This is a genomic window from Idiomarina sp. PL1-037, from assembly GCF_034422975.1.
In the GTDB taxonomy this organism is placed as follows: Bacteria; Pseudomonadota; Gammaproteobacteria; order Enterobacterales; family Alteromonadaceae; genus Idiomarina.
In genome coordinates this window covers 918035-975060 of sequence record NZ_CP139873.1, presented here as the reverse complement: position 1 = coordinate 975060, position 57026 = coordinate 918035, and the positions used below count along the sequence as shown (strand labels likewise).

Below are 57026 nucleotides of genomic sequence, written 5' to 3'. Positions count from 1 at the left end.
TCAATGAGCCGCTGAGTGGGTATTTGATCGGCTTCTATCATCAGGCTTCCTTACGACAGCTGTTTTAACGCCAGTCGAATCAAGGTCTCGCTATTATGTTCTGAAGAGTACACTTTTTGCAGGGCTTTTTCAGCTTGATTCTCTTTATAGCCAAGAGATTGTAAGGCACTAATCGCATCCGTTCTTGCATCAGCCGGATGTTCTCCGACATCCATGCCCTGACTATCCAGCGGTGCCCGATCAGTAAATGGTGTAGACGGCTGCCAGTCTTTGAGTCGGTCACGCATTTCAATTACCAGACGCTCAGCGGTCTTTTTGCCGACACCTGGTAATTTCACCAAACGAGTCACGTCGTTTTGGTTCACTGCCATAACAAACTCATCGGCTGACATGCCGGATAAAATAGCCAAAGCCAGCTTTGGGCCAACTCCCTGAGTTTTCAGTAGCAACCGGAACAACGAACGTTCTGAAGCTGAGATGAAACCGTACAATAGTTGTGCATCTTCACGTACCACAAAATGCGTGATTAACTTTATGGTTTCTCCCACCGGCGGCAACTGATAGAAACAGGTCATTGGCAACTGAATTTCATAACCAACGCCCTGTACATCTAATACCACTTCCGGCGGCTGCTTGCTGGTAAGTACGCCCTGAATATGACCTATCACTTTTGTACTCCGTTAGCGCAAACGTCCACGCACAGTTTTTCTCGCGGCGCCTGCCATTTTAATCAGGTTTTGTGCACTGTGAGCATGACATAAGGCAACGGCAAGTGCATCTGCGGCATCTTCCTGAGGGCAACGCTGCAAATTCAGTAACGCCATCACCATATGCTGAACCTGAGACTTCTCTGCACCACCGTTACCCACCACGGACTGTTTTATTTGTCGCGCTGAATATTCCGCTACCGGAAGCTCAGCACAAGCAGCAGCCACAATCGCTGCCCCACGCGCCTGCCCAAGCTTTAAAGCAGAGTCTGGGTTCTTTGCCATAAACACTTGCTCTATTGCGAATTCATTTGGTTTAAACTGAGTAATGAGTTCACTGACGCTGTCATGAATGCGACGCAGCTTTTCCGCAAGGGTTAAAGGCTTTTTAGTGGTACCAATAACCTTTATACAACCACTACCGAGGTAATTTAGCTGACGTCCGCGCTGCTCTATAACGCCGTAGCCGGTTAGCCTCGACCCCGGGTCAATACCCAGAATAACCGCCACTTAGTCGTCCAGTCGCGCAATGATCTCATCAGAGATATCGGCATTGTGATAAACGTTTTGCACGTCGTCTAAGTCTTCCAGCGCATCCAGCAGTTTTAAAAAGGTTCGTGCGGATTCCTCATCCAAATCAACGCGGGTGTCGGGCACCTGAGTCACTTCCGCGTTGCTGGCTTCCAGTTCTTTTGCATCCAGAGCGTCTTTAACGGCACCGAAGTTCTCTGGCGATGTAATGACATCGATACTGCCTTCGTCATAAGTAAGGATATCTTCCGCGCCAGCTTCCAGTGCCGGTTCCATAACCTGCTCTTCAGTCACATTATCAGCATAGCTAATAACGCCCTTCTTATTAAAAAGGTAGGCTACAGAGCCGTCAGTACCTAAGTTACCACCTAACTTACTAAACGCATGACGAACATCTGACACGGTCCGGTTTCGGTTATCGGTCATACATTCAAGCAGAACAGCCACACCGTTGGGGCCATAACCTTCATAAGTCAGCTCATCAACATTCTCGCCTTCAAGATCACCCGAGCCGCGTTTGACCGCCGTATCGATGGTGTCCCGCTTCATATTATTAGATAAGGCTTTATCGATAGCCGCACGTAAACGCGGGTTGGTTTCAGGGTCTCCGCCACCTTCGCGGGCAGAGACCGTTATTTCACGAATTAACTTGGTAAAGATTTTGCCGCGCTTAGCGTCCTGCGCGGCTTTTCGGTGCTTAATATTAGACCATTTGGAATGACCAGCCATTTTTCACCTCTGTTGATTACTTGTCTTCCTTCACAATACTTTTTACGCCCAGCTCTTGCAATGCTGCCGGGTTTGCTGCGCCAGGTGCATCGGTCAGAACACAAGCTGCGGTGGTTGTTTTCGGGAAGGCAATAACGTCACGAATAGAGCTTGCGCCAACCATTAACATCACCAGGCGGTCTAAACCAAAAGCTAAACCTGCATGTGGTGGCGTACCATACTTCAATGCTTCCAGCAGGAAGCCAAATTTTTCCCGCGCTTCGTCTTTTTCAATCCCCAGAACTTCAAACACCGCTTGCTGCATTGCGTTTTCGTGGATACGAACCGAACCACCACCTAACTCGACACCATTCAACACCATATCATAGGCGTTTGAAATAGCGGCTGCCGGGTTGGCTTTCAGCTCTTCCGGGCTGACATTAACCGGTGCTGTGAACGGATGGTGTAATGCCGCCAGACTGCCGTCGTCGGCGACTTCAAACATAGGGAAGTCAACCACCCATAACGGCTTCCACTCGTTACTGACCAGTTCAAAGTCTTTACCCAGTTTCAGGCGTAAAGCGCCCAGAGCTTCGGCAACCACCGGCGACTTATCGGAACCAAAGAACAACACATCGCCGGTTTGCGCTTCCGTGCGCTCTAATAATGGCTCAATCACGTCGTCCGGCAGGAATTTAAGAATAGGTGATTGCAGTCCTTCCCGGCCTGCGCTGCGGTCATTCACTTTAATCCAGGCCAAACCTTTTGCGCCATAAATGCCGACAAATTGTGTGTATTCGTCAATCATCTTGCGTGAAACGTTTTCAGCCTGCCCTGGTAAGCGAATGGCAGCAACACGGCCTTCTTCGTCATTCGCCGGGCCAGAAAAGACTTTGAACTCAACGTCTTTTAAGACATCAGCAACATCCACCAACTCCAGCGGGTTACGCAGGTCGGGTTTGTCACTACCAAAGCGACGCATGGCTTCGTGCCAGGTCATGCTCGGGAATTCACCTAAGTCCACATCAAGTAGTTGCTTGAAGAGGTCACGAGCCATTTGCTCGGTAATTTCCATGACCTGCTCAGCGCTCATAAACGAGGTTTCGATATCTATCTGAGTGAATTCAGGTTGGCGATCAGCGCGTAAATCTTCGTCACGGAAGCACTTAACAATTTGATAGTAACGGTCAAAACCCGACATCATCAGCAATTGTTTGAACAGCTGTGGGCTTTGCGGCAGAGCGAAAAAGCGACCTTTGTGGGTACGGCTTGGCACCAGATAGTCACGCGCACCTTCCGGTGTTGCGCGCGTCAACATAGGGGTTTCAATATCGAGAAAACCGCTGTCATCCAGAAAACGGCGCACGGCGCTGGTAACTTTGGCGCGAAACTGCAATTTTTCATTCATCTGCGGACGACGCAAATCAAGGTACCGGTAACGCAAGCGCGCTTCTTCACTCACCTGCTGATTAAAGTCGATAGGAAGCGGTTCAGAGCGGCTGAGAATTTCTAAGTCGGTAGCCAGCAGTTCAACTTCGCCGGTGGCCATCGTTTTATTTACCTGGCTTTCCGGACGACGATTAACCTTGCCGCTTAAGCGCACGCAGAATTCCTGACGCAGGCTGTTTGCTGTTTCAAATAACGCTTTCTGATCAGGGTCAAAAACGACCTGCAGCAACCCTTCCCGGTCACGCAAATCAATAAAAATTAAGCCGCCTAAGTCACGGCGTTTATTAACCCAACCACATAACGTAACTTCTTGTCCCGCTAATTCAGCATTTATTTGTCCACAGTAATGAGTTCGCATGCGCGTTTATCCTGCTAGCTGTTGCAATGAATGTTTTTACGAAGCGCAACATTATAGCGGACTGACGCCGAATGTCATCCGTCGTCGCCAGCCAGACGCACATCATTTTTTCCAGCGGCCTTGGCACGGTACATCGCCTTGTCCGCAGAGCGAAGCAAATCGTCAATATTGGTGCCGTTCTTAGGGTAAAGTGCAACGCCAATGGATACACTAATTTCCAGCTGTTGCTTTTTCACTTTGTAAGGTTTAGCCAACTGCACAACCAATTTACGGGACACGGCGAGTGATGAACCAACACTGTTTGCTGTTGGTAGCAGGATAACGAATTCATCACCACCATGGCGGCATACTGTGTCCGAACGTCTTAACAACGTGCCCATTCGGTGTGCGGCCTGAATTAAGAGTTCATCGCCATAACTGTGCCCAAATTCGTCATTTATTTTCTTAAATCCATCCAGGTCTAAAAAAAGCACGGCAAAGGGTTTTCCCGTTCTTTCGTTCTGACTAATGGTTTGCCCAAGACGATCTTGCATTAAATTTCGGTTCGGTAGACCCGTCAATTCATCGTGCGTTGCAATATGGCGAATGCGCCTCTCTGCCGCTTTACGCAATTTAACTTCCTGACGTAAACGGCTATTCCATATAGCGAAGCCAACAATAATTAATAAAACGACAGAGCCAACTTTCATCGCAATATCAAGTAACTCTTTATTGCTCCAGCCCTGCTCTAAATGAAAACCGTACCATTTATTTTTTAGTTCATTACGCTCACTTTCAGTGACACTGTCAATGCCATGATTTAAAGCCATGACTAGAGGTTTCCAGTCATCTCGCACAGCCAGGTAAAGTTCTTCGCCCTGTGCATCATCAATAACTGAAAGCTCAGAGCCCGGCAATGGCCGTTCCTGCAACTCATGAACCAATAACGGCAAACTGTCAACGTAGTAATCAACCGCACCATTACGTAATAAATTCACACCTTCACGTATGCCGCTCACTTCAACCGTTTGAACGCTGCGAAGCTGAGACAGCTGCGGCACTATATTGTAGCCTTCAATGACACCAATTTTGCTATCGGCTAACTGCTCCAGACTCAGACTGCCACTGGCCAGCTGAGCGGTGTTCATAGAGGCTACAGCCCAGGGCGTCGACCAATAACTTTGGGTGAAATCCATAAACTGATTGCGTTCAACGGAGTATGAAACGCTGGTCAGTACATCAATTTCTTTATTTTTTATCGCCTTAATGCAGTCATGCCAATGACCACAAGGTTTCCAGACTATATTTGCCGAAAACCCCTGGGTAAATTTTTTAATTAAATCAACATCGAGCCCTATGGCTTCACCGTCTTTTATTGAAACCAGAGGCTCCGTCTGTTCGGGCACACCGACACGCACCTCTTTATAGGCTTGGGTCCAGTCATCAGATTGCCCAGCATGGCTATTAAAGACGGTCATAGTAAAAGTGACAAAAAAGGCACTTACTACACCTAAAGTTCGTTTCAATGTTTTACCCTCCACAGCAGTAGCGCGGATTTTAGTCGAATATTGCCTGTGCGTCAGTAGCATTTATCGGTAAAATGCCCATTAATCTGAACTCTTTATCGAATAAAAGTAGCTTCTATGACGCAACATGACACGATATTTTCAAAGCCTTTGCCCAGCATCTCCGACTTCTGTTTTGACCAGCAGGTTGTCGAAGTATTCCCCGACATGATTAACCGATCGGTTCCGGGCTACTCCAGTATCTTACAGACGTTGCCACAAATTGTTAGCCGCTATGTTCAGCCTAATAGTCACTTGTACGATTTGGGTTGTTCATTGGGCGCAGCGACGCTTGCTATGCGTAAAGGGTGCGAGCAGACAGAAAACTGCAAAATTATTGGAATAGACAACTCTCAACCCATGATAGAGCGCGCGCAATTGCACCTGGATGGCTTTAAAAGCCAAGTTCCGGTTGAGCTTCGCTGTCAGGATCTAGCCGAAACCGACATTAAAAATGCCTCGGTGGTCGTACTAAACTTCACGTTGCAATTTATTAGCCAGGACAAAAGAGATGACGTTATACAGAACATTTTTAATGGCATGAATAAAGGCGCCGCGTTATTAGTCGCGGAAAAAGTACGCCATTCGGATGAATCTATGAATGACCTGCTCATTGAGTTGCACCACAACTTTAAAAGAGCCAATGGTTACAGCGAACTTGAGATCAGCCAAAAACGAGCGGCCATCGAAAACGTGATGAAAGTGGATACATTGCAGGCTCATCAACAGCGTTTTCAAAAAGCGGGTTTTCAGCATAGCTCGGTTTGGTTCCAGTGCTTTAACTTTGCCGCCATGCTGGCCGTTAAATAAGGGATACTATGGTTGATTTCAGTAAAGAACTTCGCGCACTTTTGCAAAGTCCGCACAGCCAGTGGCTGGATACTCTGGCACCACAACTCACGGCCTTTAAGAATAACCCTCACGGTAACTTAAAACGCTGGCAGCGGGTTCTAACACAATTGCCAAATTTGACCGCAAAACAGGTTGAATTGTCCGATACCGTGCAGATAGGCAATGCAGATGAAGCCTCGGATGCCGACAGGGCTCGCTTAACCGGCCTGCTCCAGCAGTTACAGCCCTGGCGTAAAGGCCCCTTTAATTTATTCGGCGTGTTTATTGATACGGAATGGCGCTCTGACTGGAAGTGGCAACGTGTGGCACCTCATTTAGATGACTTAAACGGCCGTCAGGTACTGGACGTTGGCTGCGGTAGCGGGTACCACTTATGGCGGATGCTGGAAGCCGGCGCGGAGCAAGTTTGGGGAATTGACCCGGGCGAACTCTTTCTCATGCAATTCAGAGCCATTAGCCAGTTAATGCCTTTATCATGGCAGCAGCGGGCACACTTTTTCCCGGTTGGTATTGAACATATGCTGGAGCTTAAAAGCTTCGACACCGTATTTAGTATGGGGGTGCTCTATCATCGCCGCTCACCTGTTGAGTTTTTACAGCAACTGAAATCATTAATCCGCCCGGGAGGTCAGTTGGTTTTAGAAACCATTGTTGTGGAAGGTGATGAAACCACCGTCATGATGCCTGGTGAGCGCTACGCGCAAATGCGTAATGTCTGGTTTTTACCCAGCGCCAGTGCGTTGTCTGTCTGGTTAGAGCGGTTAGGGTTCAAAGACATTTCTGTAGTTGACCATAATACGACTTCAACCGAAGAACAGCGGCGCACAGATTGGATGACCGGAGAGTCGCTAGCCGACTTTCTTGATCCAAATGACACAAATAAGACTATTGAAGGTTACCAGGCACCGATTCGAGCAGTGATTACCGCTCGGGTTTAGCCCCACCGGAGTGGAATCAAGATGAGTGTTTACCGACCTAAATCGACCATTGAGCAATGGCGTATCCTGCAGGCTGTTGTTGACTGTGGCGGTTACGCGCACGCGGCTGAAGCCCTGAACAAGAGTCAGTCGTCGCTCAATCACGCTGTTGCCAAACTGCAACAAGTGGTAGGCGTACAGTTATTGGAAGTCAGAGGCCGGAAAGCTCACTTAACAGCAGCTGGAGAAGTTTTGCTTCGCCGCTCGCGTCAGTTAACCAACCTGACTGAAGAAATAGAGCAACTGGCTGATAATCTGGAGCAGGGCTGGGAGCCCGAAGTTAAACTCGCCTTAGAGATGGTATTTGACCGCAGCCAGTTGATTCCTGTACTGAATGAGTTCCAGCAACTGAGTCGTGGCAGTCGCCTGATTATCAACGATACCGTACTTACCGGCACCGTCGAGCAAATTCAGGAACAAACCGCTGATGTCGTTATTACGCACCACCTGCCCCGCGGCTTTATCGGAGAGCCTATAGGTCAATACAGTATGGATTTGGTTTGTCACCCTGAACATCCGCTGGCAAAACTGGAACAACCTATTAACCAGAACGAGTTGTCTCAATATTTGCAAATAGTCATTCAGGATACCGGCAGCCAGCCGGTAGAAGACGAAGGCTGGTTAAAAGCCGAGCAGCGCTGGACCGTAAGCCACTTTGATGAAGCACTCAGACTGATTCGTAACGGATTAGGTTTTTGCTGGTTGCCGGGCTACATCGCTCAGGAAGATTTAGACTCTGGCAGACTCGCTCAAATAGCAGTTGAGGGAAGCAGTTCGCGCAAAGGCAGTCTGTATATGGTGTTACCCAAAGCGGAACTGACCGGACCTTGCGCGAAAACCTTATCGGAACTGATACTTAAGTACCAGTCCCGCTAGAAAGGTTTACTTCAGAGATTGAATGTAGGCTTTCATATCGGCGCCTAAATCAGGGTGCCGCAAGGCGTGCTCAACAAAGGCCTGAGCGTACCCTAATTTATTGCCACAATCGTGGCTCTTGCCTTTCATGTAATACGCATTAACCGGTTGTTTTTCCAGCAGCATTGCCATGGCATCGGTTAACTGAATTTCGTTGCCGGCACCCACCGGAGTCTGCTCCAGCAGCGGCCATAATTCAGCTGAGAAAACATAGCGCCCAACGACGGCTAAATCTGACGGTGCTTCTTCAACTGACGGCTTTTCAACCAGCTGAGTAATACCGGCCTGTTCACCCGGGGTCAACTCCGCACCATTAATATCCGCAATGCCATACTTACTGACGTCTTGCTGCGGCACTTTTTCGACCATGACTTGCGAGTGCCCGCTTGCTTCAAAGTTTTTCACCATTTCAGCTAAATTATCTCGATTCAGTTTGCAGCTGGCCTCATCAACCAGAACGTCAGGTAATACGACCGCAAAAGGCTCATCCCCAATTAAAGGCCGCGCGCATAAAACGGCGTGTCCCAGACCTTTTGCAACACCTTGGCGAACATGCATAATGGTGGTTTTTTCAGGACAAATGGCTTTCACTTCAGCCAGCAGTTGGCGCTTTACTCTCTGCTCCAAAGTCGTTTCCAGTTCAAAACTCGTATCAAAGTGGTTTTCTATCGAGTTCTTACTGGAATGAGTGACCAGAATGACATCGGTCAAACCTGCAGCGGCGCATTCCTCAACAATGTATTGAATAAGGGGGCGATCAACCAACGGCAACATTTCTTTTGGAATGGCTTTGGTAGCAGGTAACATCCGAGTTCCGAGCCCGGCTACTGGAATAACGACTTTTTTGACCATAATAGCTGTCCTTAAATTCTGTTCACTTCAGAAGCGCAAGTTTATAACCTTTTCCCATGTTATAATGCAACCCAATTAACAAAATTCAAATGAAAGACTGACTATGGCTTTATATTTTTCTTCGCGTCACATTCCTCAACTGTCTAACTACAGCTTTACTCAGCGAGCTATGATTTTGTCCATGGCACAGGAAAAAATGCCGGTACCGCGCCGCCTCATTTGTAACATGGCTAAACTGGTACCCATTTGTCTTATTTTTTTCTTTATTGTAGAAGTGGAAGGTTGGTGGAAAATCCCGGCTTTATTAGCGGCAGGTGTTGGGTACCCATTATTTACGCAACCCATTAATCTGAACATGTCACTTCCTTATCTTGATAAAGCTATCAAACAGTTTGAGGCACAGCAGTCACAATAAGCTCCGTGTTTTCGTATCCACAATGTAACTTATGTAAATGTTCTATGCGATGCTCACGAAAATTAGCGTGCTGCCAGATACCTAATGCCAGGTCAGGTTTTTCTCCCGGCTCTGGCTCAAATTTATCTCCAGCCTGAGCCCATAACCAACGGTGCTTTGCTGTGTCTACAACCCCAACCAGAGCATCGAAGGCGGTTCTCGCCTGTGAATGACAAAGCTCATGGTTCAAATGCTGTAATAACAATCCGGGCGCAAGCAAGGTATTATCGTGTCCGGACAAATGCTGACGAATAAGCGGGTCAATAAGAGTTTTCAATACCAGTAAGGGCAGCAGGTTCTGCTCAGTTGCATTTTGCGCAGCAGCCATAATGACTAAAACCCGACCCTCGGTTAAAGGTCGGTAATCAATCCAGACGGGCGCTTTTCTGCAGTCATTAATAGAGCAGCTAAACTGATAACCGTTAAAGTTTAATGGGCCGTCCGGCAGCAACTCCTTAACCAGGCGCTCAACGATAACGTTATCCTGATACAAATTATCAATATGGGCATCGAACTCCCACACATCGTGCAGGTAAGTTTCTTCTAACTGGTAACGTTTCAGGCAGCCTTCTATCGCATTTTCAATGACACTAAGGTCTTGCAGAGGTTTGACCAGATAGTCCCAGGCACCAAGGCGAACAGCCTCACGAATATCGGACATTTTTTCCGAAGCAGAAATAACAATAATTGGAATTTGGATGCAAACTTTTAGCAGTTGCTCTATAACTTCAAGACCATCAATATCGGGTAGTTTTAAATCGCACAGAACAACGTCCGGACATTGCTCCTGACAAAGTTGAATACCGCGCTGACCATTATCGGCACAGCACACATCATAACCGCTATTCACCAGATACTGTCTGACGACAGACTGAAATACCGGATCGTCTTCAATTAATGCGATGTGTGCTCGGGGCATTGTCAATTCTTAGTTATGACTCATGCCCTAAGCATTGTTCAGGAATGGCTAATCGTCAACAAGACTCATCGACTCATTCGTCGAAGTCTTCGTCGAAGTCATCGTCAAAGTCATCAAAGTTTTCTTCTTCAAGCGGTGGGTTACCATCAAACACTTGATCCTGCCAGCGCTGATAATAAACGTCTTTAACAAAAGAGTATGGATCGAGGGAGTTTTCCAGTACTTGCTCCTGATCACGCAAGCGCAGGCGCAGTTCCAGCCCTTTTATAGCGTAACGAGCCACATCCACCGGCCAGCTCAGCAGTGGGTATGGAAAATACTGACCGTCTGCATAGTCTCCGCCCCGGTCTACCACCACGGTTGGCCCCAAAAGCGGCAGCATTAAATAAGGACCTTCCGGCACGCCCCAAACCGCTAAGGTCTGGCCAAAGCTTTCCTCGCGCTTGGTGAGGCCCATTGGGGTTGCCACATCGAACAGACCGACCAGACCAACGGTCGAATTAACCACAAATCGCCCAAGTGAAACGCCGGCATCGGCGACTTTCCATTGCAGTAAATTGTTCACAAACGACGAAGGCCCGTCCAGGTTCTCTACTGCATTGTATAACGATGAACGGACCGGCTGAGGAATATACTCGTAGGTTTCAGCGGCAGGTTTTAACACCGCTTTATCAACATCCCGGTTAAATTCCCACATATCACGGTTAAAATCTTCAAATGGGTCGCGTGGGTCGGCATAAGGGTCTTCAGGTGTCGATGAACACCCAACCATAAACAGGGAAACCAGCAGTAAAAAACCATATTTTTTCATTCGTCAATCCGGGTCGATAAAGTCAAAGTTAATTCGGTTGAACCGTCAGCTTGTATAGTGACAGTTTCAGCTTCCAGATCACCTACCTGGCGATCTATTTTTTCATCCTGCGAAATGCGCGCGTGCACCAGCCACTCATCGAGATCACTCAACTTATAGTCCGGTAACATGGCGTTATTATTCGACAAGGTTACCGTAATGGGGAATTCACTGACGGGCTGACGGACCACAGCGGCGGGCATGGGTTGCTCAGACCCCGTAACATAGACAAAGACTGTACCGTCAGCAGGTAAATGATGCCGCATGTTATCACTTAGTTCGACAGTAACCTGTAATTGAATCTCAGCATTTTCCTGCTGGCTTTTCGCGTTTTCCAGTGCATTAACAACCGCTTGATACCTACTGGAATTTTCTGGTAAACGCTCTTTCAATAATTGCCACGCATTAATCGCCTGCTCCCAGTCCTGACGCTCAAAAGCAACAAAACCCAGTAATGATAACGCTTCGATATTGTCAGGTTCCTGCTGCAGCGCATGGGCTAGCATACGAGCCGCCTTGGGCTGCCCGCCTTCAGTTCCGGACATTAACAAAAACCGGCTGTAACTGACTAAGGTGTTTACTCTGTCAGGCTCAAGCTCCAGGGCTTTCTGAAAAGCTTCTTCGGCGTCTTCTCCGGCTCCCAGATCAACCATTAATCCAGCATAAATCCACCAGGCAACCGCGTCATCCGGTTCCCGCATCAGCTTTTGCCGTAAACCCAACGCGAAAGTATTTAAGTCTTCACGGCTGGCCTGCTGATTCTGTTGCTGCAACAGGGTTTTCCCTAACTCAGGTAACTGTTTGCGCGCATCTTCCGCCTGCAGTTGCAGCTGCCAGCTACCAAAAGTCCAGTAAAGCCCTGCAGACATCACCACCAATAATACAATTGGTACAATAAGCGGAGCCCGATGCCAGTTCACGCTCTCTTCAACGTCCTGGCTATCATTCAGAAAGGTCTTATCCAACTCCTGCTTTGCATGCTGGTAATCTTCTTCCGGCAGCCCATGCTGAGAGCGCTCATCTTCAAGCTCTGACAGACGCTGTTCGTACCAGCGCTGATTTTCGTCCTGACGTTTCTGATAACGCCGCTGCTTTCCTGTAGCCAGAAACACGAATACCACAGCAACGAGCAACATCAACACCATTAGTAACCATAAACTACTCATCGCCCGACTTCCTCAATTGCTGTAAACGTTCACGTTCTTCCGGTGTTAATTCAACTGCCGCTTTTTTCTTGCGAGTTAAGCCAACGGCTACGCCAATGCCAATAATGACAATCAGCAAAGGCCCCCACCAAAGAACACTGGTAACCGTTGTAAAAGGTGGCTGGTAATGCACAAAATCGCCATAGCGGGCGACCATAAACTGGATAATTTCTTCCCGTGACTTGCCCTCTTTTAGCATCTGATAGCTACGGTCCCGCATGTCTTCTGCCAGAGGTGCATTAGAGTCAGCAATATTTTGATTCTGACATTTAGGACAACGCAACTCTTTGGTCAGCTGTTGGTAGGTTGCACGCTGTTGTTCGTTATCAAACTTATAACTGTTTTCATTTTCCGCCGACGCTGCAGAAATCAATACAAACACAGCGGCAACAGTCACTAGCAATGAACGGATCATTCGGCCTCCTCCAGCAATTGCTGGTAAATGCCTTGCAGTTGATTCGACCAGTTGCGTTCATTCACGTCACCCACATGGCGGTAACGTATTACACCCTTATGGTCAATAAAATAGGTTTCTGGTGCACCATAAACACCAAACTCAAATGCAACATCGCCTTTCGGGTCGAATAAATTAACACTATAGGGGTCACCCAGCGTATTCAGCCAGTTAACGGCCTTTTCCCGGGAATCGTCTTTATAATTGAGACCCACAATTGGAACACCTCTTGAGGCTAACTCATTCAGAAACTCGTGCTCGGCGCGGCAGGTAGGACACCAGGTCGCCCAGACGTTAAGCAACAACGGTCCCTCTTGCAGCACCGACTGGTCGTAAGTTACCTCTGTTTCATACAAGTCGCGGGCCTTAAACTGGGGGATCGGCTCGTTTATCAGTGCTGAATCCAACTCGGTTGGATCGCTACCAAGGCCTTTAAGTAAAAAGACCACCAAACCGGCGAACAAAACCAGCGGACCAAATAAGATAAACCAGCGAAACTTAGTCATTGGCTATCTCCTTTTTACCACGCTTACGATACCGTTTGTCGGCCAATGCCATGGCACCACCTATTGCCATGATAATAGCGCCCAGCCAAATCCAGCGGACAAAAGGCTTTATGTAGAAACGAATGGCCCAGGTTTCATCATCCAGTGGTTCGCCCATAGCAATATAGACATCGCGTAATAAACTCGCATCAAGTCCAACTTCCGTCATACTGGTGCGTTGTACCCGGTAAAAACGTTTCTCGCTGGTTAACTGCGTTACTTCCTGCCCGTCTTTGTAAACCGTAAATAATCCCTCGTCCGCATCGTAGTTAGGGCCTTCGCGGTGCTGCAGGCTTTCGAACACCACGTTATAACCGATAACATCAACCGACTGCCCCGGAGCAAGCGCAATATCACGCTCCTGCTCATAGTTTGAAACCAGCGTTATACCAATGAGCGTTACGGCAAAACCTAAATGCCCGAGAACCATTCCCCAATGACTACCCGAAATTTGGGTCAACCCGGCCCAGCCCTGTTTGCGTTGTTTTACGGTTTGCTGTACTTCGGTCAGTGTCGCCAGAGCCACCCAGAACGCCAGAAACAGAGCAATAACCACCAATGCAGGCAACTCGTCGGCCCAAATCTTAGGCAGCGTGTAGGCCAGAATCAGTGCCAACGAAAGTGCTAAGGCTATTGGCTTCAGAAGTGGTTTCATGGCTTGTCTGCGCCAGCGCATTAAGGGGCCAAGACCCAGCATTAAGGCAAACGGGATAACCAGCCAGCTATAAACTCCATTGAAAAAAGGTTCGCCAATAGAAATGGTACCGAGCCCAATTTCTTTATGAACCAGAGGTAGCATGGTTCCCAGGAAAACAACCACCATGGCAGCCATTAACAAGACATTGTTGCCCAGCAACATGACCTCTCGCGACAGCAGTTCATAACGGCTGTAACTTTGCATTTTGCCTGCACGCAGGCCATACAAAATAAGCGAGCCACCAACAACCAGCCCGAGCAATATCAAAATAAACAAGCCGCGGGTGGGGTCAGATGCGAACGCGTGCACCGAAACCAAAACACCAGAACGTACCAAAAAGGTGCCCAGTAAACTCAAACTGAAAGCTGATATAGCCAGCAATACCGTCCAGGACTTAAAACTGCCTCGTTTTTCGGTTACGGCAAGGGAATGCAGCAAAGCCGTTCCTACCAACCATGGCATAAAGCTCGCGTTTTCAACCGGATCCCAGAACCACCAGCCACCCCAGCCTAGTTCGTAATATGCCCACCAACTACCAATGGCTATACCCAGTGTCAGGAAAATCCATGCAGCGAGAGTCCAGGGACGAGACCAGCGTGCCCAGGCCGCGTCAAGCTTACCTGACAATAAAGCAGCAATAGCAAAAGCGAAAGCGACGGAGAACCCTACGTAACCCATATACAGCAAAGGCGGATGAATGATCATGCCGGGATCTTGCAATAGTGGATTAAGGTCACGCCCATCCACCGGTATTAACGGCAAGCTGCGGTCAAACGGGTTCGAAACCGTTAGCATAAACAAATAGAAGCCAATGCTGACCAGCCCCAGAATGGCAAGCACCCGGGCTATCATCGGCAATGGCATAGAGCGGGAAAATATCGCGACTGCGGCTATCCAGCCTGCCTGCATTAGCATCCAGAGAAGAAAAGAGCCCTCATGTGACCCCCACACCGCGGTAACCCGATACGCAACCGGTAGCTGACTATTCGAGTTTGCCGCAACATAAGCAATACTAAAGTCGTTACTGACAAAGCCCCAGACTAATAAAGCAAAAGCGATAGCGGTAAAGAAAAACTGGCCATAGGCAAACGGCCGGGCTAAAGCCATCATGCCGCCGTTTCCTTTCGCCGCTCCCCATAAAGGATAAACCGCCAGCAATACAGAAAAGGCCAGCGCAATGGCTATGGCAAGATGTCCTGCTTCAGCAATCATTGCCCTTCACCTTTTTCAACTGTATTTGGGTTGACATGTTTGATGCCTTTCATCTGCTCTGCCAGTTCCGGCGGCATATATTCTTCGTCGTGCTTGGCCAAAACTTCACTGGCTTTTAACACGGTAGGTTCAATCAGTTCTCCCTGAGCAACAATACCTTGTCCCTCGCGGAATAAATCCGGTAAAATTCCCTGATACAACACAGTGACTTCGGGGCCAATGTCTGTAATTTTAAAGGAAACTTCTAAAGTTTCGCGGTCACGCTCTACCGAACCTTCAACCACCATACCGCCAACTCGCATTCGCTGGCCAACCTGAGGCTTTTGTTTATCCTTGCCCTTACCTTCAACCAGTTCGGTGGGAGTATAAAAAAGATCGATACTTTGGCTTAATGCATATAGCATCAGTCCCGTTGCTACCGAAACCCCAATCACTAAAATAGCGACCCAGGTTAAGCGTTGTTTACGTCTTGGGTTCATTACCGTCTCCTACTGCTGCACGGTTGGCTGTGCGTCTGGCTAAGCGCTGTTGACGCTGTTGTAACTGCCGGCTTTTCTTAACCAACTGTCGTTTTGCCAATAAAGTTTCTAACGCAACCCCGGCAAGAACAACAAAACTCAAAAAGAATGACAACCAGACATAAAGTCCGTAACCACCCATAGCGACGAAGTCAGTAAAACTATCAAAAGCCATTAGTCTTGCTCCAGCCGTTGCTGTGCCCAGGGGCGGTGTAATTCGTGTCTTAGTATCTCATTTTTTAACCGCATCATCACTAAAGATACGGTTAAAAACGCAAAGCCGACCAAACAGATTAATAACGGAATTAACATACTTGCGGCTATTGAGGGTCGTTCAAACTTAGTAATGGTCGCGCCCTGGTGAAGAGTATTCCACCACTCCACCGAAAAATGGATGATAGGTAAATTGATAACACCAACTAAAGATAAAATAGCCGCAGCCTTGGCACCGGTTCTGGCGTCATCGAAAGCAAAATATAACGCCATAACGCCGACATAAAGAAACAGCAAAATCAGTTCAGAAGTTAGTCTGGCATCCCACACCCACCAGGTGCCCCACATGGGTTTGCCCCAAATAGCCCCGGTTAATAAAGCCACAATGGTTAATGTAGCCCCAACAGGGGCAATTGCCGGAATAGCCCATTCCGCAGTTTTAATCTGCCAAATGAGCGCAATGCCGCCCATAATGGCCATGCCCATATAGGCACCCATAGAAAAAATTGCCGCCGGTACATGCAGGAAAATGATTCGGTAGCTGTCACCTTGCTGATAATCACTCGGGGCAAATGCCAGCCCCCAAATAACCCCGGTAATAAGAGTTACTAGTGTTAATGCCACAAACCATGGCAGCAGCTTTTGCAACAGGTTATAACTTGCTTCGGGTTTTGCGTACGGATGTAACCATCGCCACATATCAATTCACACTCATTCTAATGCCAGCTGCTACAGCCAGCGGAGCCAATGTTACGGTTAAAACTGAAATTGCCGCCAGTATCGCTAACTGGCCATGAACTGCAAGCCCCATTGAGGCATTTTCGACTGCTGCAGTAGCAAATATCAGTAAAGGAATAAAAAGCGGGATTAAGATTAAACTGACCAGTGAACTGCCGCGCTGAACCTGCAGAGTTAATGCCGCACCAATAGCTCCCAACGCACTTAACGCCGGAGTTCCCAGCAACAAAGTCAACGCCAGTGCCCACCAGCCCTGCAGCGGCAAACTCAACAGCAGAGCCAGAACGGGTGACAGAATAACCAGCGGCAAACCACTTAGCAGCCAGTGCGCCATCATTTTCGCTGTAACCGTAAAAGCCAGAGGCTGCGGTAATAAACACAACTGTTCCAGCGTACCGTCCTGAAAGTCATCGCGAAATAGACGTTCAAGCCCCAATAAACTGGCGAGTAAAGCGGCTACCCAAATAATTCCGGGGGCAATACGAGCCAGAATGTCAGGGCCGGGGCCAATGCCCAACGGGAACAACGTCACCACCATTAATAGAAAGAGCAAAGGGTTTAAGGCGTCGCTGCGTCGCCGTGCGGCTATACGTAAATCCCGCTTCAGCAGGGTTAACCAGGTTTGTCTGTTCGAAAGCTGACTCATAGCACCTCGCCCCGGTATTCCAGAGACAGTTTTTCAGGTGTTAAACCGGACAAAGTCAGTGACTGATGCGAGGTGAAAATAATGGTGCCGCCTGCCTCTAAATGTTCGACAAAGCGTTGTTGTAATAAGGCTATTCCCTGTACATCCAGCGCGGTAAAAGGCTCGTCTAATATCCACAACGAAGCTTGCGTTGCCCATAACCGGGTTAATGCAACTCGACGTTGCTGTCCGGCAGACAGCCGCGTGGTTAATTCATCTTCTAACCCCAGCAGCCCGAGCTTCTCGAGTAAGTCCCAGGCATCCACGTCTTGCACAGAAGACAACTGCTGCTGCCAGTGAAAGTTTTCCAGCGCACTTAGCTCTCCTTTAACTGCAGCTTTGTGCCCAATAAACAGTAACTGCTGACAGTATTCCGACCAATTCTGATTCAGCGGCTGACCGTCAAAATATACAACGCCGTCGGACGGTTCCAGTAATCCGGTAAGAATTCGCAGCAACGACGATTTTCCGGCACCATTAGGCCCGCTAACCTGCCATAACTGACCCGCGCTCACTGAAAAGTCGAGTTCTTCAAATAATACTCGCCCGCCACGGATTGAGCTTAGCTGCTCTGCGTGCAATAGTGGGCTGTTGGTGGAAGCAACTTGTGTCATGCGGATTTTACAACCGGAACCTTACTGGTAAGCTGACGCAAATGCCCAAGATTCTACCATAAAAATTAGGTAAAGCGCATGGCTGATATTAAGCAACTGTTACAACAAATGATGGCCTCTCCGGAACGAACGTTAGCTCGTGCCGAACAGCAACAATTGTCCAGTCTAATGCGTATTTTCAGCGGCTCCACCTCTGGTGGCAATTCTACCGTAAGCACAACTCAGGCTCCAAAACAGGGTAACCTTCCGACGCCTTCGATAAATGCAGGCTCGCTGAATCAGGCAAATACGACCCGGTTACTCGCTCAATTATTGGTCCAGATCAGTTTACCGGTAACTTTTGAGCCCGCGAAAGGCCAGCAGCCACCTCGTATTCAGGGTAACAACTGGCAATGGCCTAACCCGCCCAAAAATATTCAGCCGCCATTAACGGCGGCAACAAAATTGCAACTGACAATAACTCAGCCAGATCCTAAACAGCCGATAGTTCGGGTAGCTCTCAGCACGGGTGCAACAAAACCGGTGGCTGTTGCAGATGTACCGGTAACTCAACTGCCACCAAAGCTGATTAAAGCCTTTGTTGAGCAGGGCCGGGTTGCTACGGTGCAACCGACACCGCAACAGCCGGTAACATCAAGGCCTGGCACTCAACCAGTTAACCCACCAGTAAGTCAGCCAAACACCGCTGCCCAGACCTCACCAACGCAAAAAGTCTCGATACCAGCGGCAACCGGGTTAGCAATAAAACAAGCTCAACAAATAACACCGAAACAATTTCAACAGGCATTGCAGAATTTTATACCGCAAAGCCTGCGGCCTTCGCCCTCATCGACAGGCACGGCTGAAAGCATTCAGCAGCCAACGGCCCGATTGTCAGCAGAAGCGGCAAGAGAGGCATTGCAGTCACCGCCTAAGGCCTTACAACAGCTTTTGGTCAAAGTACTTCAGCAAATGCCAACACCAGATGCCATGCAACGCCCCCAGGCCTTGCAGAGCTGGGTCAGCGATTGGTTTGCGGCGCGCCCGGTCAGCGCCCAACCCAGTCAGCAAATGGGAGGTCTTGGACAAATGCTAATGACGCTGCTGGGTCTGGCAATGCAGCAGCAACCGGAAACGACCAGCAGTACTGGAGCAGCGAGAACCTCACCAAATCAGTTTACTCAGGCCTTTATTCAGCAGGTGCTTAACCCTGCCCCTGACAATGCAGGTGAAGTGCGCGAACGCATTAATGCCCTGTTGCAACAATTACCGCAACAACAGTTGCAGCGACTACTACAGCTTTTTACCGGCATCCTTAACTCGGCGCAAAGCAGTCAGGCCAGGTTGCAGGATTCGCCTCCTCAACAACCGGAATATTACATTCTGCTACCCGCTGATACACAAAAACCACAGCAGCATGAACTGCTTATTCGCAGTGAGCGCGAAAGCAGTAATAAAGAGAGTAACGGCCGCACCTTATGGTTATTTACCCTGCGCTTTGAACTGGAAAGTACCGGGCCTTTGCTGGTTAAAGGTCGCTACCACCCGCAAGGGTCATCGGTTGACTTCTACACTGAAACGAAAGCGGCGCAAAAAGTGGTTGAGAGTAATGTCGAAAAGCTTGAAAAAAGGCTTGCCGAACTGGAGGTTAACAGCGTTAAGCTTCGGGTTCAGCAAGGTAAAATTCCGGACAACCTGGCGCAGCAGCACAGCGGTATTATTCGGGTGACAGTATGAGTGACAAGAAAGAAAAACAAGCGATAGGTTTGTCTTACGACGGCTTTAATGCGCCTAAAGTCATAGCCCGGGGGTTTGACGAACTTGCTGAAGAAATTATTGCCGTTGCCAAAGAGCATGGCGTCTTAGTCCATGAAGATCCGTTGCTGTCCGATTCGCTGGCCAAACTGAATGTGGGTGATGAAATTCCACGCGAGCTGTACATTATTATTGCGGAAATTATCGCTTTCGCGTACCTACTGGATGGCAAATTCCCTAGACAATGGGAAGAGGGTTAAACCGCTTTATGCGCCTTTCTTGTGCAACGAGGTTAATAACTCAGCCTCAGCCTGCGGCAGGTCGCATTCCTGCATCAGCTCTTCAACACTAGCTCCGCTTGCCACTAACTTAGCTGCGCGCTGGTAAAGCTTACTACCCGGCTCCTGCTCCGCAACTTCTTGCAACCTTTGCTGTAACTGCTGTTGCTCCTCGTTTAGCTGCGCAACTTGCTGTTGCAACTGAGCAACCAATTGCTGCTGAGCAAAGTCGGTTTTTGAGGAGGCTTCAGTGGGTTGTTGTTTGAACTGTTCTCGTAGCGACAACACTTCACTGGCGGTTTCCGTGAGCATGAGCAAGCGTTGCTGCTGACGTTCAATAAGCTCGGCTTGCCGTCGCGAGGTAATAACCACCGCGACTAAAGCAATAAGCGCCAGCCCAAGAGCCAGCGCTGAAATAGCAAATAACCAGTTCGTCATCATTTAGCTCAGACGGGAGATTTCATCCCACTCTTCATCGGTAAGCATTTTATCCAGGTCTACCAGAATCAGAAGTTCGTCATCTCGGTTACTTACGCCCTGAATAAAGCGAGCACTCTCGTCAGTACCCACATTCGGAGCGCTATCAATTTCCGAGGTTTTCAGATACACCACCTCGGCAACACTATCGACTAGTATGCCAATAACCTGCTGTTCAGACTCAATGATCACGATACGTGAATTGTCAGTGACTTCGGTCGTCTGCAAGCCAAAGCGCAGACGCGTATCAATGACTGTGACCACGTTACCTCGCAAATTGATAATACCTAATACGTAACTGGGTGCGCCGGGTACGGGAGCAATTTCGCTGTAGCGCAGCACTTCCTGAACCTGCATTACATTGATACCGTAAGTTTCCTGTTCCAGCTGGAAAGTGACCCACTGCAGAACCTCGTCATTACCATCAACGTCAGCTTCGTTCTTTATAGCGCGATTGTCTTTACTCATCTCTTACTCCGCCATGCGTTATTAATCTTGCTGGATATGTCCCAGACCTTTATCCAGAAGTGTAATCAATGCGTTAACATCCAGCAATGCACACATTCTGTCACGGACAACCCCGGCAAGCCAGGGTCGCTTATTATTTGTTTCCTTACGCCACTGAATCGATTGCGGCTGCAAAGGTTCACTGGTTACTAATTCTTCACACAACAGTCCCCATGGGCTGTCATTCAAAGTAATTAGATATTGATAATCTAAATTCTCTTCCAGCTCCGGAGTACATTTTTCGGGCATTACCCAACGAGCCGTATCAACCACCTGCAGTTTATTGTCACGCTCGGTCATAATACCCCGGAACCAATCAGGTTTTCCCATCAGCGGACTAATTTTGCCCAGTTGATGGATACCTCCCAGGCTTTTTAGCGGCACCGCAAGGGTTAAACCTGCCACTTTAAAAAATAAAGCCTGAAAGTCCTGTTCCATATACTCTGACATCGCATCAGGGAGTGCCTCCGGTGGTGGCTCAGAAACCTCAGTTTCCACTTCTGCCTGGGTGTCAGTATGTACTTCCGTGTCAATATTTGTCTCAGCAGTTGTCAGGTTAACAGTCTCTACTGCAATTTCTGTCTCTGTAACCGTTTCAACCTCTGGCTCTTTATAGCTATCGTCCGCTTTTGCAGAAACTAAAGGTAATAAATCCTGTTCACGGTTTAAGCTAACTGTTTCTTCCTCAGCAACCGCCTGAATTTTAGGTGCTGCTTGCTCTAGCAGTCGTTTAACCGGTTCATTATCAAACTCAACCGTTTCTTCCTCAAGCAATAAAGCATTGAGGTATTCTGCCATAGCAGCTTCACTGCGGTCGCGTTTAGTCGTCATAAATCAACGCTCTTCCAACTGCTTCAAATTAGTTAATAGTGACTGGTAAGCCAGCACCCCCCGCGATTTCGGTGCATAAGCAGAAGGCGTTAGCTGCTCATTAGAGGCATCGCGGAATTTCGTATCTATTGGGATCATGCCATTCCAGACCGAGCGACCATAACGTGCAATGAGTTTCTTATACGTTTGCAAAGACGCATTGGTTCGCTTGTCATAAAGTGTCGGGATAATAGTATAAGCGTAATTCTCACCGCGAGACTTATGTATTAGCGTTAAGGTTCGCATCATGCGCTCTAAGCCCTTTAGCGCTAAAAACTCGGTTTGAACCGGAATCAATACTCTCTGGCAACAGGCTAAAGCGTTGACCATAAGAACCCCCAGTACCGGTGGCACATCAATAAGCACATAATCGAAGTCGTCAGCAACCATTGCCAGGCCACGTTTTAAGACCAGGCCCATACCACCCTGAGTGCCGAGTTTACGGTCCAGCGTGGCCAGCGCCATAGTAGCAGGCATAACGCTCAGGTGCTTAAATTGAGTAGGCAAAATACTGCGGCGTATCAAGTCTGCGGTTACGGCTTTACCGGCACTGAAAACATCAAAGGAACCGGACTCAAGCGATTCCGAATCAATACCAAAATAATAGGTTAATGACGCATGGGGGTCGGTATCAATACAAAGCACTCGTTTCCCCTGTTCAGCCAATAGGCCTGCCAGTGCAACGGTTGTGGTGGTCTTTCCGACCCCGCCTTTTTGATTAGCTACCGTCCATACGATCATTCACTCATCCTGCTATAAGCCGCTGTAACCGACTTCTTTCATAATGGCCTTGGCCATTCCTTCGAGGCCGATGCTGCGGGTTGAAATGCCCGCCTGGGCAACCGCCTGAGGCATCCCGTACACAACACAGCTAGCCTGATCCTGAGCCCAGATAGTCGCGCCCTGGTCTTTCAGCATACGTGAGCCGTCACGGCCATCAGCACCCATGCCGGTTAAAATGACGCCAAGTACTTTACCCATATAGGTTTTTGACATACTGGCAAAGGTTAAATCTACACTCGGCTTATAAGTAATGCGTCCACTGGTATCGTCTTTTACCCTTAAACGTGCACTACCAGGCCTGCCTTCGACCATAAGTTGTTTTCCGCCCGGCGCTAAATAAGCTGTCCCGGCTCTGAGTACATCACCGTCTTCTGCTTCTTTCACATTAATCTGACACAAACCATTCAGACGCTGTGCAAAAGCTTTTGTGAACGCTGCAGGCATATGCTGAACCATAACAATAGGGTAAGGGAAATTGCCAGGTAATTGGGTAAGTACTTTTTGCAGTGCAACAGGGCCACCGGTCGACGTTCCTATCGCCAGTAGTTGATAAGCCCGGTTTATTGTTAATGTGCCAGCCGAAGTCGCAGTCTGCGCGTCACTTTCACGCTGACTTTGCAGTTCATTATTGCGTTGCCGAATACGATCCAGCGCTGTAGTGGGCTCTGACGGACGCTCTGGTTGCTTCGCAACGGGCGCCGGTGTTGATGGCCGCGACGTTGTTCTGCTTACCGGCTGCCGGGCAATCGCTATAACGCGATCCTGCAGAGTTTTTACTGCTTCGTCGCGGTTACGGGCGATATCTTCAAATTTCTTCGGCAGAAAGTCTGCGGCACCGGCCTCGAGTGCGTTCAGCGTTGCCGTCGCTCCCTCATGAGTCAGCGAGCTGAACATCAAAATAGGACAAGGGTTGCTGCTCATAATGGCTTTTACAGCATCGATGCCGTTCATTACCGGCATTTCAATATCCATAGTAATAACGTCCGGCTTCAGGATCCGGCTTTGTTCTACCGCTTCTTCGCCATTATTCGCACTACCAATCACTTTAATGTTGGTATTGCTTTCTAAAATCTCAGTCACCCGGCGTCTAAAAAACGCCGAGTCGTCTACCACGAGAACTTTTACAGTCATGAACGGCTTATCCCGTTATCTTTTAGCGTAATACTTGAGCATGCTGGGCACATCAACTATCAGAGCAATACCACCGTCGCTGGTGATTGTTGCCCCAGCCATTCCCGGCGTACCCTGCAGTAACTTATCCAATGGTTTAATAACCACTTCTTCCTGACCAATCAATGCGTTCACCACAAAGCCTACTTGTTGGTTGCCTATTTGCACTACCACTACATGGCCTTGTTCTTTACGACTGGAGCCATCATGGTTACGAACTAGCCATTTTTCTAGGAAGAACAGCGGAATAGCACGGTTACGTACAATTAGGGTTAACTGGCCGTCTACGGTATTGGTACGCTTCATATCCAGGTCGATAATTTCACTGACAACAGCAAGCGGCAAAGCAAACGTCTGATCTCTTACGGCGACCATTAGCGTCGGCAATATTGCCAAAGTCAGCGGCACTTTAATCAAGAGCTCCGTGCCTTTACCTAGCTCTGAGTTAATTTTAACGCTACCGTTGAGTTGGCTGATTTTGGTCTTAACCACATCCATGCCAACGCCACGACCGGAAATATCCGAAACTTGGTCTTTGGTAGAGAAACCAGCCGCGAAAATCAAGTTATAAGCATCTTCATCGCTTAAACGGGCAGCAGAGTCTGCGTCCATAATGCCTTTTTTAACGGCAATGCCTCTCAGTTTTTCAGCGTCCATACCGGCACCATCGTCTTTAATCGACAGCATAATATGGTCGCCTTCCTGAGACGCCGACAAGGTGACAGTTCCCGACCGGGATTTACCATTCGCTTCACGCTCATCCGGCATTTCAATACCATGGTCAACAGAATTACGGACCAAATGCACCAAAGGATCGGCCAACGCCTCAACTAAATTTTTATCTAAATCGGTGTCTTCACCGTACATTTCAAGGTTGATTTCTTTCTTAAGGCTACGAGCCAAGTCACGAACAACCCGCGGGAAACGACCGAACACTTTCTTAATTGGCTGCATCCGGGTTTTCATCACCGCGCCCTGTAAGTCACCAGTGACAACATCCAGGTTCGAAATAGCTTTGCCCATTTCAGCACTGTCTGACTCATCAGAGTTACTCAGGCTCAACAGACGATTTCTAACCAATACCAGCTCGCCGACCATATTCATAATTTCGTCTAAGCGCTTGGTATCGACCCGGACAGTAGTTTCAACCGGAGCAGGCGCTGGTGCAGCTGGTTTTTTATCTACTGGCTGAGCCGCTGCAGGTTTCGCTTTAGGCTCTGATTTTGGCTCAGGTTTCGGTTCTGGCTTAGATGCTGGTTTTGCCGCAGGCTTTGGCTGCTCTTTTGCTTCAGGCTTTTTCGGCGCAGGCTCACTGGCTGGCTTATCACCTTTCGGTGTCGGCGCTTTGCCACTGCCATGCAAATCGTCCAGCAAGGATTCAAATTCGTCGTCTGTTATTTCGTCGTCTTTTGCAGGCTCTTTCTGCTTTTCTTGCTTTTTATCAGCACTTTGAGGGGCTTTACCACTTCCATGAAGTTCGTCCAGCAATGACTCAAATTCATCGTCTGAAATTTCATCACTGTCTTCATTTACCTCAGGTTTAGAAGCCGCTGGCTTATCTTCTTTTCCGGGACCTTTGCCTTCACCGTGCAACTCGTCTAGCAAAGCTTCAAACTCATCATCCTGGATTTCGTCAATACTCTCGCTGCTATTTTCCTCTTCTACGGGTTCTGGCTCCGGGGCTGTTTCTGCGGCAGGTTCATCTTTTGGAACCTCTATAGGCGCTTCGTCCTCAGATTCTGGTTCACTTAACTTATGCAATAATTCCAGTAGCTCTGGTGAAGCAGCTTCAGGTTCTTCTTTGGCGCGCACCTGCGCGAACTGAGTGTTGATAGTATCCAGAGACTGAAGAATCACATCCATCAGGTCGGAATTGACCGTACGTTGGCCATTACGCAGGGTATCGAATACGTTTTCCGCACCATGACAGGTATCGACTAAAGCCCCTAACGACAGGAACCCTGCACCACCTTTAACCGTATGAAAGCCACGGAAAATAGCGTTCAACAGGTCTTTATTTTGCGGATCATTTTCCAGTTCAACTAGCTGCTCAGACAGTTGTTCGAGGATCTCTCCAGCCTCGATCAAAAAATCCTGCAGAATGTCTTCGTCCATATCAAAGCTCATGCGACTGATGCTCCTAGAAACCTAAACTGGACAACAAATCGTCCACTTCGTCTTGTCCGCCAACCACGTCATCGCGTTGATCAGCATCGATAATTGGGCCTTCTGCATGGGCAGCATCATTCTTAGGCGCAGCCCCTGCTTTTTCCGCGTTACGACGTTCTTCTTCTTTACCAAATATCTTCAGTAACTCAATCAGGTTCTTTTCAACGTCTTCGACCAATTGAATAACCCGGCGAATAACTTGCCCGGTAATATCCTGAAAATCTTGCGCCATAAGCACTTCAGTCATTAACCCGTGCACTTGAGGCATGTTTTCGCCACAGCGCTTAAGTACGTCATCGACCTCATGACATAAAGACTTGAATTCATTTAACTGAATATCGTTGCTCATTAACCGATTCCAGGCCGGCATCACTTTCTCGACACGGTTATGCATATCGTCTGCAAGTGGCAGACAGGCCTCTACCGCATCCATAGTGCGGTTCGCGGCGTCTTCCGTTTTTTCAATGACATACAGCAGGCGGTTTTGCGCATCCGGAAGATCATCCTGCGTCATTTGCACAATGCGAGGGTCAACCTGAAAATCTTGGAGCGCTTCGTGGAGGTCTCGTGTCAACTGGCCTACAGAGGTGAACAACTTGTCATTACGACGGTTGTAAACATCTTCCAGTAATTGGTTAGCCTGCTGTTGTTTCCCGTCTTCAAGCAAGGCTACGAGTTCCTTGGCTTGATCCAGAGAAATATCATGGGCGTTATCAGACATAGTCGTTCGCCCTTTAGCTGATTCGTTCGAAAATCTTGTCGAGCTTTTCTTTCAACGTTACGGCTGTAAATGGTTTTACAATGTAACCGTTTACTCCAGCTTGAGCTGCCATAATGATCTGCTCTCGTTTGGCTTCCGCCGTTACCATTAACACCGGTAAATGCGCAAGGTTATCGTCCTTGCGAATTTCACGCAGCAAGTCGATTCCCTGCATACCGGGCATATTCCAGTCGGTTACGACAAAGTCGAAATCACCGTTCTGCAACATGGGCAATGCGGTATTACCGTCATCTGCTTCCTGTATATTAGTAAAGCCAAGATCACGAAGTAAGTTCTTAATGATTCGTCTCATTGTAGAAAAGTCGTCCACAACGAGAATTTTCATGTTTTTATCCAAAGCACCCTCCACTGAGGCTCTCGATTACAACCAAAGTTTATTCAACCCAATTTTGCATTCGCGACTTCAGTCGCAACATTGCCTGACTGTGAATTTGACTGACTCGTGATTCACTCACGCTCAGCACTTCACCTATCTCTTTTAAATTCAATTCTTCGTCATAATACAACGAAAGCACCAAAGCTTCACGTTCTGGTAACGAAGAGATTGTGGAGACCAACGCTTTATGAAACGCCGCGTTCTCAACATCTTTTTGTGGCTCATAGGGTGAACCCGTTACCTGCTCTGGCATGATAGCATCTTCTGATACACCAAGATCTTCAATACCAACAATTCGTCCCGTGCTGACATCCCGCAAAATATTGTGGTATTCATCCATACCCATATTCAGCTTTGCGGCCACTTCCGTATCTTTTGCATCGCGTCCGGTTTCATTTTCAACCTGCCGAATGGCTTCCAATACACGCCGATGATTACGATGAACCGAGCGCGGAGCCCAGTCACCACGGCGAATTTCATCCAGCATCGCACCACGAATGCGAATGCCGGCAAAGGTTTCGAAACTGGCGCCCTTACTGTTGTCAAAGTTACGCGCAGCTTCTAATAAGCCAATCATGCCCGCCTGGATCAAGTCATCCACTTGCACACTGGCTGGAAGTCTCGCCATCATGTGGTGTGCAATACGCTTAACCAGCCCGGTATGCTGCTCAATAATAGCATTCCGGTTGTCAGCAGTGGCAGCATAAACGGCAGCTTTATTCATTGGCAACATCCCGCTTACTATCGTTATCGGCAGAAGTTATCAATTGTTCAAGAAAAAATTCTAAATGCCCGCCGGCTTGAGCCGGAACAGGCCAGTCAATGGCTTTCTTAGCCAACGCTTTTATCGCCAAAGAGGCCGGTGATCTTGGGTAAGCTAAAACCATAGGTTGTTGTTTTCTAACAGCCAAGCGCAAATTATCATCAAAAGGTATAATTGCTGAAAGTTCTAAAGCGACATCTAAAAACCGGTCGGTTACTTTCGTTAATTTATTGAACAATACTTGTCCGTCGCGCAGATTTCTTACCATATTAGCAACCACCTTGAACTTAAACAGGCCTTGCTCGCGGCTTAACACTTTTATCAGTGCGTATGCATCGGTAATTGATGTCGGTTCGTCACAAACCACGAGTAAAACATCCTGCGACGCCCTGGCAAAGCTGACAACGGTATTACCAATACCCGCTGCGGTATCAACAATTAATACATCATAGCTTCCCTGAAGCTGACTGAAAGCTCTTATTAAGCCGGCATGCTCCGACTCACTCAAGTCGACCATAGAGCGCGTGCCCGATGTCGCCGGAACAATTTTGATTCCTGCCGGGCCTTCAATCAGAATATCTTCTAACTCGCACTGCCCACTCAGCACATGAGAAAGGTTGCGCTCAACCCGCAGGCCCAACATAACATCGACGTTAGCCAAACCTAAGTCAGCATCCAACACTAGTACTCGTTTGCCCTGCTTAGCCATTGCGATAGCCATATTCAACGACACGTTAGTTTTCCCAACGCCGCCTTTACCACCAGTTACCGCAATAACTTTTATTTTCGATTGTTTCATTCTTCGCAGACCGCTTGCTTGATCCATCGGGCGTATCTCTTTTCTGACTAAATTGATAACAGCTTTATATTATATTGGCTCATTCAGCGAGAAAACGCCTCATTCCAGTACGATTTTGGCACGTCTGACACTGAGGAACAAATGCTTTTATCAAGCAGGCGCTCAGCCTCGGCAACCATAAAGTTGGCATCTGCTACCCGAATGTCTTCAGGTACTTGTTGACCATTTGTTAAGTAGCCAACTGGTAAGCCATGTTCTATTGCTACACTGATACTCTCACCTAAACTTAAGCATTCGTCCAGCTTAGTAAAAATACAACCAGACAAAGGCAGCGCTTTAAATTGCTTAACAGCATCCATCAGCACCTGGCTTTGTGATGTTGCCGACAACACCAGATACGGGCGAATACGAAGCCGTGAATTCTGAATTAACTGACTTAACTGTTCGTTCAAACGCTTATCGCGCTGACCCATGCCTGCCGTATCAATCAAAATGAGACTTTTTTGACGTAGCGCAAGTAATGCATCTGCCAGTTCCTGTGCATTTTTTGCCACTTTGACCGGACATCCTATTATACGGCCATAGGTTTGTAATTGTTCACTGGCACCAATACGAAAAGTGTCGGTGGTAATTAAAGCCACTTTATCGGCACCATGGCGTTGCGCATAACGAGCCGCCAATTTTGCAATCGTCGTGGTTTTACCAACACCCGTGGGGCCAACTAAAGCCACTGCACCACCGCGTGTCAAAATATCGTCAGAAGTGGTATTCAGCTGTCCCTCTAATAAATGCAGCGTCTGTTCCCAGACCTCATCATCTGATCCGCCTTCGGGAATAAAACACGCAATCTGATCCGCAACTCGTTCGCTCAAGCCCATATCCATTAACCGATTCATCAGCATAGAGCGGGTTGGCTCTTCACGATCCATTTCTTGCTTCATCAAGCCGCTCAACTGGTGTTCCAGCAATTGGCGAATACCGTTGACCTGAGAGCGCAGCTCAGCAATGGCCTGGGAGTCGTCCGCTGCTGGTGCATTTACTTGCTCAGGAAAAATATCGTCGCTTAACTGAGTATCAGCGAAGGCTTGTGGTTCGGCTTCCGGTTCTGGCCGTTGTGACGGTTCAGTAACCGCTTGCGCAGCGCTGCGTTGTGCGGGCTGTTCAGCCTGAGCCTGACGTTGCAATAATTCTTGCAAAGATTCGGCCGGCACTTCTGGCGTTTTTGACGCGGCAGGCTCATTCGGTGCTTGCTCAGCCATTGGCTGTGCCTGCTGGGCATCGGGGTCAATGGCTGCAACCAGCTCAATACCACCGTTTACTTTCTTATTGGACAGGATAATCGCATCCGGACCTAAAGTTTCTTTAACCTGTTGTAAACCACGGCGCATATCTTCGGCAAAAAAGCGTTTAATCTTCACAAGCGACTCCCGTTACTCTTGCGTGGTGGTTTATTCACCACCGTTTTGTTGTCCACCAATTGAGCTGACAATGCGAATTTGTTTATCATCCGGTACTTCCTGATAGGACAACACGCGCATACCATCGGTAGCGTGACGCGCAAAACGCGCCATGGTTGACCGTAGAAGCCCCGAAGTCAGCAGTACTGAAGGTTCACCATTCATTTCCTGCTGCTGATGCACTTCGCGTAATGACTGTTGCAGGCGTTCGGCCAAACCCGGTTCGATTCCGGCGCCTTGCTGATTTCCGTCATTACCAGCCATTTGCAATGACTGATGCAACATCTGTTCCAACTCTGGCGCCAAAGTTATGACAGGCAATTCTGCGGCTCCCTCAGCAATGTCCTGAACAATTAAGCGACGCAGTGAAATTCTGACTGCAGCTGTCAGTACTTCAGGATCCTGACTGCGACCGGCGTACTCAACTAAAGTTTGCACGATGGTACGCATATCCCGAATAGCGATACCTTCATCCAATAAGTTCTGCAGTACTTTGACAAAGTTACCCAGCGACAATAAATCCGGAATTAACCCCTCGATCAACTTAGGATGTGTGCGACCGAGACGATCCAGCAATTCTTGTGCTTCTTCGTGACCCAGCAACTGAGATGCATGATTGGTTACAATCTGACTTAAGTGCGTAGCGACTACGGTTGCCGCGTCAACCACGGTGTAACCCAGTGTTTGTGCATGTTCGCGCTGTTCTGGCCGGATCCAGACCGCATCCAGCCCAAAGGCCGGGTCTTTTGTCTTCTCACCCTCCAGCTCACCGAATACCTGCCCCGGGTTAATCGCCATCTCCCAGTCATGACGAATTTCAGCTTCACCCATGGTTACGCCCATAAGGGTAATGCGGTAACTGTTGGGGCCTAAATCGAGGTTGTCTCTGATATGAACAGCTGGCACGAGAAAACCAAATTCCTGAGACTGCTTCTTACGTACACCTTTAATGCGTGAAAGCAATTCACCGCCCTGCTGCTTATCCACCAATGGAATTAGGCGATAGCCAACTTCCAGACCAATAGTGTCTACATGGCGAACGTCGTCCCAGCTGAGCTCTTTTTGTTGCGCCTGCTGAACTTGCTGTTCCTGTTCTTTTTCAACCAGCTCGCCTTCTTCAGTCTTGGTTTTTTTAAGTTTAAAGTAAGCTGCGCCGGCTAACACGCCCGACATGCTTAAAAAGGCAAAGTGCGGCATACCGGGAATAACGCCCATAGCAAACAATACCGCGCTGGTAATGACCAAAACCTTTGGGTTATCGAGCAATTGCAGAACAACCGCATCGCCCATGTCCTGGCTGTTATTTTCACGAGTAATGATAATGGCAGTCGCAACTGACAGTAACAATGATGGAATTTGCGCAACCAGGCCGTCGCCAATGGTTAATAGCGTATAAACCTCAACAGCCTCATTGAATGTGAGTCCGTATTGGATCATACCAATGAGCAGCCCGCCGATAATGTTGATAAAGAGGATTAAAATACCGGCTATAGCATCGCCTTTTACGAACTTACTGGCACCGTCCATAGAGCCGTAGAAATCGGCCTCACGGGTTACATCGCTGCGTCGTGCTTTGGCTTCTTCCTGGTTGATTAGTCCCGCGTTAAGGTCAGCGTCAATCGCCATTTGTTTACCAGGCATGGCGTCAAGGGTGAAGCGAGCGGTTACTTCTGAAATACGACCGGCACCCTTAGTAATAACCACAAAGTTAATAATAACCAGAATGGCGAACACCACCAGACCAACAGTGTAGTTACCCCCTATGACCACGCTACCAAAGGCTTCAATAACAGAACCTGCAGCACCGGGCCCGTTATGTCCTTCTAATAAAACAATACGCGTAGAGGCAACGTTAAGGCTTAAGCGTAGTACCGTAGCAATAAGCAATACGGTAGGAAAGGCGGCGAAATCCAGCGGACGTTGGGTATAAACAGCCACCAGCATAACCACCAGTGACAAAGTAATTGAAAATGAAAAGAGAACATCCAGCACCACAGCCGGAATTGGCAAAACAATCATCGCCAGAATAGCCATAATGGCCAACGGCGTTCCAAAACCTTTGATAAGGTGCGCATTGTTTTGCGTGAAATTTCTTAAATTTACTAACTTTTCGGCACCGCTCGCCATACGTCTTCCTGTTGCGTCAAAAAGTTGAACCTGGGATGTTTTATTCAAGAATCGAGCCAGCTTTCATTTTATTCGGAGGTTATCTTACATTCGTTTCAGTTGGGGCTTACAGACAAAGCTTAAGCAGCTTCTATACTCGTTGCTCTTTTTCAAAATAATGTGTGTTTATGCGCGGTTACTCTCTTATCGAATTGGTCGTAGCATTGGCTGTTAGTGCGGTGCTTGGCGCTTCGGCCCTGCCAATATTTACTCAGCAGACAGAGTCTTTATTGCTTCAAAAAGAAGCTGGCCGCTGGCTGTCTTATTTGCAGTTGGTAAAAGCCAAGTCCATAGCAAATAAGGAATCTATTGAAGTCGACTTAGTCACATTCAGCAATGACTCAGAAGCCTCAGGTATTCAAACCGGATACACTTACAGTTCTTCCGCGTCGCTTACTTTTTATGGAGAGTCAGCTGCCGCGACACCGGGGCATATCAGGCTAATAGGCAAAAGCAGACAGGTAAAAGTCATCATCAGCAGTATCGGTCGTATTCGACTATGCCTAAGTGAGGGTAATTCACTTCCGGGAATCCCCTCATGTTAATGACTTCTGAGCGCGGCAGTAGCTTGGTAGAAGTTCTTATAGCCTCTGCTATTGGCGCGATAGTTGCTCTGGCGGCGCAGCAACAAATGCAATGGCAAACAGGAGTGCAACACCGCAAGCTAATGCAGGTCAATTTACTCTTAAGTGCTCAGTCAGTTGCAAATCAGTTTTTTGAAACCTTAAAAAATACAGCCGCAACGCAAATTTCGAACCCTCAGGGCAGTTGCTATTTGTTTCCTCAGCAAAACGGAGGCTCGGTTGGCTTTCGAGTCAGGAATGAACAACTACAGCATAACTCAATGACTCTCGACTGCGCCGGGTATGGCTGGCAGTCCCTTACCGATAAGTCTCAATTCAAAGTCACGCAATTTACTGCTGACTCTTACTCTCCGGAATCCGGTAGTGGGTTATCAAAACTCTTTATAGCTTTTACCGTTACCAGCAATGCACAGACACATGTTTTCAAACGAACAATCACTCCTCTGGTTAACTAAATGGAGCTTATTATGAACGCGAAAGGATTCGCTCTGATACTCACCTTAGTAACACTTATAAGTTTAAGCTCAGCCAGTTTAGCTGCACTGCTCTTCTACGCGCAAATGATAGAAGCTCAGCAACATCATCAGTGGCAACAGCTTTCTCAGCAACTTCAGAAAGACTTAGAAGCAGAGCGCGGGGCTTATGAACAGGCACAAGAATAAAGGCTTTTCTCTGGTTGAAGTTTTGGCCGGAGCTGCCCTGGTGGCGCTCTGGTCCGTGAGCAGTCTGCAGCTTTTACAAGCTGGGCTATCGGCGATTGATCATGCCCATACAAAAGCAAAGGCGGTGGAGGTTTTGATGACTTATTTAAGTGAGGCTCAACAAGCGTGGGCTAAAGGTAATAACCCAGAACTATCGAGGAAAGCCGGGCAACTTCATTTAACAGCAGAACTCACTTCTATTGACCAGTTTAACGCTACCAGCAAAGTCACAGTGTCCTGGGGAAAAGATAACGAACTGATCCAAACATTCTGGCTTTCCCGATAAACCGTCTAGCTCACCGGGTGCGGTCTTAGCTCCGGTGGAATTGAAAAGGTAATATTCTCTTCGCGGCCACTGAGTTCAACTGCGGTTTTGCCGCCCCATTCCTGCAGCTTAGCAATCACTTCTTTAACCAACACTTCCGGTGCAGAGGCCCCTGCCGTTACAGCCACCTTCTCGTGACCTTTTAACCAGGTTTTATCAATACAGCTGGCGTCATCAATTAGGTATGCCGGAGTTCCCATTTTCTCGGAAAGCTCTCGTAAGCGGTTTGAATTTGAACTGTTACGCGCTCCAACCACCAACATGACATCGGCATCACTGGCTAACTCACGAACTGCGTCCTGCCGGTTTTGGGTGGCGTAGCAGATATCATCTTTACGAGGACCATTAATATCAGGAAACTTCTGACGTAAGGCTTCAATAACATCGGCCGTGTCATCAACCGATAAGGTTGTCTGACTCATATAATGAAGGTTCTTCAAGTCTTTAACTTCAAGCTTATTCACGTCTTCAGGCGATTCAACTAAGTAGATACCACCATCGGCGTTCTTATACTGACCCATGGTGCCTTCAACTTCCGGATGTCCGGCATGACCAATGAGTACACATTCGTGCCCTTTGCGACTGGCACGGGTAACTTCCATATGGACTTTGGTCACCAATGGACAAGTGGCATCAAACACCCGAAGGCCGCGATCTTTGGCTTCTTGCCTTACCGCCTGAGAAACGCCATGAGCGCTAAAAATAACAATCTGGTCATCCGGCACTTCGTGCAATTCTTCTACAAAGACCGCACCGGCCTCGCGCAATTTACTGACAACGTATTTGTTGTGAACCACTTCGTGACGCACGTAAATTGGCGGCTCAAAGATTTCTAAAGCCCGCTCAACAATGGTAATAGCGCGATCAACTCCGGCACAAAAACCACGTGGGTTCGCCAACAAAATTTGCATCATTTCCTCCTGCGTTCAGCCTGATTCAGTAACCACTCACGGCTCAACGCTGATAATTTCTACTTCAAAAATCACTGTTTGTCCGGCCAACGGGTGATTAAAGTCGATGGTCACTGTTGGACCTTCAATTTTACGAACAATTCCCGGTAAATCAGTACCATCCGGTTGAGTAAAAGCCAGAATAGCGCCAACTTCCGGTTTGGTTTCGTCGCTAAACTTTGCCGAATCAACATAATAATAGTTGTCCGGGTTGGGTTCACCAAAAGCGTCTTTAGGCTCTAGCGTGAACTTGCGTTCCGCCCCTTCGCGCAACCCCACAAGGCACGCTTCAAAGTTTTCGGTCAAGTTGCCATCACCCATCCGAAACTTTGCGGGCTTACCTGACATTTTGGTGCTGTCTGCAACTGAATCATCGGACAACTTAATAGTGAAGTGCATCACCACTTCCCGTCCGTGCTCTATAGGTAAACGACTCAAATAAAACTCCTTACTGCCCTTGACCGTTCTCGGCTTTGTCCCGACGGTTATCAAAAAAAGCTTCCAATAACATGAGTGCGGCACCAATAGTAATAGCCATGTCGGCTACGTTAAAGGCCGGCCAGTGCCACCCCTGATAATGAACATCAAAAAAGTCGATGACATAACCATACATTAACCGGTCAGCTACGTTACCAATAGCCCCGGCCATAATCAGAGAAAAGGCTAAATTCTGGCGCCATAAACCCACCGGGTTGCGGCGCATCCAAATGAGCAGCACCACGCTGATAGCGATAGCAATGGCGGTAAAGAACCAACGCTGCCAACCGCCGCCGTCACTTAAAAAACTAAATGCGGCACCATAGTTATGTACATAGGTGAAGTTAAACAAGCCTTCAATAACAACTCGGCTTTCATAAAGCTCAAACTCACCCGCGACCCAAATCTTCGTAATTTGATCAATAACTACCAGCAACAACGTCAGCCACAAAAAGCGTAGCCCGGTTGCGCGGTTAGTCTGGTCAGCAAAATCAGGCAAAACGACGCTCCTCACCTTCACCTTCAATATTAGTCACACAACGCTGGCATAAATCGGCATGGCTTTCTAATGTGCCCACCTCTTTGCGATGGTGCCAGCAACGCTCACACTTCTTGTATTCAGATTTTGTCACACTAACGGCCAAAGCCATTTTCTCCGCTTTAACGGCGTCAGCAGGCGCGTCGCTAATAGAGGCCACTTGCGCTTCCGATGTCAGCAGTGCAAAGCGCAACTCTTCGCCTAAACGATTCAAGGCTGTCGCCAGTTTATCGTCAGCGTACAATGTGACTTCTGCCTGTAACGAACCACCGATAACATCATCTCGGCGTGACTGTTCCAGCGCCTGGTTAACGACATCACGAATTTCCAGTAACTGCATCCAAAACTCGTTTTCATCGTCTTTAACACCGGAAAATTCACCAAAACCCTGATACCAGCTTTCAGTAAAGACATACTGGCTGCGTTCGTTTGGCAACAAGTCCCAAATTTCCTGAGCGGTAAAGCTGCAAATTGGTGCCATCCAGCGCACTAATGCTTCGGCAATATGATACAGCGCCGTCTGACATGAACGCCGCGCTAACCCCTCCGATTTTGCGGTGTACTGGCGGTCTTTAATAATATCCAGGTAGAAGCTGCCCAGTTCAATAGAACAGAAGTGCATCAGCTTTTGCACCACACTGTGGAACTGGTAGTTATTGTAGGCTTCCAGCAGCTCTTGCTGTAAGTCAGCCGCACGGCCGACAATCCAGCGATCCAGTTCAACCATATTTTCTTTGGCAACCAAGTCGGTTTTAGGGTCAAAGCCGCTTAAGTTCGCCAGCAAAAAGCGCGACGTATTACGAATGCGACGATACGCATCCGCTGAACGCTTGAGAATTTCGTCAGAAACCGTCATTTCGCCGGAATAATCCGCTGACGCAACCCATAAGCGCAGAATGTCTCCGCCCAGCTTATTCATCACGTCCTGCGGAGCCACTACGTTCCCGATAGACTTAGACATCTTGCGGCCCTGTGCATCCACAGTAAAACCGTGCGTTAATACCTGGTGGTATGGCGCTTCCTCATACATTGCAACACCGGTAACCAGAGAGCTCTGGAACCAGCCGCGGTGCTGATCTGACCCTTCCAGATACAAATCGGCAGGCCAGCGCAAACCATCAAACTCACGCAATACGCAATGGTGCGTTACACCGGAGTCAAACCAGACGTCTAAAGTGTCGGTCACTTTACGGTATTTATCAGCTTCATCGCCTAATAAAGTTTCAGGCTCTAAGTCAAACCAGGCCTGAACACCGCCTTTTTCAATTAACTGAGCCACTTTTTCCATTAGCTCCAGCGTGTTCGGGTGAAGCTCATCCGTTTCGCGGTTGACGAAAATGGCAATGGGGTTACCCCAGGTACGCTGACGAGAAATACACCAGTCAGGGCGCCCTTCTACCATAGATTCAATGCGGCTTTGCCCCCACTCAGGGAACCAGCCCACCTTCTTAATTTGCTCTAAAGCACCTGCACGCAAACCCTTCTTGTCCATGCTGATAAACCACTGCGGCGTCGCACGGAAAATAATTGGCGTTTTATGGCGCCAGCAATGCGGGTACGAATGACGGTAACTTTCGGCATGCATCAAGTTGCCCATTTCGCGCAGCTTGTCGACAATAGGCTCGTTTGCTTTAAACACATGCTGTCCGGCAAACAGTGGCGTATCATCTTTGTACACACCGTTATCGCCAACTGGGTTATAAACCTCAATACCGTAACGTTGACCGACCAGGAAGTCATCGACACCATGGCCTGGCGCTGTATGCACACAACCGGTACCACTTTCAGTGGTTACGTGGTCGCCCAGTATTACCGGCACCTGCAATTCAAACAACGGATGCTGTAGCTGCAGACCTTCTAAGTCTTTACCTTTGCAGAAACCCAGCTTGTGGTAGTGGGTAATGTTCCAGCGCTCCATGCAGCCATTAACCAAGTCGTCCGCAAGAATCACACGCTCGGCAGGCTGATCATCGCTGGCCTCAATCTGCACTAAAGTGTACTCGAGCCCTTCGGCCAAAGTCACAGCGCGGTTGGCGGGAATGGTCCACGGGGTCGTGGTCCAGATAACCATGCTGACATCGCCCTCACCGACATGCCCTTCTGGCGTGCTGAATCGGTCAACCGTTTCAGCTGTAGCCGCAACCGGCATACGCACGTCAATGGCCGGTGAGTTTTTGTCCTGATATTCAACTTCCGCTTCCGCCAGCGCTGAGCCACAGTCGGTACACCAGTGAACCGGCTTGAAACCTTGATGCATGTGACCGTTATCAATAATTTTTGCCAAAGCTCGAACACTGTCGGCTTCCTGCTTAAAGTTCATGGTCAGATAAGGGTTGTCCCAGTCGCCCAACACCCCCAGACGTTTAAAGTCCGTACGTTGCTGGTCAATTTGGGTCATTGCGTATTCACGACACTTTTCGCGGAACTCAGCCAGATTCAATTTTTTACCCGGCTTGCCGTGCTTTTTCTCAACTTGCAGTTCAATTGGCAGACCATGACAATCCCAGCCCGGTACGTAAGGCGCGTCGAAGTCGCTTAAGGTTTTCGCCTTAACAATAACGTCTTTTAAAATTTTATTTACGGCGTGACCAATGTGAATTTGCCCGTTCGCGTACGGAGGGCCATCGTGCAGAATAAATTTAGGCTTGCCCGCTTTGGCTTTACGAATTTGACCGTACAGGTCAGTTTCATACCACTGCTCCAGCATTTTTGGCTCGCGCTGAGCCAGGTTGCCGCGCATTGGAAATGCTGTTTGTGGCAAGTTTAAGGTGTGTTTGTAATCACTCATGGGTCACTGTTTCCATTTCCGCATAGTTACTGACTCCGGCACGCTAATGCCTCACGTGCGCGGGCGGCATCTTTTTCAATTTGTTCTTGTAAGTGCTGCAACGACGCAAAGCGTTGCTCATTACGCAATTTGGCCACCGGTGTGACCGTCATCTGCTGACCGTACAGATTGCCTGAAAACTCAAACAAATGCACCTCCAGCTGTACTTCGTCGCCATTTAATGTCGGCCGGGTTCCCAGGTTGGCAACGCCGGAATGTATTTCTTCGTCTTTACCAAACTGAGCTGTTACTGCAAACACCCCATGTAACGGGCTTTTTAAACGCTTTAACGGCACGTTCGCGGTGGGGAAACCAATAGTCCGGCCATTTTTGCGGCCGTGTACGACTTTTCCGCATATTTGATAAGGCCGCCCGAGCATTTGTTCGGCCTGTTCAAAGTCGCCATCTTCCAGCGCCTGTCGTATAGCGGTGCTGCTGACTCGTTGTTGCTGTTGACGATAGCTGCGAGTATCGACCACCTCAAACCCCAGTTCTTTACCCGCTTTTTGCAACAACTCGAAGTCACCTTCTCGTTTATAACCAAAGCGGAAATCATCGCCTACCACCAGAAACTTAACGCCCAGCTTGCCAACCAGAGTCTGTTCAATAAACTCTCGCGCTGGCTGGCTGGCAAACTTTTTATTAAACTCAATAACAATATGCCGGTCGACATTTTGTGCCTGGAGGGCGAGATATTTCTCACGCCAGTTGGTTAAACGCGCGGGCGCTTTTTCAGGCTGGAAAAGCTCTTGCGGCTGCGGCTCAAAGGTCATCACAGCGGAGGGGACGCCCAACTGCTGAGCTTTCTCACGAACCTGGCTGAGCACCGCCTGATGCCCCAGATGAACACCATCGAAATTACCTATGGTCAATACGCAACCACAATGTTCAGCTCTGAGATTATGAGTACCGCGAATCAGTTCCATGCCCGCACAATCTTACTATTTTCCGGAAAAACGCGATTATAACTGATACCGAGGCGATAATCAGTACTCGCGCGCACGGAAATGTCTCGGTCTCATGCCAGTAATAACCAACACGCCAATATAAATGGCGGCGCCGAATCCAATCACCTGAGCCAAAAGCCAGGGGCGCTCAACTAAAGAACTGGTTCGCCAGGTAGCAATATCCGGACTTAACCAGAGCACACCGGCTATCATCGCCGTAGTGGCAAACAGTACCTGCAGAATAAACCGCCCTGTTCCTGGTTGTTTTTTCAGCACCCCTTCACGCCATAAAGTCACGCCCAATAACCCAGCATTTATAGCGGCGGAAGCTGCCGTTGCCAGTGCCAGGCCGACGTAACTAAAAGGAATAGCCAAAGCAATGTTAAATACCATATTGGCTGCCATCGCAATAATGCCGTACTTCACCGGTCGCTTAGTGTCCTGCCGCGAGTAAAAGCCGGTTGCCAGCACCTTCACCATCATAAAACTTAGCAAACCGGTGGAGTAAGCCATAAGACTGTAGGACGCCATACGCGCATCGTCCGGGCTGAAGGCGCCGTGCATGAACAACACCATAAGCATCGGCTCTGCTAATACAAAAAGCCCCGCCATGGCCGGTACGCCCAACAGCAGCACCATACGAATGCCCCAGTCTAGCGTAGCACTGAAGTTTTCAGTCGATTTATCCACATGGCGTGATGAGAGCGCTGGCAAAATAACCGTAGCAATGGCAATACCAAATAACCCAAGTGGGAATTCCAACAAGCGGTCAGAGTAGTAAAGCCAGCTTATGGAGCCTGTCATTAAAAAGCTGGCAATGAGGGTATCAAACAGTAAGTTAATTTGGCTAACCGATACACCAAAGATAGCAGGCAACATCAATTTGCGAATTTTGGTCACGCCGGGGTCTTTCCAGCCCCATTGGGGTTTAACCAGCAACCCGGCTCTTTTCAGAAACGGCAGTTGGAATAAAAGCTGAATTAGCCCACCAAAAAATACGCCCCAGGCCAGTGCATATTCCGGTTGCTCAAGCTGCGGAGCCAACCAGATAGCCGCCGCAATAATAGCCACGTTCAAAAATACCGGTGTAAAAGCGGCTACGGCAAACTTGCCCAGCGTATTGAGTATGGCGCCGGCCATAGCGGTAAAGCTAATAAACCATAAGTAAGGAAAAGTAATGCGGAGTAAGTCACTGGCCAGTACAAATTTATCCCCTTGCGGCCCGTCGTTCCACCAATCTAAAAACCAACCCATACCAAAAAGCGCGGCCACAACCGGGGAAGCCACCACACCGAAAATGGTGACCACCGTCACAATGGTACCTAAGGTGCCAGATACCCGGGCAATGAGTAATTGCTGATCGGGCAGTTCTTTACCCTGCTTGTACTCAGTGAGCACCGGCACAAACGCCTGGGCAAAAGCGCCCTCGGCAAAAAGGCGGCGTAAAAAGTTGGGGATTTTATTAGCAAAAAAGAACACATCTGCCGCAGCGCCAGCGCCCATCAGGTTGGCAATGACCACATCGCGCACCAAACCTAACACGCGCGAGATCAGGGTCATCGCGCTGACGATAAATCCTGATTTTAAGAGGGCTTTGGACACAGCTGTTCCTTAACTATCTATCGCGTTCTGAAGCGATAACTCTATTTTTCAAGGGTTTTTATTGCCGATAAAACTTGCTCACGCAGGGGTGGCAGATCTTTTTCAATGGTACGCCAAACAAGCTCATAATCAATTTTAAATTAGCCATGAGCAATGGCATTTCGCATTTGATAAGCAGAAGTTAAAGGAAGATCAGGGAACTGGGCTACTGTAGATGGGCACTGCTTCAATAGGTTATTTGAAGCTTCCCCAATTATTTCTAAATTGCGAATAACCGCGTCTTGCACGAGTTCGTTATTCAGGAAACCATTTTCATCAAGGTCAGTCGTGTATGATTCAATCCGCTCAATAGCGTTAACAATATGATGAAGATAATCTTTTGCTCTACTTTCTTTGTCTGTCATATTAAACGAGCTTCCTGCTCTACTTTGTCTTTAAACTGCATAGGTAAGCTGTTTGGTGTCAATACATCAACCTCTACACCCAGTAAATTATTAAGTTCAAACTTAATCGCACCTATATCAAACATAGTGGTCTCTGGTGTGGTTTCTATCAGCAAATCAATATCGCTGTCAGCAGATTCATTGCCCACAGCCACAGAACCAAACACTTTCACATTTTTAGCGTGGTGCTTTTCAACAATTTTCTGAATCTCTTCGCGGTTCTTACGTAAAAGCCTTGATAAGTGCTTCATAAAACCTCCAGGTCGTGAATGGAATATAACTCATCGACTCATTTTTAGCCATGCAAATTGTAAAACGAAAATCGAAGATATTACCGGTTTTTATTGTTTCAGCTGTTGACTTTTACAGCAGAAAAGGCATAATCTGCGGCCTTTATAAGAGAAGCGTTCTGTTAATGAATTTAGGAGTTCACCTTGGCTAACATTAAGTCTGCTAAAAAGCGTGCGATCCAGGCCGAGAAAAATCGCCGCCACAATGCAAGCCGTCGTTCAATGATGCGTACTTACCTTAAACGTGTAATCGCAGCTATTGAGAAGAAAGACAAAGATGCAGCAAACACTGCAATGAAAGACGTAACCCCAATGCTGGACAGTTACGCAACTAAAGGTCTTATCAGCAAAAATAAAGCGGCACGCCATAAGAGCCGTTTGAATGCTAAGATCAAAGCACTGTAAGAAGAATTACTGACCTGGGCTTAGGCGCAGGGAAAGAAAAACCGGCTTTTGGGCCGGTTTTTTTATTTGGTATAAGCCCGAACGCCTTTCTTGCTTTTACCGATTTTAGTAATAGCTGCGCTGGTTTCTTCGAGGATTTTTTCTAGCTCTGGTTGTACTTCATTGAGGTAGCTATCACCTTCGGCAACTACAGTCACCCATTCGCGAGACTCTGTCCAGCCATCAGGTAATTGCTCTAAAAAGGAAAGTATTTTAGGAAGTGTGTCAGCCGCAGACTCATACTCTGAGTCTGCCACTTGTTGCTTTAGCTGCTCATAGAGCGCACTTAACTGCTCAGGTGAACGGATCTCTTCAGACATTAAGCCCCGGCTGCCTGCTGCATTTGGTTCATCGCAACATCCCGTTGCTCAACTGGAATTTGATCCCATGCGCCTTTAATATCAATCATTAACCGCGCAACTTCATCAATTATATCCACGTCTAATTCAATTGAAGCATCGGCGATACGTGTGCTCATATACATATAAAGCTCTCGTAAATTACCCGCCGCATCAGCGCCGGCACTGTCATCTAAACTGTAGCGTAAAGAGTCGACAATGGCCTGGGCTTTACTTAAATAGTGACTCTTTTTCTCAAGGTCTTTACGCTGAATCGCTCCTTTGGCGTAATTCAGGTTCTCTAACACACCCGCCATCAGCATTTGTACCAACTGATAAGGGTCTGCACCCGCAACACGGGTTTCTAGTGAGCCTTTGGTGTAGCCTTTAAGCTTCATATTCATACGTAATTACCTCTATTAATCATTGTCCCGGGTAAACCCAGGAAGGTTTGCTAGCTGCGCACTGACTGCATTACCTCGGCTTTGCAGCTGGCCAACTAAGGAATCCAGTGCCTGATATTTTGAGTTCAGCGTTTCACGCAATGATCCCATACGCAGTTCCAGTGACTCACGACTCTCGGCAACACGGTCCAAGCTTTCATTGATAGAGTCTCGACGCAATTGTAAAGAACCACCAGCGCCAGCATAGCCGTCTAATAAAGTTTCCATACGCGACGCCATACCGTTTTCACCACCAATCACGTTTTGCAATGCCGATGGATTAGCAGCGAGTACATCCTTAACGTTAGTGACCGGGTTTTCCTGCTGCAAACGACCATCGTTGTCCAAACCAAAACCTAAATCGAACAGTGTTTGTCCTTCGCCAAATGTGCTGGACAGCACATTGTTCAATTGGCTTTTCAAAGTACGAACGGTCGCATCGCCCTGCATCATGCTGTTCTCACCACCAATTTCACTGAGTAAATCAACCGTGCTGTTATAGGCTTTTACAAAGCTGTCTATGGACTTTTGAACACCCGCATCGTCACGTGCTATCGACAACTGTGCCTTTTCCGTACCTTCGGACTCTTTCACTGCCGTAATGGTCGATCCCTGAATAACATCAGCGAAGGTATTAGTGTCGTTAGTAGCCTGAATACCATCAATTTCAATAATGGCGTCTGTAGCCTGATCTTTAGCCGCTATAGTCATACCACCAGCGCCACCGCCGTTGGCTTGAGTTGAAATAGCGTCAAATTCAGCGTTGTCATTAGTAACGGTTAAATCATTACCCGCACCGCTGACACTCGAGCGGAAGACTAACTTGGCTTCAGTACCGGTATTAATAATATCCGCTGTAACACCAAAGTTATCTTCAGATGAGTTAACCGCTTTACGAATATCTTCCAGAGTCGAGCCCGCTTCAATATTCAGCGTAAAACTTTCATCTCCGGCACCAAAGGTTAACGAACCCGCATTGGTATTAACCTCGTCATCCGCACTGGCAAAAGCACCATCCGCAGACACTGCACGGCTGCCTTTTGCTAGCTGTTGAACAAACAGTTCAAAGTTACCCGAGTTGGCTTCTTCCGAACTTTCAACACTAACGATGTCGCCAGAGTCAGGCTGAGTGACTGATGCTTTCATGGCACTAAACAAGCTACCTTCAGTCAGTTTCTCCGCACTTTCCTGAAGCTTTGATAATGCCGAACGCATCTCACCAACAGCCGATAGCTCCACGGTTAAGCGGCCTTCCTGTTGGTCCAAGCGGTTTTTCTTAGGAACACGCTCGGCCTCTAATGTCGCATCTATAATGCCCTGCAGGTCTAAACCTGAGCGCGCACCCGTTGATGAAATTAATGGCATATCAACACCTCACTTAAATCTGGTTGTCGAATAAAAACCCCATCCGACTGTTCTCGTTATCGGCCATTTCTTCAATAGCTTTAGATAACTTCACAACCAATTCTGACGGAATTTGACGAATCATTTCACCGTTGTCAGTATCAATAACCTTAACCACCGGTGGCTCGCCTTTTTCATCAAACACAAACTGCAAACTGGTATTGCGAATAGTCGACGACTGATTCATATCTTCTACCGTGTCTGCAATACTCTCATTGCTTGCCTGCTTTTCCACTTTATCAGCGGTGCGTTCCTGAACTTGGCTGACTGCATCCATGACCTTTTGGTCCTGGGGCCGTTCTGCCTTGTTCGATGAACCACCCGCTGCACTACTTAAGGGACTTAACGCGCGGCTTTCAACTGACATATCTGCCATAATACTCACCTTTTCCTTAGTTACTGTGCAGTTTAGCACTAAAACAATTATCCATGTATGTTATCGGTAAGCCATGCTGAAAACTTTAGCGTTTAATTGAATTTTTTTAAGCGGTATCGATTTTATTGTTAACCCTTTGAATTACAGGCATAAAAAAACCGGAGCAAAAGCTCCGGTTTTTAGTAACGGTTAAGTTAGTTGAGCAATTAGCCCAGTAACTGTAGTGCCGCCTGTGGACGCTGGTTCGCCTGCGCCAGGATAGTCTGTGAAGCCTGCTGCAGGATCTGAGCCTGAGTCAGTTTCGCAGTTTCCGCTGCAAAGTCAGCATCTTTGATTCGAGACTTCGCACCTTCCAGGTTCTCAGCGATGTTCGATTGGTTGCGAATAGTCGCTTGGAAACGGTTTTGAACCGCACCTAAGTCTGCACGTTGCGAGTCGATTTTCGCAATGGCCGCATCGATTACTCCTATTGCATCTTGAGAACCCGAGTAGTCTGTTACAGAAACATCTGACACCGATGACAGCGTCGAGGTCGCATTAACTGACCCGGTATCCGCGGCGTCAAAATTATCAATGCTGAACTGATCACTGGAGCTTAGTTCCAAACGAGCATCATAAGCAAGTGTTGCAGAACCATTAGCAGTCGCACCGTCAGTACCGTCAGCGTCCACGCCAGTAAAAGAAATGTCATTCGCATTATTGCCAGTTAAAACTACCCCATCAATTCCACTCGCTTGAAGCCTTAAAACATTGCCTTCTACGGAAGCGTTAATGCCCTGCTTGCCTATGTCTTCTGCCAGTTTTCCAACATTATCACCATACTTAGTTAAGTCATAGTCGGTACCATCAATGCTCAGAGTTCCATCAGTGCCTGTCCCAAAACCGGACAACTTGACATCAGTCACCGCCTCAGCAGTTACACCAGTACCTTCTCCGTTAATTTTCTCCGCAGCTGCACTGACTGTGCCCTGCAGATCTAGCCCTGTAGTTGTACCATTTGGGCCAAAAATGTCGGCTGCAGAAGTTGAAAGGTTAGTTAATGTACCATTCGTTGTTGCAATACCAGCTTGGGTACCTTTTGAATTAACTTTATTAGAACCAATACTGGTTGCAGACACGTCACCAATTGTCACGTTAATTGATTCGCCAGCGTTAGCGCCTACTTGGAAAGCTTGAGAACCAAAAGAGCCGTCTAGTAGTTTATTACCACCAAAGGTCGTAGTCTCTGCGATGCGTGATAACTCTTGCTGCAGGCTTGATACTTCTTTCTGCAAAGCGGCACGGTCGTCAGTAGAATTAGAACCGTTTGAAGATTGAACAGCCAAAGTACGCATGCGTTGAAGGATGTTGGTTGACTCTTCTAGTGCACCTTCCGCAGTTTGTGCCACAGAGATTGCATCGTTTGCGTTACGGTTGCCTTGGTTTAGCCCCTCGATTTGAGAGCCCAACCGGTTTGAGATTTGTAAGCCTGCAGCGTCATCTGCAGCGCTGTTAATACGAAAGCCTGACGACAAACGTTCGAATGCTTGGTCAAGCGAGTTACTTGAGCCCATCAGCTGACGCTGTGCGTTCAGTGAGCTGACGTTAGTGTTTACATATAGTGCCATGATAATGCTCCTAAGTTTCTGCTTAAGCTTGGATTCAATCGTTGTTGCCAAGCTGGAGGAAGAGTTCGGCTTCGTGTTTCGCCTGGTTAAAATTTCCTCTCACAAAGGGTATCGGCAGGGTTTGGGGGAGCTTTAGAATTTTTTTGAAAAATTTGAAGTTTTTTATGTAGCCCGACATTGATGTCAGGAGGGGAGAGATATAAAGAGCGGTCAGTTAGTAGTTTAATTATCTCACCTGCCGTAATAACGGCAGGCTACACCAGATATCGGGGACGTTGGATTATAGGTAATCGAATAAGCTTAGGCGGCTTACCCGGCTGAACACTTGTTGGGCGGCTGAGTAAATGGTTTCGTTTTTGACTAAGTCGGTTACGGCTTCTGAATAGTCTACGTCGGAAATATCGGCTCGTGCTTTTTTGTTCACAATTTCAATGTCAGCATTACTCAGCTTTGCGTTATCCATAACATTAAGACGAGCACCAACAGACGCCTGGGTGTCGGTTAAATCGCTAATGACGGTATTAAAGTCATCTAGCGCAAAAGCAATTTCGCTCTCGTGAAAACCTTTGCTTTCAGGACCTGACTCTTCCAGTGCGGTGGCTAAGTCTCGAATTTGCGTTAACAAGTTACGCGACACTGGCTCACCAATAGAGTAGCTGAACGAATCACCAGCAGCTGGCATATTGTCTGGGTTGAGCTCCAGCGCCATGCCGTTGTATTCGACTTTGCCGTCAGTTACCGTTCCTGTCACCACAGGGTTAACGCCGTCATCAATTTCATAAGTGTCCGGTCCAGTAAAGTTAACCGTGAAATCAGTGGGATCACCGGCGTCAATACGTGCTTCCGTATCAGCAATAAGTGCGTCGCGATCGGTGACTTCCACTTTCTCAATAAAGTTATTCCCACCGGTTAATTCAAAGTCGACACGCTTAGACACATTAGAAAAGGCGCGGCTGCCAGGATCATTTGCCGGCAGATACAACGTCGGTGACAACTGAATCGTGCGCTGCCCTTGGTCACCGACATACTCGTAAGCTTGGTCTGCGTCATTAAACTCCATAGGTTGAGTACGGTTTTGGTAACCCGCAAAAATATACTCACCCGATTCGTCCTGAGCATTAGTCAGGTCGAAAATCGAAGTTTCAATATTCCGTAACTCTGCGGCTATAGCTTTACGGTTGGTTTGATCATAACTTCCGTTACCCGCTTGCACAGCCAAGGTTCGTGCTTTCTGAATCGCATCGGTAATGCTACTTAACACACTTTCTTCGCGGCGTAGGTTGTTTTCTAAGGTTACTGAATTACGTTCAAACTGCTCGTTTTGACCAATTTTTTCATTCAGTGCCAGCACCTGAGAGTTGCCAATTGGGTCATCCGCAGGACTTAAAATTTTGGTCTGCTTAGTCAGCATCTGCTGAATTTTATCCAGCTGATTTTGTGAGGTTTGTAAACTGTCCAGACCACGCTGGAAAAATAAGTTAGTACTTAAACGCATAGTTATTACCTCAAGGACGTCAGCAGCGTATCGAAAATAGTCTGCGACGTTGTAATGATTCGGGCAGATGCAGTATAGGCTTGCTGATACTGAATAAGATTAGCCGCTTCTTCTTCCAAATTCACCCCCGATTGCGATTCGTAAAGTGCTTCAGTTTGTGATCTAATCGCTTCGGCCGAGTCCCGCAACACTCGATTTTGGCTGACTCGACTGCCCACATCCGATACTAGACGTCCGTAGCTCTCATTGAAAGTCATTGTCGGTTCGGCTTCCTCACCACCGGAACGGCGGACCAATTGCTGTCGCTGCAAATCGGCCATAGATTGCCCGTTACTGTTGTCATCAAAACCATTGGTGTTGTATTCAATGAAGTACTCATCGCCTACCGTTGGCTCGCCGTTAATATCGACTTCGTAGTCGGGGTCGGTCAAACCAGCCTGATCAAGAATACCGTTGAGGTTGGTGGCTCCTGTAATCGTGCCTATATTATTACCATCCTTATCGTACACTTCCAGATCGTAAGCATTACCTGTCTGCCCTGTCACTTCTATACGAGCCGGAGCACTACCAAGTAAGGTGTTATTGGTCGTATCGTAATAGTCATCGGGTGTATTGATGGCGCTAATTTCAATGCCAGCTGCGCCTTGGTTATCCATACCGTCTTTCACCCTAATAGGGTTTGCTAACGCAATGTCTTCCGGGCGACGAATGGCTAAACTAATTTCCGACGCGGCGCTTTCTGCTGGTTTTGCTAAGAACTGATCCCCTGCATTAGCAGCACCGGTTAAGTCGAGAGAAATACCCAACTCAACAATATCAACCGTACCTGGAGATGCTTGAGTAACCGTAATGGTATCGGCACCGCTAACAAGCGTACCGTCACTATTGACCGGTACAATTTCGTATTCATCGGGGTTACCAGTCTTAGTAATGCGCAAGTTTTCAGAAGGAAACGACTTACTATTGCCCTCTAAAACACTAACGCTGATGTTTGCTGCCCCCGTATTGTCAGCATAAGGAACAGCTTGTGACTCAGTTTTGGCCAAATCAAAAATTTTACGCCCTAACTGATTATCCAGATCCATACCTTTCTGGTTTTGAGTATTCATTGAGTCGGCAATACGAATTGCCAGTTGTCCCAAACGTTTCTGGGTGGGCATTAACACTTCATCTCGATATTCCAGATAACCACCGACAGCGCCACCGACTTCATCGGTTGGCACATAAAACTCACTAACACTGCCACCGCTGTGCTCTTTTTTTAGTACCATCTCTAAGCGTTCAGTATCCGGGTTGCTTTTCACCGCAACCGCATTAAAGCGACCATCTTCTAAAACTAGCGGCTGCCCATTTTTTAAGTTGACCGCAACTGCACCATTTTTTTGCTCAACCGTGCTGAATTGCACTAATTCGGCAAGTTCACGTAATTGCTCATCGCGCTTATTCAATAAGGCGTTGATATCGCCATTAGAACTGTTTTTACCATTTGACGACTGGATCTTTGAATTTAGCTCAGCAAGGTTTTCTGAAATGGAATTAATGCGATCTGTCGATAGCGTTAACCTGTCGTTAATAATACTTTTTTGGTCATCCAGATAACTGGAGAAGTCATTAAACTTAGTGACCATAGCATCAGCTTCGGCAAGAACTAATTGCCGGGCGGTAACTGAGCCGGGGTCATTATTTGCATCCTGCAAGGTATTAAAAAAGCTCTCTACAGAGGAAGCAACATTCGTGGTGCTGTCACCAAGTAAGGTATCTAATTGCTCAGCCTGCTGGAGGTTCGCTTCATAATAGCTGACCTTTGAAATATCGGTACGCAACTGACGGTTAGCAAACTCGTCTATCATTCGTTGAACGCGCACACGCTCAAGCCCACCAAACTGACTCTCAGTGTACTCAGTGCGCTCGCGAACGTAGCTGTCCGTGTTCGTGTTATTAATATTTTTACCGGTCGTTTGTAGGCTTTGCTGATGCGCTAATATGCCGTTTTTACCGATATTTAATAAGTCAAAACTCATCAACGACTCTCCAGTTACTCTGTGACCTGTATCGGCACCGAGCGAATATTATTTAGCCAACGCGGCAACTTTTTGCCGCCTGCCGCATTCCTAAATTTCTTTATCAACAAAAGCCGGATTATTTAATACCGACTGAATCTTTTGCGCGTACTGCGGATCTGTTGCGTAACCGGCATTTTGCAAAGCTTCCGCGTACTGCGCCGGATCATCCGCTACTTTTAGTGCCTGCTGGTAACGCGGATGTTCTTTTATAAAATTTACGTAATCCTGCAAGCTCTGTTCCACATTGGCATAGGAGCGAAATGCGGCGCGTTCTTTGCGGGCTACTTCACCGTCAAATTCCAGTGTGCTTACATGAGACTTGTCACCGTCCCAGCGGGTATCCGCTTTAATGTTGAACAGGTTGTTACTGGAGCCACCGTGACGCCCCGGCACCAACCGCTTGCCCCAGCCTGTTTCCAGCGCCGCCTGCGCCATCAGTACATCCGGGTTCAAACCGGCTTCTTTGGCTATTTTTTCAGCATGAGGTTTTAGCGCAGCAATAAAGCTTTGCGGGGAGTTAAAGGTCGCATCGCCATCGCTCAGCTTGGCGGTATTAACCCGCTGATTCCCGTAATACAGACCAGCATCAATGCCGCCTTGGTCACTGACTTTCTGCGAGGTATTGTTCATATCCGCACGGTTCTTCATGCGCGGGTCATCAAGGTTTGCTCCGCTACGGTTCATAGACGAAGGAACGTAGCTATCGTCGCCACCCAGTTGTTTTACCATCAGCTCAGCCAGCCCAAGGCTTCCCTGATTTGAAAGCTCCGAGGTCAATTGCTGGTCATACATATCGCGGTACATATTGGTGTAACGGTTATCCAGCATGTTGTCTTCTTCAAACACCGCGTTCGCTTTACGCATACTGCCCATGACCATGTTCAGGAATATGGCTTCAAACTGCTGGGCGGCTTCCATCAAGGCTTCTTTGTCATCGGGTTTAAACGCACGCTTCCGCAGCCCGTCGAGGCTGTGGGTATCCATAGCGTGTTGCGCTTGTTTTAGATGAGAGTCTGAAACCGTCATATTATTAACTGCCGTTAAATAACGATGAGTTCACCGGATAACGCACCGGCCTGTTTCAATGCTTCCAGTACGGCAATCATGTCGCCGGGCGCTGCGCCAATTTGGTTCACTGCACGAACCAGATCATTTAGCGTGGTTCCGGGCTCGAACACAAACATGCGGGCATCTTCCTGGTCGACATCAATAATGCTCTGGGGCGTAATCGCTGTTTCCCCGTCGGCGAATGGATTTGGCTGATCGACATTCACGTTTTCAGCAATGGTCACCTGCATGTTGCCATGTGCAACCGCTGCAGGGCGAAGTTCGACATTCTGACCAACCACTATGGTGCCAGTGCGCGCGTTAACAATAATTTTCGCTGACGCAGATGCCTGCTGAACTTCCAGGTTTTCAAGCGTCGACATATAGCTTACGCGCTGGTCTAAATCTCGTGGCGCCCGAACCCTGACCGATGTTGCGTCAATAGCCTGCGCAGTGCCTTCGCCGACTAAGTTATTAATAGTCTCAGCCATGCGCTTGGCCGTTGTAAAATCTGACTGGTGCAAATTAAAAGTAAGATAGTCTGACGCTCCGAAACCAGAACGAACCTCACGTTCAACAACGCCACCATTAGGAATACGACCCACGGTCGGCGTGTTAATAACTATTTTCGAACCATCATTGCCTTCAGCCCCTAAACCACCAACAATTAAACTGCCCTGAGCAACGGCATAAACTTCACCATTCGCGCCTTTCAAAAAAGTTTGCATTAGGGTACCGCCAGTCAGGCTGTCGGCACTACCGACGGAAGACACTGTCACATCAATTTTCTGTCCGGGTTTTGCAAAAGCCGGTAAGTTGGCATGGACAGCAACCGCTGCAACGTTATCAATTTTAGGGCGCTCATTCGCCGGAATATTAATGCCAAAGTTGCCCAACATGGTACGGAAGGTTTGATCGGTAAATGGCGTCTGCTCACCGGTTCCTGGCAGGCCAACGACCAGACCGTAACCAATTAATTGGTTGGAACGAACCCCCTGTACCGAGGCAATATCTTTTATTCGGGAAGCCTGTACCGGTGCCGCCAGCATTGACAACAAACTGACCAGCAGCGCGAATAGTTTAAGCGTTCTCATGCCTTACTCCTTAGAATGGCCATATCGGGCTGTTAAAGAAGCGGGTTAACCAACCCTGCTCCTGCACCTGCGCAAGGCTGCCAGTGCCCGAGTACTCAATGCGCGCATTGGCGACACGAGTTGACGGGATTTGGTTAGCGGCAGTGATATCCTGCGGGCGGATCATACCGGTTAAGCGAATATATTCGTCACCCGTATTGATGCGCATCCATTTTTCACCGCGAACAATCAAGTTGCCGTTCGGCAGTACTTTAATAACGGTTACGGTAATTTCACCATTTAACTGATTACTTTGATCAGAGCTACCATCGCCGCTGAAATCCCTGGTTCCATTTACACCAGCCGACAAAGGGTTACCGCCAACGGTAATATCACGTCCAAACATAGTGGGGGCACCTAGCTCTGCCGAACTCTCTTTGGAGGTTTCAGTGGTTGCCGTTTTACTGGCAGTGGTCTGCTCCTGCAACGTCACGGTAATAATGTCGCCTAATCTGCGGGCTTTAATATCTGAATACAGATTATCCGCGTAAGCATCCTGAAACAAAGAGCCTGTAGGTACCACCGGCTGAGCACGTTCTTCCGGTAACACGGGTGCGTAATATGGGTCATCCGGCATGGGTTTATGCGGCGTTTGCGCACAGCCAGCCAAAACCAGTGCCGTTAAAGAAAAAAGTAAAAAACGCATAGAATCACCCGTTGTTATTTAATGACGACAACAATTAAAGCTGCTGATTAATGTAACTCAGCATCTGATCCACAGATGAAATCACTTTAGAGTTCATCTCGTAACCACGCTGGCTCTCAATTAAGTTCACTAGCTCTTCAGTTACATTCACATTCGAGGTTTCCAGGGCGCCCTGAATGGTGTTACCCATTCCGTCAACGCCGGGAACCGCCTCTAAAGGTGCACCACTTACAGCGGTTTCTTTATAAAGGTTCTGCCCCATAGGCTGTAAGCCGGCCGGGTTAATAAAGTTCACCAGGTTAAGCTGCCCAACCACCACGTTATCGGCGTTGCCAGGCTGCGTGACAGTAACCTCGCCTTCTTGTGAAATACTGACCGACATAGCGTCGTCAGGTATTTGAATAGCCGGCTCAATAGTGTAGCCATTACCCGAGGTCACCATTTCGCCCTCTTCATTTAAAGAAAACTGACCATTGCGGGTATAAGAAATGTTTCCATCTGGCATCAACACCTGAAAGAAACCTTTGCCGTCAATCATCACATCCAACGAGTTGTCCGTTGTCTGAACATTGCCCTGGGTATGCGCTTTTTGCGTAGCAACCACTTTTGTACCGGCGCCAAGCATCAAACCATTAGGTAACTCGGTGTCCTGTGCCGACTGACCGCCCGGCTGGTTAATGTTCTGGTAAAGCAAGTCCTCAAACACTGCCCGGCTCTTTTTAAAGCCAATGGTGCTGGAGTTCGCCAGGTTGTTGGAAATGACTGAAATATCGCGCTGCTGCGCATCCAGTCCGGTTTTACTTATCCATAATGCTGGGTTCATGGTCTTTCTCCTGGGCTAAGCTTAGCTCATTCTCATCAGCGACTCGGAACGCTGGGCGTTCTCATCGGCCGTTTTCATTAATTTGACGTTCATTTCATACTGACGCTGCAGAGCAATCATGTGCGTCATTTCTTCGACACTGTTCACGTTACTGCCTTCCAAAGCGCCAATTTGAAGTTTTACGTTGGCATCGGCTAAGGCTTGCTGGTCATCTTTTAACTTAAACAGGCCATCGTTACCTTTTTCCATATTGCCGTTCGGCGGGTTAACTAATTTAATGCGGTCAATCACTTCCATCGCGTTTGCCGGAGCGCCCATCGGGCGTATCGAGATATTCCCGTTTGCTCCTATTACCAGGTTGTCTATGGGCATGGGAACAAATATGGGGCCGTTATTGCCGAGTACCGTCTGGCCTGTTGAGTTTTTTAACAAGCCATCAGTACCCACTTCGAGGCTGCCGTTGCGGGTATAACGTTCATTGCCAGTGCCATCGTCGACCGCAATCCAGCCCTGATCTTTAATGGCAACATCCATGTTCCGGCCGGTTGTTTGTATTGCTCCACTGGCAAAATTTTGCCCGGGGCTTTCCGTCATAGAAAAGACACGAGTCGGCAAACCTTCACCAAAGGCCTGCATTGCCCGCGCCTGTTGCAAGTCGCCTTTAAACGCCGTGGTATTGGCGTTCGCTAAGTTGTTGGCACGAACAGCGACAGCGTTCATGTTTTCTTTCGCGCCGCTCATCGCTACCCATAGCATCTTGTCCATAGCTGACCTCCAGCCAAAATTTTGTCATCTGGGTTAAGCAATGCAGATTTCATGCCAAAAACAAAAAAGACGCCCAAAGGCGTCTTTTTAATCGACAGATAAAAGCGATTAACGAATCTGAAGAATGGTCTGATTAATGGTGTTATTCACTTCAAGTGAACGCGAGTTCGCCTGGAAATTACGCTGGGCTGAAATTAAATCAACCAACTCTTTGGTCAGGTTAACGTTTGAGTTTTCAAGTGCTGACGCTTCGATTCCACCAAAGGTTCCAGTATTAGCTTCGCCAGAAAGCGGTTCTCCAGAGTCTATACTCTCGCGCCATTTAGTTCCGCCAATTTGCGTTAAGCCTTGTTCATTAGCAAAGCGAACAACTGCTACCTGGCCTAAATACTGAACATCACCATTTGAGTAAGTTGCTGCAATTAAACCTGACTTGTCGATATCAACGTTAGTTAATCGGCCTACAGTGCTACCGTCCTGATCCAGGTTAGTTACTTCAAAGTCTGAAGCGAACTGAGTCGGTGACGTTGTGCCGCTCAAATCCTGAAAGTTGAACTGAATAGTTTGAGCAGATGCACCATTGTTCAGGTAAGGATTACCTGCAGCATTATTGGCTGATAAATCTAAAGAACCAGGATCAAAAGTTGTTTGCCCAGCAGCTACGTTGGGTTCACCATTACCTAAAAACTCGACTTGTAGGCCTGTAAACCCATTAACAGAGTTCGTTGCAGACGGTGTCGCTGTCCCGGTTGGATCTAAATCAATCTCATCACCGTCGAATGTTGCATAAACATCCCACTGATTAGATGCACTGTCTCTTTTTACGTAGTACGTCGACAGCGTGTGGGATTCTCCAAGTGAGTCATAAACAGTTGCAGACGTTGAACTGTGATAAGTACTTGGTGTTTCCGGATCAAAGGGATTAGCCGTTCCATCAATGGGAGAGCGACGAGCATCTACGTTAAATGCAGTAAATACATTATCGGTACTCTGTGGCGCACCAGCCACATCCGGAATTCGGATAGGTTGCGTCGTTGCAAGTGCAACGGATGAATTCACGCCACTATTACGATCAACCTGATAGCCCTGCAGGTAATTCCCTTGGTTATCGACAATGAACTTATCATCGTTCAATTTAAAAGCACCTGACCGAGTGTAAGTCAGATCACGAGAGCCAAGACCGTCTGTTGTCGCAAAAAAACCGTTACCACTAATGGCCATATCCAGCGAGTTGTCAGTGAAGTCCAGAGTACCCTGGCTGAACTGCTGAGCGACTGACGATGTCAAAACACCATCACCCACTTTGGTATTGCCTGCATTAAAAATGCTGCTGGCATAAACGTCCGCAAATTCTGCCCGAGACTGTTTGAAGCCCGTTGTTTTAACGTTTGAAATATTATTCGCGGTCGTATCCAGATCTTTTTGCGATGCATTGATACCGCTAAGTGCAATATTAAATGACATAAGTCACCTCATCTGTTAACTAATTTCAGAGACATCAGACAGTTTGATGCCGCCTAATCCTTTAAGATTCAAAACCACACCGCGGTCACCGCCGGTGCTGACACTTTGCACGCGAGCGTGCATCTGTATGGGCAGTTCTTCAGTTTGACCACCCACACTGGCATTCACTGAGAATGAGTAGTTTCCGGCTGGAGCTTCCTCGCCGTTGGACATTTTCCCGTCCCACTCAAACTCTTTGGTACCCTGAGCCATATCACCCATATTAATGGTACGAACTACTGCACCAGTGCCATCTTTAATACTAATTTTCACGTTCTGAGCCGTTTGGGGCGTGGCTATCATACCGGTGACTCCGGCTCCTGATTCCAGATTAGCCTGATCAGTCGGAACCAGCACTTTACGCCCAACCATGGTTGAAGCCTGCAGGGCCTGGTTTGAGGTCATATCATTTGCGAACTGATCAAAACGGTCCGACAAGCCGCTGATGCCTTCCGCCATAGTAAAACTGGTCATTTGAGCAATCATTTGATCGTTCTCGACCGGTTTAGACGGGTCTTGCATATTCAGCTGTTCCGTTAGCAGCTTGAAAAAGTCTTCCTGCTCCAGCTTTCCCTGCTCATCCGGATCAGCATATTCAGCACCTTCGTCTTTCTTCCACTTCATGCTGTCGATGAGTGAGTTATTGCTTACGCCTTCCATTTGTTATCTCCTGCTTACCCTTGACCCAGACGCAATAAACGTTGTGTCATTGTTTTGGCAGTGTCCGCTACCTGCACGTTTGTCTGGTAGGAACGCGAAGCCGAAATCATGTTTGCCATTTCTTCCATGGTGTTGACATTGGGACGGTAGATGTAACCGCTTTCGTCAGCCATGGGATGATTTGGCGCATACTCAATTTGCAGCGGGTCTTGGCTTTCCACGATACCCAGTACTTTGACACCCGCTTCCTGGCCTGCCTGAGTCTGAT

64 protein-coding genes (2 of these 64 running past the window's edge) are annotated in these 57026 nt (G+C 48.0%); 11 read left to right on the top strand and 53 right to left on the bottom strand.

The features are described 5' to 3' along the window. The 6 genes from ruvB to U0358_RS04430 form a co-directional block, all read right to left on the bottom strand. Positions 1–41, bottom strand: the 5' end (the start) of a protein-coding gene (ruvB, locus tag U0358_RS04455) for a Holliday junction branch migration DNA helicase RuvB (RefSeq protein ID WP_317498536.1). 979 nt of this gene lie to the left of the window's left edge; only the first 41 of its 1020 coding nucleotides appear in the window; its start codon is at positions 39–41; its stop codon lies off the left edge, out of view. Between the two features lie 9 nt (positions 42–50). Beyond that, complete coding sequence (gene ruvA, locus U0358_RS04450; RefSeq protein WP_317498535.1) at positions 51–668, bottom strand: Holliday junction branch migration protein RuvA; 618 nt, start codon at positions 666–668, stop codon at positions 51–53. Between the two features lie 12 nt (positions 669–680). Continuing rightward, the gene (gene ruvC / locus U0358_RS04445; RefSeq protein WP_317498534.1) at positions 681–1217 is read right to left on the bottom strand and encodes a crossover junction endodeoxyribonuclease RuvC; all 537 of its coding nucleotides are present in this window, start codon (positions 1215–1217) and stop codon (positions 681–683) included. Continuing rightward, a complete protein-coding gene (locus U0358_RS04440) occupies positions 1218–1967 on the bottom strand; it encodes a YebC/PmpR family DNA-binding transcriptional regulator (protein ID WP_317498533.1) in 750 nt (249 codons plus the stop codon). It lies immediately after the preceding gene. Positions 1968–1983: 16 nt separating this feature from the next. After that, positions 1984–3753 carry an aspartate--tRNA ligase gene (gene aspS, locus U0358_RS04435; RefSeq protein WP_322407207.1) on the bottom strand — a complete coding sequence of 590 codons (1770 nt, stop codon included), beginning with the start codon at positions 3751–3753 and terminating at the stop codon, positions 1984–1986. Positions 3754–3827: 74 nt separating this feature from the next. Beyond that, a complete protein-coding gene (locus tag U0358_RS04430) occupies positions 3828–5258 on the bottom strand; it encodes a diguanylate cyclase domain-containing protein (protein WP_322407206.1) in 1431 nt (476 codons plus the stop codon). Positions 5259–5375: 117 nt separating this feature from the next. Between U0358_RS04430 and cmoA the strand changes: the two genes are divergently transcribed. The 3 genes from cmoA to U0358_RS04415 are packed head-to-tail and all read left to right on the top strand — an operon-like array spanning position 5376 to position 8002. Further along, positions 5376–6107 carry a carboxy-S-adenosyl-L-methionine synthase CmoA gene (gene cmoA / locus U0358_RS04425; RefSeq protein WP_322407205.1) on the top strand — a complete coding sequence of 244 codons (732 nt, stop codon included), beginning with the start codon at positions 5376–5378 and terminating at the stop codon, positions 6105–6107. A gap of 8 nt (positions 6108–6115) precedes the next feature. After that, positions 6116–7087, top strand: coding sequence for a tRNA 5-methoxyuridine(34)/uridine 5-oxyacetic acid(34) synthase CmoB (gene cmoB, locus U0358_RS04420; RefSeq protein ID WP_322407204.1), 972 nt, complete (start codon positions 6116–6118; stop codon positions 7085–7087). 21 nt (positions 7088–7108) lie between these two features. After that, positions 7109–8002: a LysR family transcriptional regulator gene (locus U0358_RS04415; protein WP_322407203.1), complete on the top strand. Its 894-nt coding sequence runs from the start codon at positions 7109–7111 to the stop codon at positions 8000–8002. Positions 8003–8008: 6 nt separating this feature from the next. Here U0358_RS04415 and galU read toward each other — a convergent pair whose 3' ends face one another. Further along, entirely contained in the window at positions 8009–8893 is an 885-nt protein-coding gene (galU, locus tag U0358_RS04410; protein ID WP_322407202.1) for a UTP--glucose-1-phosphate uridylyltransferase GalU, read from the bottom strand. A 103-nt stretch (positions 8894–8996) separates the two neighbouring features. Between galU and U0358_RS04405 the strand changes: the two genes are divergently transcribed. Next, positions 8997–9308, top strand: a complete 312-nt coding sequence (locus U0358_RS04405; RefSeq protein ID WP_317498527.1) for a DUF6170 family protein — start codon at positions 8997–8999, stop codon at positions 9306–9308. Here the strand turns inward: U0358_RS04405 and U0358_RS04400 are convergent. The 11 genes from U0358_RS04400 to ccmA form a co-directional block, all read right to left on the bottom strand. After that, a complete protein-coding gene (locus U0358_RS04400; RefSeq protein ID WP_322407201.1) occupies positions 9277–10266 on the bottom strand; it encodes a response regulator in 990 nt (329 codons plus the stop codon). The genes U0358_RS04405 and U0358_RS04400 overlap by 32 nt on opposite strands. Before the next feature lie 73 nt (positions 10267–10339). Continuing rightward, positions 10340–11077: an MlaA family lipoprotein gene (locus tag U0358_RS04395; protein ID WP_317498525.1), complete on the bottom strand. Its 738-nt coding sequence runs from the start codon at positions 11075–11077 to the stop codon at positions 10340–10342. Continuing rightward, positions 11074–12282 (bottom strand): c-type cytochrome biogenesis protein CcmI, encoded by a 1209-nt coding sequence (ccmI, locus tag U0358_RS04390; protein WP_317498524.1) that lies wholly within the window; start codon positions 12280–12282, stop codon positions 11074–11076. Before ccmI ends, U0358_RS04395 begins: the two co-directional genes overlap by 4 nt. Beyond that, positions 12275–12736 (bottom strand): cytochrome c-type biogenesis protein, encoded by a 462-nt coding sequence (locus tag U0358_RS04385; RefSeq protein WP_317498523.1) that lies wholly within the window; start codon positions 12734–12736, stop codon positions 12275–12277. The genes ccmI and U0358_RS04385 overlap by 8 nt, the downstream gene beginning before the upstream one ends. Beyond that, a complete protein-coding gene (locus U0358_RS04380) occupies positions 12733–13281 on the bottom strand; it encodes a DsbE family thiol:disulfide interchange protein (protein WP_322407200.1) in 549 nt (182 codons plus the stop codon). The genes U0358_RS04385 and U0358_RS04380 overlap by 4 nt, the downstream gene beginning before the upstream one ends. Beyond that, the gene (locus tag U0358_RS04375; protein ID WP_322407199.1) at positions 13274–15229 is read right to left on the bottom strand and encodes a heme lyase CcmF/NrfE family subunit; all 1956 of its coding nucleotides are present in this window, start codon (positions 15227–15229) and stop codon (positions 13274–13276) included. The genes U0358_RS04380 and U0358_RS04375 overlap by 8 nt, the downstream gene beginning before the upstream one ends. After that, entirely contained in the window at positions 15226–15708 is a 483-nt protein-coding gene (gene ccmE / locus U0358_RS04370) for a cytochrome c maturation protein CcmE (protein WP_011234353.1), read from the bottom strand. Before ccmE ends, U0358_RS04375 begins: the two co-directional genes overlap by 4 nt. Beyond that, complete coding sequence (ccmD, locus tag U0358_RS04365; RefSeq protein WP_011234354.1) at positions 15692–15922, bottom strand: heme exporter protein CcmD; 231 nt, start codon at positions 15920–15922, stop codon at positions 15692–15694. The genes ccmE and ccmD overlap by 17 nt, the downstream gene beginning before the upstream one ends. Beyond that, positions 15922–16659: a heme ABC transporter permease gene (locus U0358_RS04360; RefSeq protein WP_322407198.1), complete on the bottom strand. Its 738-nt coding sequence runs from the start codon at positions 16657–16659 to the stop codon at positions 15922–15924. Before U0358_RS04360 ends, ccmD begins: the two co-directional genes overlap by 1 nt. Position 16660: 1 nt before the next feature. Then, the gene (ccmB, locus tag U0358_RS04355; RefSeq protein ID WP_114981598.1) at positions 16661–17344 is read right to left on the bottom strand and encodes a heme exporter protein CcmB; all 684 of its coding nucleotides are present in this window, start codon (positions 17342–17344) and stop codon (positions 16661–16663) included. Further along, complete coding sequence (gene ccmA, locus U0358_RS04350) at positions 17341–17997, bottom strand: cytochrome c biogenesis heme-transporting ATPase CcmA (RefSeq protein ID WP_322407197.1); 657 nt, start codon at positions 17995–17997, stop codon at positions 17341–17343. The genes ccmB and ccmA overlap by 4 nt, the downstream gene beginning before the upstream one ends. Before the next feature lie 78 nt (positions 17998–18075). Between ccmA and U0358_RS04345 the strand changes: the two genes are divergently transcribed. Beyond that, the gene (locus U0358_RS04345; RefSeq protein ID WP_322407196.1) at positions 18076–19713 is read left to right on the top strand and encodes a flagellar hook-length control protein FliK; all 1638 of its coding nucleotides are present in this window, start codon (positions 18076–18078) and stop codon (positions 19711–19713) included. After that, a complete protein-coding gene (locus U0358_RS04340; protein ID WP_011234359.1) occupies positions 19710–19991 on the top strand; it encodes an EscU/YscU/HrcU family type III secretion system export apparatus switch protein in 282 nt (93 codons plus the stop codon). Before U0358_RS04345 ends, U0358_RS04340 begins: the two co-directional genes overlap by 4 nt. A gap of 6 nt (positions 19992–19997) precedes the next feature. Here the strand turns inward: U0358_RS04340 and U0358_RS04335 are convergent, their stop codons facing one another. The 12 genes from U0358_RS04335 to flhA are packed head-to-tail and all read right to left on the bottom strand — an operon-like array spanning position 19998 to position 32288. After that, complete coding sequence (locus U0358_RS04335) at positions 19998–20450, bottom strand: DUF2802 domain-containing protein (RefSeq protein ID WP_322407195.1); 453 nt, start codon at positions 20448–20450, stop codon at positions 19998–20000. After that, on the bottom strand, positions 20451–20954 hold the full coding sequence (locus tag U0358_RS04330; RefSeq protein ID WP_317498516.1) for a chemotaxis protein CheW: 504 nt from the start codon (positions 20952–20954) through the stop codon (positions 20451–20453). Between the two features lie 21 nt (positions 20955–20975). Then, on the bottom strand, positions 20976–21824 hold the full coding sequence (locus tag U0358_RS04325) for a chemotaxis protein CheW (RefSeq protein WP_317498515.1): 849 nt from the start codon (positions 21822–21824) through the stop codon (positions 20976–20978). Positions 21825–21827: 3 nt separating this feature from the next. After that, positions 21828–22604: a ParA family protein gene (locus tag U0358_RS04320; RefSeq protein WP_317498514.1), complete on the bottom strand. Its 777-nt coding sequence runs from the start codon at positions 22602–22604 to the stop codon at positions 21828–21830. Positions 22605–22616: 12 nt separating this feature from the next. Beyond that, on the bottom strand, positions 22617–23777 hold the full coding sequence (locus U0358_RS04315) for a protein-glutamate methylesterase/protein-glutamine glutaminase (protein ID WP_317498513.1): 1161 nt from the start codon (positions 23775–23777) through the stop codon (positions 22617–22619). Positions 23778–23792: 15 nt separating this feature from the next. Then, positions 23793–25943, bottom strand: a complete 2151-nt coding sequence (locus U0358_RS04310) for a chemotaxis protein CheW (protein ID WP_317498512.1) — start codon at positions 25941–25943, stop codon at positions 23793–23795. A gap of 13 nt (positions 25944–25956) precedes the next feature. Next, a complete protein-coding gene (locus U0358_RS04305; RefSeq protein WP_317498511.1) occupies positions 25957–26706 on the bottom strand; it encodes a protein phosphatase CheZ in 750 nt (249 codons plus the stop codon). 13 nt (positions 26707–26719) lie between these two features. Beyond that, positions 26720–27103: a chemotaxis response regulator CheY gene (gene cheY / locus U0358_RS04300; protein WP_016341317.1), complete on the bottom strand. Its 384-nt coding sequence runs from the start codon at positions 27101–27103 to the stop codon at positions 26720–26722. A gap of 37 nt (positions 27104–27140) precedes the next feature. Next, on the bottom strand, positions 27141–27866 hold the full coding sequence (locus U0358_RS04295; protein WP_322407194.1) for an RNA polymerase sigma factor FliA: 726 nt from the start codon (positions 27864–27866) through the stop codon (positions 27141–27143). After that, a complete protein-coding gene (locus U0358_RS04290) occupies positions 27859–28731 on the bottom strand; it encodes a MinD/ParA family protein (RefSeq protein WP_322407193.1) in 873 nt (290 codons plus the stop codon). The genes U0358_RS04295 and U0358_RS04290 overlap by 8 nt, the downstream gene beginning before the upstream one ends. Before the next feature lie 56 nt (positions 28732–28787). Continuing rightward, positions 28788–30122: a flagellar biosynthesis GTPase FlhF gene (flhF, locus tag U0358_RS04285; protein ID WP_322407192.1), complete on the bottom strand. Its 1335-nt coding sequence runs from the start codon at positions 30120–30122 to the stop codon at positions 28788–28790. A 30-nt stretch (positions 30123–30152) separates the two neighbouring features. Further along, positions 30153–32288: a flagellar biosynthesis protein FlhA gene (flhA, locus tag U0358_RS04280; protein ID WP_317498507.1), complete on the bottom strand. Its 2136-nt coding sequence runs from the start codon at positions 32286–32288 to the stop codon at positions 30153–30155. A 167-nt stretch (positions 32289–32455) separates the two neighbouring features. On the opposite strand from flhA, the gene U0358_RS04275 reads away from it, so the two are divergent. The 4 genes from U0358_RS04275 to U0358_RS04260 are packed head-to-tail and all read left to right on the top strand — an operon-like array spanning position 32456 to position 33898. Then, a complete protein-coding gene (locus U0358_RS04275; RefSeq protein ID WP_322407190.1) occupies positions 32456–32872 on the top strand; it encodes a prepilin-type N-terminal cleavage/methylation domain-containing protein in 417 nt (138 codons plus the stop codon). Next, positions 32866–33366: a prepilin-type N-terminal cleavage/methylation domain-containing protein gene (locus tag U0358_RS04270; protein WP_322407189.1), complete on the top strand. Its 501-nt coding sequence runs from the start codon at positions 32866–32868 to the stop codon at positions 33364–33366. The genes U0358_RS04275 and U0358_RS04270 overlap by 7 nt, the downstream gene beginning before the upstream one ends. Positions 33367–33378: 12 nt before the next feature. Beyond that, a complete protein-coding gene (locus U0358_RS04265; protein ID WP_317498504.1) occupies positions 33379–33573 on the top strand; it encodes a Type II secretion pathway-like protein in 195 nt (64 codons plus the stop codon). Next, entirely contained in the window at positions 33554–33898 is a 345-nt protein-coding gene (locus tag U0358_RS04260) for a PulJ/GspJ family protein (protein ID WP_322407186.1), read from the top strand. Before U0358_RS04265 ends, U0358_RS04260 begins: the two co-directional genes overlap by 20 nt. A gap of 5 nt (positions 33899–33903) precedes the next feature. On the opposite strand, the gene ispH is transcribed toward U0358_RS04260, so the two are convergent. The 8 genes from ispH to U0358_RS04220 all read right to left on the bottom strand — a co-directional run bounded on the left by ispH (position 33904) and on the right by U0358_RS04220 (position 41972). Beyond that, positions 33904–34848 (bottom strand): 4-hydroxy-3-methylbut-2-enyl diphosphate reductase, encoded by a 945-nt coding sequence (gene ispH / locus U0358_RS04255; RefSeq protein ID WP_322407185.1) that lies wholly within the window; start codon positions 34846–34848, stop codon positions 33904–33906. A 36-nt stretch (positions 34849–34884) separates the two neighbouring features. Beyond that, a complete protein-coding gene (gene fkpB / locus U0358_RS04250; protein ID WP_317498503.1) occupies positions 34885–35325 on the bottom strand; it encodes an FKBP-type peptidyl-prolyl cis-trans isomerase in 441 nt (146 codons plus the stop codon). A gap of 10 nt (positions 35326–35335) precedes the next feature. Then, positions 35336–35863, bottom strand: a complete 528-nt coding sequence (gene lspA / locus U0358_RS04245; RefSeq protein WP_317498502.1) for a signal peptidase II — start codon at positions 35861–35863, stop codon at positions 35336–35338. Further along, the gene (gene ileS / locus U0358_RS04240) at positions 35856–38690 is read right to left on the bottom strand and encodes an isoleucine--tRNA ligase (RefSeq protein WP_322407184.1); all 2835 of its coding nucleotides are present in this window, start codon (positions 38688–38690) and stop codon (positions 35856–35858) included. The genes lspA and ileS overlap by 8 nt, the downstream gene beginning before the upstream one ends. Positions 38691–38716: 26 nt before the next feature. Next, positions 38717–39655 (bottom strand): bifunctional riboflavin kinase/FAD synthetase, encoded by a 939-nt coding sequence (ribF, locus tag U0358_RS04235; protein ID WP_322407183.1) that lies wholly within the window; start codon positions 39653–39655, stop codon positions 38717–38719. A 60-nt stretch (positions 39656–39715) separates the two neighbouring features. Next, the gene (murJ, locus tag U0358_RS04230) at positions 39716–41278 is read right to left on the bottom strand and encodes a murein biosynthesis integral membrane protein MurJ (RefSeq protein WP_322407182.1); all 1563 of its coding nucleotides are present in this window, start codon (positions 41276–41278) and stop codon (positions 39716–39718) included. A 140-nt stretch (positions 41279–41418) separates the two neighbouring features. Further along, positions 41419–41682: a HepT-like ribonuclease domain-containing protein gene (locus U0358_RS04225; protein WP_322407181.1), complete on the bottom strand. Its 264-nt coding sequence runs from the start codon at positions 41680–41682 to the stop codon at positions 41419–41421. Then, positions 41679–41972 carry a nucleotidyltransferase family protein gene (locus U0358_RS04220; protein ID WP_317498497.1) on the bottom strand — a complete coding sequence of 98 codons (294 nt, stop codon included), beginning with the start codon at positions 41970–41972 and terminating at the stop codon, positions 41679–41681. Before U0358_RS04220 ends, U0358_RS04225 begins: the two co-directional genes overlap by 4 nt. 183 nt (positions 41973–42155) lie before the next feature. On the opposite strand from U0358_RS04220, the gene rpsT reads away from it, so the two are divergent. After that, on the top strand, positions 42156–42416 hold the full coding sequence (gene rpsT, locus U0358_RS04215; protein WP_054486760.1) for a 30S ribosomal protein S20: 261 nt from the start codon (positions 42156–42158) through the stop codon (positions 42414–42416). A gap of 62 nt (positions 42417–42478) precedes the next feature. Here rpsT and U0358_RS04210 read toward each other — a convergent pair whose 3' ends face one another. The 15 genes from U0358_RS04210 to flgC form a co-directional block, all read right to left on the bottom strand. Continuing rightward, a complete protein-coding gene (locus U0358_RS04210; RefSeq protein ID WP_322407180.1) occupies positions 42479–42775 on the bottom strand; it encodes a hypothetical protein in 297 nt (98 codons plus the stop codon). Continuing rightward, on the bottom strand, positions 42775–43197 hold the full coding sequence (gene fliS, locus U0358_RS04205) for a flagellar export chaperone FliS (protein ID WP_322407179.1): 423 nt from the start codon (positions 43195–43197) through the stop codon (positions 42775–42777). The genes U0358_RS04210 and fliS overlap by 1 nt, the downstream gene beginning before the upstream one ends. A gap of 15 nt (positions 43198–43212) precedes the next feature. Next, positions 43213–44601, bottom strand: coding sequence for a flagellar filament capping protein FliD (fliD, locus tag U0358_RS04200; RefSeq protein ID WP_322407178.1), 1389 nt, complete (start codon positions 44599–44601; stop codon positions 43213–43215). A 13-nt stretch (positions 44602–44614) separates the two neighbouring features. Further along, positions 44615–45016, bottom strand: coding sequence for a flagellar protein FlaG (locus tag U0358_RS04195; RefSeq protein ID WP_322407177.1), 402 nt, complete (start codon positions 45014–45016; stop codon positions 44615–44617). Between the two features lie 206 nt (positions 45017–45222). Further along, the gene (locus tag U0358_RS04190) at positions 45223–46623 is read right to left on the bottom strand and encodes a flagellin (RefSeq protein ID WP_322407176.1); all 1401 of its coding nucleotides are present in this window, start codon (positions 46621–46623) and stop codon (positions 45223–45225) included. A gap of 280 nt (positions 46624–46903) precedes the next feature. Next, positions 46904–48118 carry a flagellar hook-associated protein FlgL gene (gene flgL / locus U0358_RS04185; RefSeq protein ID WP_322407175.1) on the bottom strand — a complete coding sequence of 405 codons (1215 nt, stop codon included), beginning with the start codon at positions 48116–48118 and terminating at the stop codon, positions 46904–46906. Positions 48119–48123: 5 nt separating this feature from the next. Beyond that, on the bottom strand, positions 48124–50139 hold the full coding sequence (flgK, locus tag U0358_RS04180) for a flagellar hook-associated protein FlgK (RefSeq protein WP_322407174.1): 2016 nt from the start codon (positions 50137–50139) through the stop codon (positions 48124–48126). 90 nt (positions 50140–50229) lie between these two features. After that, complete coding sequence (flgJ, locus tag U0358_RS04175) at positions 50230–51207, bottom strand: flagellar assembly peptidoglycan hydrolase FlgJ (RefSeq protein WP_322407173.1); 978 nt, start codon at positions 51205–51207, stop codon at positions 50230–50232. A gap of 14 nt (positions 51208–51221) precedes the next feature. After that, positions 51222–52322, bottom strand: coding sequence for a flagellar basal body P-ring protein FlgI (locus tag U0358_RS04170; RefSeq protein WP_317498476.1), 1101 nt, complete (start codon positions 52320–52322; stop codon positions 51222–51224). Between the two features lie 10 nt (positions 52323–52332). Then, complete coding sequence (flgH, locus tag U0358_RS04165; RefSeq protein WP_317498475.1) at positions 52333–53007, bottom strand: flagellar basal body L-ring protein FlgH; 675 nt, start codon at positions 53005–53007, stop codon at positions 52333–52335. 34 nt (positions 53008–53041) lie between these two features. Then, a complete protein-coding gene (gene flgG, locus U0358_RS04160; protein WP_317498474.1) occupies positions 53042–53830 on the bottom strand; it encodes a flagellar basal-body rod protein FlgG in 789 nt (262 codons plus the stop codon). Between the two features lie 21 nt (positions 53831–53851). Further along, positions 53852–54595: a flagellar basal body rod protein FlgF gene (locus U0358_RS04155; RefSeq protein ID WP_322407172.1), complete on the bottom strand. Its 744-nt coding sequence runs from the start codon at positions 54593–54595 to the stop codon at positions 53852–53854. A gap of 108 nt (positions 54596–54703) precedes the next feature. Continuing rightward, positions 54704–56059, bottom strand: coding sequence for a flagellar hook protein FlgE (gene flgE, locus U0358_RS04150; protein WP_322407171.1), 1356 nt, complete (start codon positions 56057–56059; stop codon positions 54704–54706). A gap of 15 nt (positions 56060–56074) precedes the next feature. Continuing rightward, the gene (flgD, locus tag U0358_RS04145) at positions 56075–56758 is read right to left on the bottom strand and encodes a flagellar hook assembly protein FlgD (protein WP_317498471.1); all 684 of its coding nucleotides are present in this window, start codon (positions 56756–56758) and stop codon (positions 56075–56077) included. 14 nt (positions 56759–56772) lie between these two features. Next, a protein-coding gene (gene flgC / locus U0358_RS04140) for a flagellar basal body rod protein FlgC (protein WP_317498470.1) crosses the window boundary here: on the bottom strand, positions 56773–57026 show its 3' portion. It continues 199 nt past the right edge of the window; only the last 254 of its 453 coding nucleotides appear in the window; its start codon lies beyond the right edge, outside the window — the gene reads right to left on this strand; the stop codon is at positions 56773–56775.

Coding starts and splice junctions, on each gene's coding strand:
- U0358_RS04320 (WP_317498514.1), bottom strand. CDS start 22,604: ATGATCGTATGGACGGTAGCTAATCAAAAAGGCGGGGTCGGAAAGACC.
- cmoB (WP_322407204.1), top strand. CDS start 6,116: ATGGTTGATTTCAGTAAAGAACTTCGCGCACTTTTGCAAAGTCCGCAC.
- ccmB (WP_114981598.1), bottom strand. CDS start 17,344: ATGAGTCAGCTTTCGAACAGACAAACCTGGTTAACCCTGCTGAAGCGG.
- U0358_RS04345 (WP_322407196.1), top strand. CDS start 18,076: ATGGCTGATATTAAGCAACTGTTACAACAAATGATGGCCTCTCCGGAA.
- U0358_RS04380 (WP_322407200.1), bottom strand. CDS start 13,281: ATGACTAAGTTTCGCTGGTTTATCTTATTTGGTCCGCTGGTTTTGTTC.
- U0358_RS04400 (WP_322407201.1), bottom strand. CDS start 10,266: ATGCCCCGAGCACACATCGCATTAATTGAAGACGATCCGGTATTTCAG.
- ccmE (WP_011234353.1), bottom strand. CDS start 15,708: ATGAACCCAAGACGTAAACAACGCTTAACCTGGGTCGCTATTTTAGTG.
- U0358_RS04315 (WP_317498513.1), bottom strand. CDS start 23,777: ATGACTGTAAAAGTTCTCGTGGTAGACGACTCGGCGTTTTTTAGACGC.
- U0358_RS04260 (WP_322407186.1), top strand. CDS start 33,554: ATGAACAGGCACAAGAATAAAGGCTTTTCTCTGGTTGAAGTTTTGGCC.
- U0358_RS04155 (WP_322407172.1), bottom strand. CDS start 54,595: ATGGACAAGATGCTATGGGTAGCGATGAGCGGCGCGAAAGAAAACATG.
- U0358_RS04220 (WP_317498497.1), bottom strand. CDS start 41,972: ATGAAGCACTTATCAAGGCTTTTACGTAAGAACCGCGAAGAGATTCAG.
- U0358_RS04270 (WP_322407189.1), top strand. CDS start 32,866: ATGTTAATGACTTCTGAGCGCGGCAGTAGCTTGGTAGAAGTTCTTATA.
- ccmI (WP_317498524.1), bottom strand. CDS start 12,282: ATGAGTAGTTTATGGTTACTAATGGTGTTGATGTTGCTCGTTGCTGTG.
- U0358_RS04415 (WP_322407203.1), top strand. CDS start 7,109: ATGAGTGTTTACCGACCTAAATCGACCATTGAGCAATGGCGTATCCTG.
- flgK (WP_322407174.1), bottom strand. CDS start 50,139: ATGAGTTTTGACTTATTAAATATCGGTAAAAACGGCATATTAGCGCAT.
- U0358_RS04395 (WP_317498525.1), bottom strand. CDS start 11,077: ATGAAAAAATATGGTTTTTTACTGCTGGTTTCCCTGTTTATGGTTGGG.
- U0358_RS04170 (WP_317498476.1), bottom strand. CDS start 52,322: ATGAGAACGCTTAAACTATTCGCGCTGCTGGTCAGTTTGTTGTCAATG.
- flhA (WP_317498507.1), bottom strand. CDS start 32,288: ATGGCGAGCGGTGCCGAAAAGTTAGTAAATTTAAGAAATTTCACGCAA.
- U0358_RS04325 (WP_317498515.1), bottom strand. CDS start 21,824: ATGACGACTAAACGCGACCGCAGTGAAGCTGCTATGGCAGAATACCTC.
- U0358_RS04385 (WP_317498523.1), bottom strand. CDS start 12,736: ATGATCCGTTCATTGCTAGTGACTGTTGCCGCTGTGTTTGTATTGATT.
- flgJ (WP_322407173.1), bottom strand. CDS start 51,207: ATGACGGTTTCAGACTCTCATCTAAAACAAGCGCAACACGCTATGGAT.
- U0358_RS04340 (WP_011234359.1), top strand. CDS start 19,710: ATGAGTGACAAGAAAGAAAAACAAGCGATAGGTTTGTCTTACGACGGC.
- U0358_RS04335 (WP_322407195.1), bottom strand. CDS start 20,450: ATGATGACGAACTGGTTATTTGCTATTTCAGCGCTGGCTCTTGGGCTG.
- U0358_RS04290 (WP_322407193.1), bottom strand. CDS start 28,731: ATGGATCAAGCAAGCGGTCTGCGAAGAATGAAACAATCGAAAATAAAA.
- U0358_RS04195 (WP_322407177.1), bottom strand. CDS start 45,016: ATGGCAGATATGTCAGTTGAAAGCCGCGCGTTAAGTCCCTTAAGTAGT.
- U0358_RS04275 (WP_322407190.1), top strand. CDS start 32,456: ATGCGCGGTTACTCTCTTATCGAATTGGTCGTAGCATTGGCTGTTAGT.
- flgE (WP_322407171.1), bottom strand. CDS start 56,059: ATGTCATTTAATATTGCACTTAGCGGTATCAATGCATCGCAAAAAGAT.
- U0358_RS04295 (WP_322407194.1), bottom strand. CDS start 27,866: ATGAATAAAGCTGCCGTTTATGCTGCCACTGCTGACAACCGGAATGCT.
- flgD (WP_317498471.1), bottom strand. CDS start 56,758: ATGGAAGGCGTAAGCAATAACTCACTCATCGACAGCATGAAGTGGAAG.
- U0358_RS04360 (WP_322407198.1), bottom strand. CDS start 16,659: ATGTGGCGATGGTTACATCCGTACGCAAAACCCGAAGCAAGTTATAAC.
- U0358_RS04265 (WP_317498504.1), top strand. CDS start 33,379: ATGAACGCGAAAGGATTCGCTCTGATACTCACCTTAGTAACACTTATA.
- U0358_RS04305 (WP_317498511.1), bottom strand. CDS start 26,706: ATGTCTGATAACGCCCATGATATTTCTCTGGATCAAGCCAAGGAACTC.
- flgG (WP_317498474.1), bottom strand. CDS start 53,830: ATGAACCCAGCATTATGGATAAGTAAAACCGGACTGGATGCGCAGCAG.
- ileS (WP_322407184.1), bottom strand. CDS start 38,690: ATGAGTGATTACAAACACACCTTAAACTTGCCACAAACAGCATTTCCA.
- flgL (WP_322407175.1), bottom strand. CDS start 48,118: ATGCGTTTAAGTACTAACTTATTTTTCCAGCGTGGTCTGGACAGTTTA.
- U0358_RS04440 (WP_317498533.1), bottom strand. CDS start 1,967: ATGGCTGGTCATTCCAAATGGTCTAATATTAAGCACCGAAAAGCCGCG.
- U0358_RS04210 (WP_322407180.1), bottom strand. CDS start 42,775: ATGTCTGAAGAGATCCGTTCACCTGAGCAGTTAAGTGCGCTCTATGAG.
- cmoA (WP_322407205.1), top strand. CDS start 5,376: ATGACGCAACATGACACGATATTTTCAAAGCCTTTGCCCAGCATCTCC.
- ccmD (WP_011234354.1), bottom strand. CDS start 15,922: ATGGCTTTTGATAGTTTTACTGACTTCGTCGCTATGGGTGGTTACGGA.
- U0358_RS04190 (WP_322407176.1), bottom strand. CDS start 46,623: ATGGCACTATATGTAAACACTAACGTCAGCTCACTGAACGCACAGCGT.
- ispH (WP_322407185.1), bottom strand. CDS start 34,848: ATGCAAATTTTGTTGGCGAACCCACGTGGTTTTTGTGCCGGAGTTGAT.
- fliD (WP_322407178.1), bottom strand. CDS start 44,601: ATGCCATTAATTTCATCAACGGGTGCGCGCTCAGGTTTAGACCTGCAG.
- ccmA (WP_322407197.1), bottom strand. CDS start 17,997: ATGACACAAGTTGCTTCCACCAACAGCCCACTATTGCACGCAGAGCAG.
- U0358_RS04405 (WP_317498527.1), top strand. CDS start 8,997: ATGGCTTTATATTTTTCTTCGCGTCACATTCCTCAACTGTCTAACTAC.
- U0358_RS04330 (WP_317498516.1), bottom strand. CDS start 20,954: ATGAGTAAAGACAATCGCGCTATAAAGAACGAAGCTGACGTTGATGGT.
- U0358_RS04310 (WP_317498512.1), bottom strand. CDS start 25,943: ATGAGCTTTGATATGGACGAAGACATTCTGCAGGATTTTTTGATCGAG.
- U0358_RS04225 (WP_322407181.1), bottom strand. CDS start 41,682: ATGACAGACAAAGAAAGTAGAGCAAAAGATTATCTTCATCATATTGTT.
- galU (WP_322407202.1), bottom strand. CDS start 8,893: ATGGTCAAAAAAGTCGTTATTCCAGTAGCCGGGCTCGGAACTCGGATG.
- flgH (WP_317498475.1), bottom strand. CDS start 53,007: ATGCGTTTTTTACTTTTTTCTTTAACGGCACTGGTTTTGGCTGGCTGT.
- U0358_RS04375 (WP_322407199.1), bottom strand. CDS start 15,229: ATGATTGCTGAAGCAGGACATCTTGCCATAGCCATTGCGCTGGCCTTT.
- fliS (WP_322407179.1), bottom strand. CDS start 43,197: ATGAATATGAAGCTTAAAGGCTACACCAAAGGCTCACTAGAAACCCGT.
- ribF (WP_322407183.1), bottom strand. CDS start 39,655: ATGGAACTGATTCGCGGTACTCATAATCTCAGAGCTGAACATTGTGGT.
- aspS (WP_322407207.1), bottom strand. CDS start 3,753: ATGCGAACTCATTACTGTGGACAAATAAATGCTGAATTAGCGGGACAA.